Here is a 56,430-nt window from a genome sequence, read left to right as displayed (position 1 = left end):
ATTGGCCAGGTTGTTCGAAGTGGTGCTCTGCTGCTCCATCACCTGCTTCGCGCCGCTCATCGCGACATAAATCAGACGGTCCATTTACGCTCCGTGCCGAATCGGCGATTGCATCGGCATTACATGTTGACCATGGTCTGCATCAACTGGTCCTGCGTCTTGATCGTCTGCGCATTGGCTTGATAGTTGCGTTGCGCCGTGATCATGTGCACCAGTTCCGCGGTCAGGTCGACGTTCGACGCCTCGGTCGCGCCGGCCTGCAGCTTGCCGAGGTTCGTGCCGCCCGGCACGCCGACGATCGGGATGCCCGAGTCGGCCGATTCCTGCCACAGATTGTTGCCGCCCGGGATCAGGCCCTGCACGTTGTTGAAGTTGGCGAGCGCCACTTGGCCAAGCACGATCGTCTGGCTGTTCGAGTACGTGCCCTGGATGGTGCCGTCCGAGCCGAACGTGAAGCCGGTCAAACGCCCCGAGGTGTAACCGTTCTGACTGAGCGTGTTCGGCGAGTAGGTATTGCCGAACTGTGTCGTGCCGCCGAGATTCAGTGACAGCGCCCCGTTGGCCGCGCCGTTGCCGTACACGACCGCAGGCATGGCGATCGGGCCGCCGCCGGCCGTGAGGCCGCCCGACGTGTTGAACGTCATCGTCGTAACCGGGCCGGCACCGATCTGCGTCGTGCCGTCGAGCGATGCGTAGACATCCCACGAACCGGCGCCGCGGTTCACGAAATACAGGTTGACGTCATGCGAGTTGCCGAGCGAGTCGAAGACCTTCAGCGACGTACCATTGGTGTACGTGGTCGGATCGGTCAAGTTGAACGGTGTCGTCGCCTGGACGATCGTGCTCGAGCGTGAATCGAGGTTGAATTGACCGGTGATGCTCGTGGTCGCGAGCGGCGCCAGATCGCCCGTCGGGATCTTCAGGTCCACCGGGCTGACACTGTTGATGATGCCCGCGCCGTTGGCGAGATAGCCGGTCAGGCGGTCGGCGTTGGCCGTCACGATGTAGCCGTTCTTGTCGAGCTGGAACTGGCCGGCACGGGTGTACGACACGGCGCCGTTGTTCGATACACGGAAAAAGCCGTTGCCCGAGATCGCCAGGTCGAGCTGACGGTTCGTGACGGTGATGTCGCCCTGCGTGAACTGTTGCGCGACGGTCGACACTTTCGTGCCGATACCGATGGTGTTGTTGCCTGCACCGTACAGCGAATTCGCGTAGATGTCCGCGAATTGCGCCTGGCCTTGCTTGAAGCCGACCGTGGCCGCGTTGGCCACGTTGTTGCCGACGACGTCCAAGTCCTTGGATGCTGCATTCAAGCCACTGAGTCCGGACGAAAAGCCCATAGTTTCCCTCGATTCGTTGTAACGACGCTGCGGTCGCGAAAAGCCTTAGAGAATTTCCCGGACGTCGCCGAGCTTGACATTGGTGCCGGTGCCCACGTTGAGCAGCGGCGAACCGGTGGTGCTGGCCACAACGCTTTGCACTTGCGCGTACGACAGCGCGGTCGGATTCACGCTGGTACCGTTGGCCGTGGCCGACACCGAAATGGTGTACTTGCCGTCGGCGACCGTGGCGCCGGCGTCGTCCTTCGCGTCCCACGTCAGTGCCTGCACCCCGGCGTCGAGCGCGCCCGCGTTGACCGTGCGCACGACCTTGCCGGTGCTGTCCTTGATCTCGATCGTGACCTTGTCGGCGCCCGCCGGCAGTTCGAAGCCGAACGGTGTTGCGGTGGTGGTCTTCGTGCCGTCGGTTGCCGTCTGCGTGCCGACGCCGATGCCGTTGCCCGGAACCAGCACGCCCTTGCCGACCAACGCAGCGGCTTGCAGGCTCTGCGTTGAATTGAGCTGGCTCGTGACCGACGAGAGTGTCGTGTTCAGCTGCGTGATGCCGGAGACCGTGCTGATCTGGGCCAACTGCGACGTCACCTGCGAGTTGTCCATCGGATTGAGCGGGTCCTGATTGTTCATCTGCGCGACGAGCAGCTTCAGGAAACTGTTCTGCAGGTCGCCGGCGCCGCCGCTGGACGCGGAGGAACTCGAATTGCTCGCCGTGCCGTTGACCGAATCCAGGAAAGTCTGCGTGAAATTTCCCGTGTTCGACGTATTGATCGTGGCCATCTGTGAGGGGCTCCGCGCGGCCTTACTGGCCGACTGTCAAGGTTTTGAGCATGAGCGTCTTGGCCGTGTTGAGCGCCTCGACGTTGGCTTGATAGGACCGCGACGCTGAGATCATGTTGACCATCTCCTCGACCGGATTGACGTTGGGCATGGTGACGTACCCGTTGGCGTTGGCCGCCGGGTTCTTCGGGTCGTAGATCGTCTTCATCGGCGAAGGATCGTTGACCACGCCGGCCACGCGTACGCCGCCGACATCCGCGCCGGCGACCGGGTTGACCTGGAACACAACCTGCTTGGCGCGGTACGGCTGGCCGTCAGGCCCAGTGACCGATTCCGCGTTGGCCAGGTTGCTGGCGGTGACGTTCATGCGTTGCGACTGGGCAGTCATGGCCGAGCCGGCGACATCGAAAATACTGAGAAGTGGCATCTGGCTTACCCTTGGCTCGTGATGGCCGCCAGCATCGTCTTGATCTGGCCGGAAAGCACCGTCAGGCCGGTTTCATAATGCACGGCGTTGTCGGCAAAATTGACGCGTTCGCTGTCGAGTTCAACGGTATTGCCGTCGACGCTCTGCTGGTTCGGCACGCGGTACAGCAATTCGGGCCCGCCCATGGGGGGCGCCGTGGTGACGCCGCGCCCGGAGATGTGGCGCGAAGACGTGCGCGCGAGCGATACGCTTGACTCGCTGGCCTGCGCAAGCTGGGTGCCACGTTCGACCGCTTGCGTGAGCGCGCTGTTGAAGTCCACGTCACGCGACTTGTAGCCGGGCGTATCGGCGTTGGCGATGTTCGACGAGATGATCTCCTGGCGATAGGCGCGCATGGATAGCGCCTGCTGGGAAAACCGCAGTGCCGCGTCGAGTTTGTCCATCGCCCCGCCTCCATCGTCGTGACCGATCCGTCGGATTACGGACCTTTTAGCATGCGTTGCATCGTATGCTGCACGCCGTCAATTCAATTGCGCGAATAGGCAGGGGTTTGCCTTGCATTTCGACCGTTGGCACTGCAATCGATGCCCCTAGAATGCGACACTGACAGAATTGGGTTGCGTCGCCTGTGCCCCCCGGAGACCGGCGATGCTTCATGGAGAAGGGTCATGGCAGGCACGATTTCGAAGACGCCCACGCCGCTTGCCTCAGGCAAGGCCGGTGGGCGTCCCCACGCGCGCGCGATCCGGCGCGGCATGGCGTGCCTTTGCCTGTTTGCCGTCACGCATACGTTCGCTGCCCCACAGGTGGCCATCGTGAACGCGGCGGGCGTTGCTCCCCAGCCGGCCGTGGCCCCGGTTGCCGCGCCAACATCGGCCTATCAGAATGTCGATACCGTCCGTCAGACGGCCGAGCGCTTCCTGCGCGAGCAGACGACCGGCCTGCCCGGCAAGGTGACGATCACCGTCGGCGAGGTCGTTTCCGAAAAAATGCCCGCGTGCGGCGCCCTGGAACCGTTCCTGCCGCCGGGTGCTCGCCTGTGGGGCACCACGACGGTCGGCGTGCGCTGTGTAGGCGAGCGCGCCTGGACGCTTTACCTGCAAGCGCGCGTGAACGTGATGGCGACGTATTTCGTCGCGGCGCGACAGATCAATCCGGGCGACACCATCGGGCCGACCGACCTGAGCCCGCGTCAGGGCGACCTGACGGTGCTGCCGCGTGCGGTGGCGACCGATGCCGGCCAGATCGTGGGGGCGGTGGCCGTCAACCGGATCACGGCGGGCCTGCCGATCCGTCAGGACTTGTTGCGCAGCGCAATCGCCGTGCAGCAAGGGCAGATGGTCCGCGTGATCGCAAAGGGTGCGAGCTTCGAGGTCAGCACGGAAGGGCAGGTCTTGAGCCGTGCGAGCGCGGGCGATTCGGTCCAGGTACGCATGCGTTCGGGTCAGGTGGTCAGCGGCACGGTGAGAAGCGGCAAGCAAGGCGCCGTGGAAGTCGAGGTTGCGCTGTAAGTAAGTCCTTGCTTTTATTGAAATTAAGGCAGTAGGCCCCGGTTGAAACGCCTGGGACGGCACTAAAGTTATGGCGGATAATGCCGTTACACAGGCAGGTTTCTGGGGAATGCACATGAAAATCGAACCACCCGTCAATCCGTTGACCGGGCTCGGCACGGCCAAGGCGGCGACCGAGCGGACCGGTGCTGCCGGTGGCGCTGCCGGGAATGCGCCAGCGAATCAGCCGTCCGCGACGGAACTGAGCGCGAGCCCGTTGGCGTCGCAGATGCGCGATTTGCAGAAGGCGCTGGCGCAGTCCGGCTCAGCCGACATTGACGTGGCGCGCGTGGCCGAAATCAAGCAGGCGATCGCCGAAGGTCGTCTGTCCATCAATCCGGACAAGATCGCGAGCGGCCTGATCGACACGGCCCGCGAACTGTTGTCCACGCAGAAATCGTCATGACGCAAAGCCTGCTGACCGCCCTCGCCGCCGAAACCGCCGCCATTGTGGCGTTCGGCGCGTTGCTGGCCGAGGAGCAGCAGGCATTGGTCAGCGGCGCGCTCGACGCGCTGCCGGAACTGACGGAGCGCAAGACGCAGGCGGTAGCGAAACTGGCCGAACTGGGCCGCGAACGCGACGCGGGCTTGCAGGCGCTGGGTTACGACACGATGCAGCCGGACGTTGCGGCCATGCAGGCGGCCGATGCGCAGTTGGCCAGGGCATGGCAGGCGCTGTTGGCCGCCGCCGCCGACGCGAAGCACGCCAACGAGACGAATGGCGTGCTGATCCGCACGCGGCTGACGTATACGCAGCAAGCATTGAACGTGCTCTACGGCCCGGCAGAGTCGGCGCCCCTTTACGGCCCCGACGGCCGCACCGCGCCGCGCTCGAGCGGCGGAAGCGTGACGGCGTAAGCGCCGTCAGGCGCACCCGATTTCAGCACATCGCCAGTTTTGCGCTGGCCAGCCGATTCAGGCTGACCCCTTGCTCTGCCGCCTGGGTCGCCAATGCGCGATGCAACGCCGGCGGGATCCTTATCCGAAATTCACCGCTGTACCGGCGCTCCGCAAGCGGATCGGGGATCGGCTCGCCGTCGGCGATCATGTCCTGGACGCATTCGGAAACATCCCACTCCTCATTCGCGGACAGTCGCTTATCCTCACAACTGCAACAAAGCGTGAGTCAATTGTGCCCCCCCGACATGACGCAAGCCTGCTTGTGTACACCATTGGAAGGAGGGGACGATGCGCTTAGTCAACGTCGTAAAGCCAACGCATATCTGCAATCTCGCCTGCGAGTATTGCTACAACGATGATGTAAGAAAGCCGATCATGAGCGATGCGACGCTAAGAAATGTCATCGCCAAGACGATCGACTATGCCAATGCAACACCCGTTGTGAAGGATATTGACTTCATCTGGCACGGAGGAGAGCCTACCGTCGCTGGCATCGATTTCTTCGCGCGTGCCATCCAATACCAATCGGAATGCGACCCCCGTGCAACAGTAACGAATCACCTGCAAACCAACGGGACGCTTCTGAACAAGAAATGGATTCGCTTCCTCAAGCGACATGACTTCAAAATAAGTTTGTCTCTAGATGGTCCGCAAGAAATCAACGATACATATCGGGTTACGCGTGCCGGAATCGGAACGTTCGACAAAGTCATGTCGTCGATCGAGTTACTGAAGCTCGGTGGCTTCCCAGTGGGAATATGTCTCGTGTTGAGTAAGGCCAATATTCATCGTGTCGAAGAGATATACGATTTCCTGGTTTCACATGAACTCGGATTCAACGTAATACCGATGACGATGTCAGGGGCGGCTCGAGATAGATATCAAGATCTTGGCATTAATGCAGACGAATATGCGGATGCGTGGATACGAATGTACGACCGATGGTTTGAATCGCGGGCCGCGTATACGTACTGCCAGGATTTTGTGCTTAAGACTCGAGCAATTCTGTATGGCAAGCCCGCCGATTGCATCAGCATGGCGAATTGCGCCAACTTCAATCTATCGGTCGACCCAGTCGGCGATGTTTATTCCTGCGCGTCACTCTCCGGAAACCTGGCTGCTCGACTGGGTAACATCGACGAAAATTCAATCGGTGGAATTTTAGATGGTCAAAGAGGGCGGGAATTCCGCGCCCGCGACGTTGACGCGCAGTGCGCCAAGTGCAAGTGGCAGCATGTGTGCCACGGTGGGTGCTTATCGCGAGCGTATAAGTTCCACGGAAGTGTTCATACTCGGGACTTCTATTGCCCGGGGCTTTTCCGAATATATGAACACATTGAGTGCAGGCTCGCCGAAAGGGGTATCCACGCCGGACATCCCCATCCATGGCATCTATCGGACGGCCTTGATCCGTCCGTCTTGCCGGTAACTCGAAAAATTTCAAGCGCCCTCCGTGTAATTCCCATTCAATCCATCTGACGAAGAGAGGTGAACATGCCGAAGGAAATAGCGACAGGACTACACAGCCGAGGAATTTGGAGTAATGCGCTACTAGATGCATTCAGCGATACAGCACGGAGTGAGTTCCGTGCCGGAGACCAGATTCCGGAGAGTATCGCCCTTGATCGAAGCCGAACCACCAGTAGCAACTTCTATTGGATCGGCAATGCACATACCTACTTGTTCAAGAAGGAGTGAATTTGCCGCACGTTACTGAACGATGCGACAGATGATTGCTTCAATGCGGCCTCCAATGCAAACGCGAAGGCCGCCGAAGCGTAATGACACTTTGCGCTCAAAGGTCGACCGGACGCGGGCGTCAAAACTGATTCCGCTGCTGGTCGTATTGGCGATGCACGCCGCGATTTTTTGCGCATTGCACCGGGGAATCCCGGTGCACTCGAAAGATCCGACAATGGAGGGATCCATTCGGGTCAGCATTTTGGTGAACGAGAATGCTGGCCCCGATCATCTGCGATCCATTGAAACGCTGAAAGAGCGCGAAGTGCCGGGAAATTCGCACGTGAGCACCGCGCCATCTTTTGGGCCTCGCGCGCTTGAGCAACGGTCGTCAAGCGGTCGGAAAGCAAGCCGGTTGAGTCCACTCCCCTCCAATCGCACGTCGTCACCGAGCATTTCGGGAGATGCAAGCTCTGCGAATTCCGAAAATCGCGGGTCGGATGGACCGAACGCCGGAGCGGATTTGTTGGAATGGCGATCTACCGTCACGGCGGGCGTCATCGGCGCACGCGGCAAAGCCAATTCCACCGCTGAAAACGCGGTTGCCGCAGCGTCAGGAAAGGGCGGAGGATACGACTTTCAACAAGGCTCGGGTGCAAACGTATCCGCGTCAATCGCCAAGGCTTTTGAAAGCGCATTGGGCGCCGGCAGTTCTCCGCCAATGCTAGTAGATAGCCAGACGCTGTCCGATGGAACACGTGTAGAACGATTCTCTACCGGCAGCAGGAACTATTGCGTGAAGATCCCGAATCGGCAATTGAGTATTGATCCATTCAACAAGTCCAATACCGCATTGATGCCGTACAAGTGTTAGCCAACTTATTCTGACTGAGTGAAATGACATGCACCGCACAAGACTGTTCCGCAACGGCAATTCTCAAGCCCTCCAAATTCCTGCGGACTTGGCCTATGAAACAACCGATGTGGAACTTGAGATCGAGCGAGTTGGGGACGAATTACGCATTCACCCGTTAAGAAGGCCGTTGCGAGGCGTTCTGAAGAAATTTGCCAGATTTGATCCGGACTTCATGTCTGACGGGCGTAGCGATCAGGAGCAGTCGGAACGCGAGCCACTGTGATGCCGCGTTTCCAAGCATGCGTCCTCAAGCCCCCGTCCAAGCCCGCTCACGCAGCGTGGCGCGCAGGCGGGAGATGGCCTGGCTATGCAGCTGGCACACGCGGGACTCGCTGACTTCGAGCACCGCGCCGATTTCGCGCAGGTTCAACCCCTGCTCGTAATACAGGCTCATCAAAAGCTTCTCGCGATCCGGCAGCCGCTCGATCGCGTCGACCACGCCGTGGCGCAGCCCTTCGTCAAGCAGCGTCGTCAATGGATCCGCGCCCGGGTCCGCACAAATGCGGTCGATGAACGGTTCTTCATCCGCGGATTCGAAGTCTTCGTAGTAGATCAGCTGGCAGCCATGCACTTCCTGCAGCATCTGCTGATACTCCACCAGCCCCACGGACATCTCGCCCGCGATCTCGCTTTCCGACGGTCCACGCCCGAGCCGCTGCTCCAGCTTCTGCACCGCCTTCTCGATCTGGCGCGCTGTCTTGCGAATGCCGCGCGAGGCCCAGTCCAGTTCGCGCAGTTCGTCCAGCATCGCCCCGCGAATCCGCTGGCTCGCGTACGTCTCGAATTGCGCGCCCTGCGTTTCCTGGTATCGATTGGCGGCGTCGAGCAGTCCGAGCATGCCGGCCTGCACGAGATCCTCGAGCTCGACACTGGCCGGCAACTTGGCCATCAGCTGCAGCGCCAGTCGTCGTACGAGCGGCGCGTACTGCGTCAGGGTGTCGTTGGTGTCGGTTTTGCCGCGCGCGGTATACATAAATCCTCCGCCTCTTCCTTCAGGCCGGTTGTGCCTGGGCGCTCGCGCTCGCGCGATCGCCCAGTGCCGCCGCCGGCAAGGCTTCGCGCGCCGGCAATGGCCAATGCATCACCTGCGCTGCCAACTGACGATATGCCACCGCCGCCGGCGTCATCGGAAATGCCTCGACCACCGTGCGGGTCAGTTGCCGTGCCCGGATCGCTTGCTTGTCCGCAGGCACGTGGCCGGCCAACTCGAGCGAGACTGCCAAATAGCGGCTCGCCGTGCTCGCCAGATTGCGGCAGACAGCCCGCGCATCGATATCCTCCGCGCGATTGACCAGGATGCGGAATTGCGCAAGCGCATATTCGTAGTGCGCCCGCTTGATCCATGAATACGCCCCCGTGATCGCGGCCGGCGACGGCCCCAAGACCACGAGCACGTCATGCGCATGCGCCGCGAGCGGGCTCAGCACCGCATCACTGTGATGACAGTCGAGCACCACCACGTCCGGCTCGCCCGCGGTGATGAACGGCATGACGCGCCCCGCGTCGATCCGCTCCGGATGGCGATGCGCCACGGGCATCAACGCAAACCCGTCGCGCGTGGGCACGCGCACCCGCTCGGCCGAGCAACGGCCGGCCAGCACGTCATTCATGTCGCCACGCACCGGTAAACCGAGCGCCGGCGCGCCATGCCCGCTTTCGTCGACCAACAGCACATCCTGCCCCTGATGGGCCAGCGCGCCAGCCAGATTGAGAGCGACACTCGTCTGACCCGCTTCAGGCACGCTCCCGACCACCGCGACAATGCGCGTGGCATGGCGCGCCACCAGACGACGCAGCCCCTCCGCTTGATCCAGTACGAGCTTAACCAAAGCATGCCTCGCCTGACGTCTGTGCGGACGGCTTGAACAGTCCGCTGTACGAATTATCCACACCGCGCAGCAGCGCCGGCAGGTCGTCCTGGTCCGGCACGAACGGCGACCCGCTGATCGGTGCGGACAGCGCCGTGTCGACCAGGAACTGACGGTCCGCGACGTGCAGGTTTTCCGGCACGCGCTGGCCCGTCGAAATGTAGTGAACCGGCAGACGATGGCGGATGACCGTATCGAGCACCGACCCCAGATTCGTGGTCTCGTCGAGCTTCGTCAGGATGCAACCGGCCAAATCCGCGCCACCCTCCTCGCTCGCGCTGCGATACGCATGCACGACTTCGTTGAGCGTGTCGCCATGACTCGTCGCGTTCAGCAGCAACAGGCGTTGCACCGGCATGTCGGCGCCGCACAGCATCGCCACCTGTTCGGGCACCGTGCGGTCGCGCTGGCTCATGCCGACCGTATCGATCAGCACCATGTGCTTGTTGCGCAACTCGGTCAGCGCCAGGCGCAGGTCGGTCGCATCCTTGACTGCGTGAACCGTCACGCCGAGGATCTTGCCGTAGATGCGCAGTTGCTCGTGGCCGCCGATCCGGTAGCTGTCGGTCGTGAGCAGCGCCAGCTTCTCCGCGCCATGACGCATCACGCAGCGCGCCGCAAGTTTGGCTGTCGTCGTGGTCTTGCCCACGCCGGTCGGGCCCATCAGGGCATAAACGCCGCCGCGCTCCATCATCTCGTCTTCGCTCGCCATGACCGGGAGATTGCGCGTGAGCGCCTGACGCACCCACGCCAGTCCCGACTCGCGTTCGCTGCCTTCAGGCAGATGTTCGAGCAAGGCACGCCCCAGCTGCGCAGAAAAACCGGCAGCAAGGAGCATGCGCAAAATCTCGCCTTGTGCGGGCGAGCGGCGCTGCTTGTCGCTCCACAACAGGCCCGCCACCTGGTCTTCGAGCAGATCGCGCATCGACTGCAACTCGCCCATCATCGACTGCGCCATCTCGGGCGAGATCGATGCGCCGGCGGCCGCCGTCCTTCCCGTTGCCACGACTGGCGCGTCGGGCAGCACTGCCGGACGCGGCGCCACGGACCGGTGGGCGGGGGTTTGACCGCTCGCCAGCTGGTCGAGGTCCGCTTCGGCGAGCGCCACGATTTCGACACCGCCCTCGACCGTGCGGTTGGACAACACGACCGCATCGGGTCCGATTTCCTCGCGAATCTGTCGCAGTGCGTCGCGGCATGTACCCGCAAAGAATTTCCGAATCTTCACGCCTGTCCTCCGATCAATGCCGTCACCTTGATGTTGCGGGTATCGGGCACTTCAGCATATGAAAGAACCTTGAGCTGCGGCAGACTGCGGCGCAAAAAGCGCGACAGCAAAGCCCGCAGCGGATGTTGGACCAGCAGCACCGGCGGCAGACCCTGCCGTTCCTGACGTGCCACGGCAGCTTCGGTCTCACGCAACAGGGTATCGGCAAGGCCCGGCTCCAGGCCGGTGCCGCCGCCGGCCTGCAAGGCCTGCGTGAGGATACGTTCGAGATTGGCGTCAAGGCCGACCACGTTGAGCTCGCCCGTGCCCGGGAACAGGCTCTGCGTGATCGCGCGGCCCAGCGACAGGCGGACCAGCGCCGTCAAGTCGTGCGGATCCTGCACGCGCGCACCGTGTTCGGCGAGCGTGTCGATGATCGTGCGCATGTCGCGAATCGGCACATTCTCTTCGAGCAGGTTCTGCAGCACCTTCTGCAAGGTGGTGAGCGGCACCGTCTTCGGCACCAGATCCTCGGTAAGTTTCGGCGCATCCTTCGTGATGCGGTCGAGCAACTGCTGCACTTCCTGGCGGCCGAGCAATTCGTGCGAATGCCCGTTGATCAGGTGATTCAGGTGCGTCGCCACGACCGTGCCGGCATCGACCACGGTGTAACCGTACGCTTGCGCCTGATCGCGCAGGCCGACATCGATCCACGTTGCGGGCAGCCCGAACGCCGGATCGCGCGTCGGCGTGCCCGGCAGCGACGCGGCCACCTGCCCCGGATCGATGGCAAGCAACTGGCCCGGATACGCATCGCCCTGCCCGATTTCCACGCCCTTGAGCGTGATCCGGTATTGGTTCGGACGCAGTTCCAGGTTGTCGCGAATGTGCACGACCGGCGCAAGGAAGCCGATTTCCTGCGCAAACTTCTTGCGAATGCCCTTGATGCGCTTGAGCAGTTCGCCATCCTGATTACGGTCGACAAGCGGGATCAGGCGATACCCGACTTCGAGACCCAGCGGATCGACGAGCGCGACGTCATCCCAACTTGCTTCGGCCAACTCGGCGGCAGGCGCTGCGGCAGGCGCAACCGGCCGCGCCGCTTGTTCCTTGACGCGCTCGGCACGTTGAAACTGCCAACGCGCCAGATAGCCCAGGCCCACGGCGCCCAACAAGAACGCAACGTGCGGCATCCCCGGAATCAGGCCCATCAGCCCGATAATCGCAGCGGTAATGCCCAGCACGCGCGGATTCGAGAACAGTTGGCTGACCACCTGTTGCCCAACATCCTCGTCCGTGGCGACACGGCTCACGACAACGCCGGCGGCGGTCGAGATCACGAGTGCCGGGATTTGTGCGACGAGTCCGTCGCCGATCGTCAGCAGCGTGTAGTTCTTGGCCGCCATGCCGATGTCGAGACCGTGCTGCGCCACGCCGACGATCAAGCCGCCGACGATATTGATCACCATGATCATGAGGCCGGCCACGGCGTCGCCACGCACGAACTTCGACGCACCGTCCATCGAACCGTAGAAATCGGCCTCCTGTGCGATGTTCGTGCGGCGCTTGCGGGCCTCTTCCTCGCCGATGAGGCCGGCGTTCAGGTCGGCGTCGATGGCCATCTGCTTGCCGGGCATTGCATCCAACGTGAAGCGGGCGCCGACTTCTGCGATGCGGCCCGCACCTTTCGTGATCACCATGAAGTTGATGATCACGAGGATGACGAAGACGACGATACCGACCGCGTAGTTGCCGCCGACGAGAAAATGGCCGAACGCCTCGATCACCTTGCCGGCGGCATCGGGGCCGGTGTGGCCCTGGAGCAGCACGATGCGGGTGGAGGCCACGTTCAGCGACAGGCGCAGCAGCGTCGAGAACAGCAACACACTCGGAAACGCGGCGAAATCGAGCGGCTTTTGGGTGTACATGCTGACGAGCAGCACCATTACCGACAGCGCGATGTTGAAGGTAAACAACAGATCCAGGATGAACGGCGGCAGCGGGAGAATCATCATGCCGAGAACCATGATGATCAGGACCGGTGCGGCGAGCGACTTCAGATTGCCGCCCAGCAGCACCTGGGAGGTGCGCAGCCACTGGTTCGCGCGGGTGTTCATGCGGCATCCCCGCGTTGGGTGGCGCGTTTGGCGCGCCGGGGTTCATCGAATTCGGCCGGCACGGGCAAGGCGTCCGGACGATTGGGTTGCGCGCCGCCTTCCGTGCGCCAGCGGCGCAGTTGGAAGACCCAGGCGAGCACTTCGGCGACGGCAGTGTACAGCGCCGCCGGAATTTCCTGGCCGATCTCCACGTGACGATGCAGCGCACGCGCGAGCGGCGGCGCCTCAAGAATCGGCACGCGGTGCTCGACACCGATTTCGCGAATCCGCTGCGCGACCAGATCGGTGCCCTTGGCGAGCACGCGCGGAGCGCCCATGTCGTCACGGTATTCGAGGGCGACGGCGAAGTGCGTCGGGTTGGTGACAATCACGTCAGCCTTGGGCACGTCGGCCATCATGCGGCGGCGGGCGTTCTGGCGCTGCAACTGGCGGATATGTGCCTTCAGGTGCGGATCGCCCTCCATTTCCTTGTGCTCCTGACGCAACTCCTCGCGCGTCATGCGCAGCTTCTTGTAGTGCTGCCAGAGCTGGAACGGCACGTCCAGCGCGGTGATCAGCAGCAGCGACAACACGATCAGCGCGCAACATACGATCGTCATCTCGCCGACATGCGGCAGCGACGTCTTGGGCGACTGGCTCATGAGACCGAACACGGCATCCTTGTCGCGCGCGATGGCCCAGTACGCAACACTGCCCACGAGGACCGTCTTCAGAATCGCCTTGACGAGTTCCGCGAGACCTTGCGTCGAAAAGACCCTTCCGAGCCCCTTGATGGGGTCGAGGCGGCTGAAGTTGGGGGCCAACGCCTTGCTGGAGAACAGCCAGCCGCCGAGCATCATCGGCGCAGCAAGCGCGGCAAGCGCGATCAGGCCGAGCAACGGGAGGATCGTCAGGAGTGCGTCGCCGCCGGCGCGCACGGCGTGCGCGAGCATGCGCTGCGGGTCCATGGCGGTGGCGGGCTCGAACTGCATGCCCTGGCGCATCAGGAGCGAAAACCCTTCCGAGATCCGGCCGGCGAGCATCCACATGCCGCCGACGCCGGCCGCCAGCAGGGCGAACGTGGCGAGCTCGCGCGAGCGCGCAACCTGTCCTTCCTCGCGCGCCTGTTCCAGGCGCCGGGGAGACGCGGGTTCCGTCTTTTCGAGATCGCTTTCCTCTGCCATGCCCTATCCACAAGGGGCGGAGAGACCCACCCCATCTCGACCGATTATCGCCGTTGTCGTCAACTGACAAAGACGGGAACAGAGACGGGAATGGGGGGTAATTTGAAAAGATGGGGCAAACCCGGTTGTGGTCCCCCGCTCAGAACCCCAGGCTGGCCAGGAGGTCGTCGACCTGACCCTGGTCAGCCACGACGTCCGCGCGGCCGTCCTTGTGAATCTGCGGGCCGTTCATCAGCGAGTCCTTCGCTTCCTTGCGCTTCTCCGGCGGCAGGTTCTCAAGCAGCACCTGCAGCAGGTGCTGTTCGATCTCGTACACGACATCCATGACCTTCTTGATGACCTGACCGGTCAGGTCCTGGAAGTCCTGCGCCATCATGATTTCCATCAAATGCGCATTGGTCGCGCGCGTGTCGTCCGGCACCGCACGCAGGAAGCCACGTGTCTCGGTCACCAGCTTGCGCGCTTCGTCGACCGCCAACGGTTCGGCGAACCACGACGCCCAGCGTGTGTCGAGCGCATTAGCCTGCGACTCCAGGCGATCCTGAATGGGTTTGGCCAGCTCGATCGCCGTGAGCGCCCGCACCGCCGCCTGCTCGGTCAGCGTCGCCACGTAGTTGAGACGGTCGCGGGCGTCCGGGATCGCCTCCGCCGCGTGCTCGAGCTGCTTGTCCAGTCCCAACTCGCGCAAGTTGTCGCGCAACATCCGCGTCAACTGGCCTACGCGCATGAGCATGCGCTCGGCGGGGTCCCCTTCGAGCTCGGCGCCCGACAGCGCCGCCTGCCAATCAGTGCTCGCCTGTTGGGTCACGTTCAGGCCCCCGTCTTTTCCATTTTCTCGAAGATCTTGCCGAGCTTTTCATCGAGCGTGGCCGCCGTGAAAGGCTTCACGACGTAACCGCTCGCGCCCGCCTGTGCCGCCGCGATGATATTTTCTTTCTTCGCTTCGGCCGTCACCATCAGCACCGGCAACTTCGACAGCGCGGGATCGGCACGAATCTGCTGCAGCATCGTCAGGCCGTCCATGTTCGGCATGTTCCAGTCCGAGACCACGAACTCGAAGCTGCCGCCACGCAGCTTGGCCAGTGCCGCAACGCCGTCTTCCGCTTCGTCGACGTTCGCAAAACCCAGTTCCTTCAACAGGTTGCGCACGATTCGGCGCATCGTCGGGAAGTCATCCACGACCAGGAACTTCATATTCTTGTCAACCATCATCACTCCAGTTTCGCCGCCACCCACCGGGTGTGCGGACTCCATGCCCGCACTATACGCGCTGGGTGCGTTCGCCAAATTTCGAGACCTGATGCAACACGCGCCGCGCCATCTCGGACAGCGGCACGACTTCGTCCGCGCCGCCCATCGCAATGGCCTCGCGCGGCATGCCGAAAACGATGCAGCTCGCTTCATCCTGCGCAAACGTGTGGGCGCCGGCCTGCCGCATCTCTACGAGGCCGGCCGCGCCGTCCCGTCCCATGCCGGTCAGGATCACGCCGATCGCGTTGCGCCCGGCATGCACGGCCGCGGAGCGAAACAATACATCGACCGACGGCCGATGTCGATTCACCGGCGGCGCCGGGTCGAGCAGCGCCACATAGTTCGCGCCGCTGCGCGACAGCTGCAAATGCGTGTCGCCACCCGGCGCGATATAGGCATGCCCCGGCAGTACCCGTTCGCCATGCTCGGCTTCCTTGACCGTGATGCGGCACAAGCCGTTCAGGCGTTGCGCAAACGATTTCGTGAAGCCGGCCGGCATATGCTGCGTGATCAGGATCGCCGGTGCATCGGGCGGCATCGGCACCAGCACTTCGCGGATGGCTTCAGTGCCGCCCGTCGATGCGCCGATGATGATCAGCTTTTCCGTACTGACCAGCGGATTGCGCAACAGCGGCGCGGCTTCGATCACGGGCGCCGCCGCGCTCTTGGGCGGTGCACTGCGCACGCGCGCGCGCGCGGCGCCGCGTATCTTGTCGGCGATCATCTCGCCGTACTCGAGCATGCCGTCGCGAATGCCCAGCCGCGGCTTGGTGACGAAATCCACGGCGCCCAGTTCGAGCGCGCGCAGCGTCACTTCCGAGCCCCGTTCCGTCAGCGACGACACCATCAGCACCGGCATCGGCCGCAGACGCATCAACTTCTCGAGGAAGTCGAGACCGTCCATGCGGGGCATTTCGACGTCGAGCGTCAGCACGTCCGGATTGGTCTGCTTGATCAGGTCGCGCGCCACGAGCGGATCGGGCGCGGTCGCCACCACGGTCATGTCCGGTTGCGCGTTGATGATCTCCGTCATCAGGCTGCGCACAAGTGCGGAATCGTCCACGCACAGGACTTTGATCTTTTCGCTCAAGCCTCCTCCATCTGTCGGTTATTGCGCACCGGACCTGGCTTGGCGGTCTTGGCCGGCGGCGTAAAAAGTTCCACGGATCCGCGAACCTGGCGGCCGCGCAACTCCTGCGCGTACGCCTGTTCGCGCTGGACGATGCTCGGGTCTCCCCGGTCGCCCAGTTTCTTGACCATCACCCGGCCACCCTTGGGCCAGAAACATACCTTGCGCGGCTGCGTGCCGCACAAATCCTGGGCCGTCACGCGAATCTGCTCGAGCTCCAGATAACGGAGCACGAAATTCGCGTTACGGTCGCCGATATTGAGCGTCGTCATGCCCGCGAGCACGGCGCCGCCGCCGAAGACTTTCGCCTCGAGCCGCTCGCGCCGCGCGCCGGCCTTGATCAACTCGTTGATCAGCATTTCCATCGCATACGCACCATACCGCATCGACGCGGACATCAGCCGGTCGCGATCGATGTCGCCATCATCGGGCAGCATGAAGTGGTTCATGCCACCGATGCCGCTGAACGTATCGCGCACGCAAGCGGCCACGCACGACCCCAGCACGGTCGTGAGCATGATGTCCTCGTTCGTCACGAAATACTCGCTCGGCAGAAGCTTCACCGCCTGCGTGTTGAACCCGGCGTCGAAATAATGATTGTTCGCGAGCGCTTCCGCAAGGGCTTGTTCGGGCATGATCAGCCCTCCTGACGGCCGGCGCCGGCCAGCTCGTAGACGGTCTGCCCGCGCAGGCGGAATGCCCGGCTGACGTACGTGAAATTTTCGGAGTGCCCCGCGAAAAGCAGGCCGCCCGGCTTCAGCAGCGGCACAAAGCGCTCCAGAATGCGCGCTTGCGTGCCCTTGTCGAAGTAGATCATGACGTTGCGGCAGAAGATCACGTCGAACGGTCCGCCGATTTGCCAGGACGGGGCAAGCAGGTTCAACGGTTCGAACGTCACGAGGCTGCGCACCTCGGGTCGTATCTTGATCTTTCCCGCGTTCGCCCCCGTGCCGCGAAAGAAGTGCTTGCGCAGTTGCTCAGGCGTGAGCTTGCCGGTCTGCTCGCCGGTGTAGACACCTGCCGCGCCGCGCGCGAGCACCTGGGTGTCGACATCCGTCGCCAACACGCTCGCATTGGGGCGTTGGCCGATCGCATCGGACAGCGTCATCGCGATCGAGTAGGGCTCTTCGCCCGTCGAGGCGGCGCAGCACCATACCGAAACCGGCTTGCTGCGGGTGCGCACGAATTCCGCGAGCAGCGGGAAATGATGCGATTCGCGGAAGAACGACGTCAGGTTTGTCGTCAGGGCGTTGGTGAACGATTCCCACTCGCCATCGCCCGTGTCGGCTTCGAGACGGTCGAGATATTCGGTGAAGCTCGTGATGCCAAGTGCGCGCAGGCGGCGGGCGATGCGGCTGTAGACCATCTCGCGCTTGTGTTCGGCCAGGGCAATGCCGGCGCGCTGATAGATCAGCGTGCGAATGCGCCCGAAATCCGCGAGCGTAAACGTGAAGTCGCGCTCGCCCGACAGCGCCGCCGCCCGGGCGTGCTCGTCAGCGGAGGCTCCCCGCTCCGTCGTCCTGCCAGTCTGCATCCGCGATTCAGTCATGATGTCCGCCCGGTTGCGAAAGCGCTTGCGCGTTTCGTCGATGGCGCCGCATTCTGCGGCGTCACCTTATCCATCTGCGTCACCGCGCGTCTTGCATGTGTTGAACGCGCGGTATCAAAACGTTTCCCAGTCGCCGGCCGCGTCATCCGTGCCGGTACGGGCCATCGGCGCGCTCTGCGCGGCGGCCGGCGCTGCGGCCGACGCCGGCTTGCGCTTCGGTGCCGCAGCCGGCTTGGCCACCGCCGCCGGGCGGGCCGCACGGACCGGGGCCGCCGCCGGTGCGGCCGTTGGGGCGTTCGTTTGTGCGTTCGACTGATTAAAATCGAGACGGAACACCGACACAACGGACTTCAGACGGCTTGCCTGTTCTTCCAGCGAACCGGCCGCCGCCGCCGCTTCCTCGACCAGCGCCGCGTTTTGCTGCGTCACTTCGTCCATCTGCGTCACGGCGCGGTTGACCTGTTCGATGCCGCTGCTCTGCTCCGCCGACGCCGCCGAAATCTCGCCCATGATGTCCGTCACGCGCTTGACCGCCTGCACGATTTCTTCCATCGTCTGGCCGGCTTGTTCGACCAGTTGCGAGCCGTCATGCACCTTGTGCGCCGAGTCTTCGATCAGCTCCTTGATTTCCTTGGCCGCCGCCGCGCTGCGTTGCGCCAGCGTGCGCACTTCGCCCGCCACCACCGCAAAGCCGCGGCCCTGCTCGCCGGCGCGGGCCGCTTCCACGGCCGCATTCAGCGCCAGGATGTTCGTCTGGAAGGCGATGCCGTCGATCACGCTGATGATGTCGACGATCTTGTTCGAGCTCGTGGAAATGCCCTGCATCGTGCCCACCACCCGCCCCACCACTTCGCCGCCGCGCGCGGCGATGTCCGAAGCGTTTACCGCCAATTGGCTTGCCTGACGCGCGTTGTCCGCGTTCTGCTTGACCGTTGCCGTCAGCTCTTCCATCGACGACGCCGTTTCCTCCAGCGAGGCGGCCTGCTGCTCCGTGCGCGCCGACAGGTCCGTGTTGCCCGCCGCGATCTGCTGCGCCGCCGATGTGATCGACTCCGTGCCCGAACGCACTTGCGCGACGGTGCGCACCAGACTGTCCTGCATGTGCTTGACGCCCTGGAACAGACGCCCGGTTTCCGTGGTGTCCCAGACTTCGATGCGTTGCGTCAGGTCGCCGCCAGCGATTTTTTCGAAATGCTTGATGGCGTCGTCGATCGGACCGACAATGGCCCGCGTGAGCGTGATTTGCGTGACGATGCCGATCAACAGGCCGATCACCATGCCGATGCCGACCATCCAGATCACTGTCGTATAACGCGACTGCGCGGCCTCATAGCGCTGCTTTGCATTGGTCGTCTGAAGATCCGCCAGCCGCACCATCGCAGCGGTGTATTCGCGGAACAGCCGCGGCACGTCCATCACCGTCTTGGCGTGGAAGTCCGGAATGTCGCCCGATTCGATGGCCTTCAATGCAGGCAGGATGCCTTCGCCCACGAGCTTGCCACGGGCGCTGATGACCGCATCCGCCAGCGGCTTTTCACCCTCGTTCATGGGCACCTTGGCGTACTCGTTCCACGCGTCGTCGGCCTTCGCAAGGTTGTTGCGCACGTTTTCGATGGCTTGCTTGATCTCGGCCGGATCGGCGATGAACTCGACGCGCGAGAGCGTAGCGCGTGCGTTCAATGTCGAGATGGTGGTCTGCGACAGGTGGCGCGCCGACGCCATATCGCTGGTGTAGATGTCCTGCAGCGATCCGTTGGCCTGCCGCAACGACAGAATGCCCACAGCAGCGCCCACGACCAGCAATGCCATAAACATGCCGAGCGCCAGGGTCAGGCGCGCCCGGAGGGAGACATTTTTAAACATAACGACCTCTAGCCTTTTTTAATTACGGGCTCGTGCCCGGCTTGCGATGCCAAATCAACGTTAGAACTCTTCCCAGTCACCGGCGTCGCTGGCGGGGGCCAAAGCCTTGCCACGTCGTGCCGCCAACTGCAAAACCTGCGCCTCTTCATGCGCCGCCGCCGTCTCGGCGCTCGGCGGCACTGTCGTTGCGGCTGCGCGCGGGCGCGCCGTGGCCGCGCCCGGCGCACTCGCCGGCTTGCGCGCAGCCGCGGGAGGCGATGCCTTGTGCATTGCAGACGGGCCCGGGCGGCGAGGCTGGGCCACTGCCGCCGCCGAAGGCGTTGCCGCACCGGCGATCGCGTCGCCGACGCGGAAGACGGACACGGCATCGCGCAGCCGATGCGCCTGCTCTTCCAACGAACCGGCCGCTGCCGCCGCTTCCTCGACCAGCGCGGCGTTCTGCTGCGTCACTTCGTCCATCTGCGTCACGGCGCGGTTCACCTGTTCGATGCCGCTGCTCTGCTCCGCCGACGCCGCCGAAATCTCGCCCATGATGTCCGTCACGCGCTGCACGGCCTGAACGATCTCATTCATCGTCTTGCCGGCTTGCGCCACGAGTGTCGAACCGGTCTCGACGCGGCCGACCGAGTCCTCGATCAGCACCTTGATTTCCTTCGCCGCCGCGGCGCTGCGCTGCGCCAGGGTCCGGACTTCGCCCGCCACCACCGCAAATCCGCGCCCCTGCTCGCCGGCCCGCGCCGCTTCGACGGCGGCGTTGAGCGCGAGAATGTTCGTCTGGAAGGCAATGCCTTCGATCACGCTGATGATGTCGACGATCTTGTTCGAGCTGGTCGAAATGCCCTGCATCGTGTCGACCACATTGCCGACGACCTGACCGCCGCGCGCGGCAATCTCTGAAGCGTTCACCGCCAACGTGCTGGCCTGTTTGGCGTTGTCGGCGTTCTGCTTGACGGTCGCCGTGAGCTGTTCCATCGACGACGCGGTCTGCTCGAGCGAGGCCGCCTGCTGCTCGGTGCGCGCCGAGAGATCAGTGTTGCCCGCGGCGATCTCGCCGGACGCGACATTGATGGACTCGATCCCTTCGCGGACGTCCGCCACGATCGACAACAGGCTGTTCTTCATCACGCCCAACCCGAACAGCAGCTGACCGATTTCGTCCTGCGTATTACCGTCGACCTTGGCCGTCAAATCGCCCGCGGCGATTTGCCTGGACAGCGACAACGCCACGCGCAGCGGTTGGTTGATCGCGCGGCGCAGGATGCTGCCAAGCACGAACAACAGCACAATGCCGCCGGCCACGGCGCCGGCGACGATCCAGCGAACCCACTGATGTTCGCGTTGCGCCTGCTGGTACAGGTCAGCCGCTCGCGTCAGATCCAGCCGCGTCAGCACGTTCAACTCATCGCGCATCGGTCCGTAGGCCGGCTTCACAGCGTTCGTGTACATCGTTTGCGCGCCTTCGGCCGAACCGGCGCGCAGCATGTCCACCGTCTGCTGCAGGCCCTCGGCGACGAAACGCTGACGAATCACGTCGAAGCGCTCCGCCTGCGCTCGCGCCTCGGGGTCGACAATCTTCATGTACGCGCCCCACTGACGATTGATGTCGTCGAGGCTGCTGGCGATCTCGTCGCCTGCGCGCTTCATCGCGTCGAGATTCGGATTGGCGATCGCTTCGGATACGAGCAGCACATCGTGATCGAGCTTCTGACCGATCGTGCTGAGCAAGCCGGCAGGCACCATGCCGCCCTGATAGACCGACAATAACTTGTCGTTGCTGCTCGACGTGCTCCACAACCCGATGCCGCCGACGCCGGCCAGCAACAGCGCCCCGAGCACGATGATCCCGGTCAGGCGCGCGCGCAGCGTACGCAGGCGAAACTTGCGCAACACGGCGCCCACGCCCCCCGCCTGCACTTGTCCGCCGCGAATGCGCAGATTGCCGGCGGTGCCGTTACGGAAACGCGCATATAGCGCGTCGGCCTGAGCCGTCCAGCCGGCGGCGGGCTTGACCCGCACCGACGTATAGCCGATGACCTGGCCGTTATCGAGCGTCGGCGTAACTGTCGCGAGCACCCAGTAGAAATCGCCGTTTTTGCGGCGGTTCTTCACGAGCCCCGTCCACGTGTCGCCGCGCTGGCACGTCTGCCACAAATCCGCGAACGCCTCGGACGGCATGTCTGGATGCCGCACGATGTTGTGCGGCGCGCCCAGCAATTCGTCGCGCGAAAACCCGCTGACTTCCACGAAGGCCGGATTCGCGTACGTGATACGGCCCTTGAGATCGGTGCGCGAAATCAGATACTGATGCTCACCGATCACATATTCGTTCGAAGTTACGGGCTGGTTGTCGCGCACGTGGGTCTCCTGGGGCCGCCGGGTGTCGTGATGGGTCGGGGGGCGATGGGCTCGCTATGTATTGCCGCTCAGCTGGCGAGGCGTTCGATCAGCGCCATGTCGTCGCTGGTCATCAGCTTTTCAATGTCCATCAGGATCAGCATGCGGCCTTCGACCGTGCCCAGACCCGTGATGTACTCGGTGGCCAGCGTCGCGCCAAACTCCGGCGCCGGCTTGATCTCGCCGCGCGCGAGCGTAAGCACGTCCGACACGCCGTCGACGACCATGCCGACCACGCGGCCCGCCACGTTCAGAATGATGACGACCGTCTGGGTGTCGTATTCGACGCGGCCCAGGCGGAACTTGATGCGCATGTCGACAATCGGCACGATGATGCCGCGCAGATTGATCACGCCCTTGATGAAATCGGGGGCGTTCGCGATGCGGGTCACCGCGTCATAGCCGCGGATTTCCTGCACCTTCAGGATGTCGATGCCGTACTCTTCCTCGCCGAGCGTGAAGACCAGGAACTCCTGGCCGTCGCCTTCGTTGTGCAGCGCCGCCTGCTGGCGCGCCAGGGCTTGTTCTTGCTGAAAATTGTCCATAAGCGCGTATCCCCAAATCAGTGGAAGAGGGTCGTGGTGGCCTGCCGCTGGCCGCGCTGGAGCGCAGCCACGTCGACGATCAGCGCCACACTGCCGTCACCCATGATGGTGGCGGCCGAAATGCCGTGAATCCGGCGGTAATTGGTCTCGAGGTTCTTCACCACGACCTGCTGTTGGCCGACCAGTTCGTCGACCAGCAACGCAAAGCGCCGCCCCTCGGCCTGCAGGATGACGATGATCCCCTGCGTGGGATCGAGACGGGCTTCGGGCACGTCGAAGGCGCGGTGCAGCTCCACAAGCGGCAGGTATTCGCCGCGCACGAGTACGACCTGGCCCTCGCCGGTGACGGGGCGGATGTCGTCATTGCGCGGCTGCAGCGACTCCATGACGAAGTTCAGCGGCAGGATGAAGATTTCCGTGCCGACCTTGACGGACATGCCGTCCAGAATCGCCAGCGTGAGCGGCAGCACGATGCGGATCGTGGTGCCCTTGCCGCGCGTCGACAGCAGTTCGACGTGGCCGCCCATCTGCTGGATGTTTCGTTTGACGACGTCCATGCCGACGCCGCGGCCCGATACGTCGGTGACCGCATCGGCGGTCGAAAATCCCGGAGCGAAGATCAATTGCCAGACCTCTTCGTCCGTCATCGATTCGGACACGGACATGCCCTGCTGCTGCGCCTTCGCGAGAATTTTCTCGCGGCGCAGGCCGGCGCCGTCGTCGCTGACTTCGATGACGATGTTGCCGCCCTGATGCGCGGCGGACAGCACCAGTTGGCCGACCGGGTCCTTGCCGGACGCCAGGCGCGCTTCGGAGGTTTCGATGCCGTGGTCGAGGCTGTTGCGCACGAGGTGGGTGAGCGGGTCGATAATGCGCTCGATCAGGCTCTTGTCGAGTTCAGTGGCCTGGCCGAACGTCACGAGTTCGATCTGCTTGCCGAGCTTGCTGGCGAGATCGCGCACCAGTCGCGGGAAACGCGAGAAGACGTAGTCCATCGGCATCATGCGGATGGACATCACGGCTTCCTGCAAATCCCGTGCGTTGCGCTCCAGTTGGCCCATGCCGTTGAACAGACGGTCGTGGATGACCGGATCGAGACCGCTGGCGGTCTGCGCGAGCATGGCTTGCGTGATGACGAGTTCGCCGACAAGGTTGATCAGCTGGTCGACTTTCTCGACGCCGACGCGAATCGACGTGTTTTCATGACCGGCGTTCGCCGCCGGGGCGGCGGCCCGTTTCTCGCTGCCGGCTTGTGCGGCGGGCGCGGCGGGCGCGATCAGGATCGGCTCGCTGGCAACCGGCGGGGCCGGTGGCGCAGGTTCGGCGGCACTCGGCATGGCGGCAGCCGCCATCGCGGCGGGGACTTCGATGGACGCGGCGGCAACGGCGGCCACGGCGGCCGGCGGCGCCGATTCAAGTGCCGGTGCAATGGCGGGCGCCGCGGCAATCTCCGGGGCAGCAACGGCGGCAGCCGTGGCATCCTGCACGTCGATCTGCGACGGCTCGATCACGAAGCAGCACACGGCGAGGATATCGTCCGCGCCACAGGTCGTGTCGAGCCACAGTTGCAGCGCGTCGCCTATCGTGCGGCGGCCGGCGACCGTGCCGAGATTGCCCAGTTCTTCCGCAAGCAGTGCCTGATCCTTCTCGCCCACACCGGTGAGCGTGACCTTCAGGCGCGTCTGCCCGGCTGGCGGGGGCGTGGCGGGACTGCCGTCGGCGGCGTGGGCAGCCTCAGGTGCAGCGGGCCCGGCGGCCGCAGGTGCCGGCGTGACAGCGGGCGCAGGCGTTGGCGCCGACACCACCGGCGCGGGTGCCGGAACGGCGCCGTTTTCTTCAGCGGCGAGGCGTTGCAACACCGCGCAGATACGCGTCATCGCCTCGGCATCGGGTTCACTGGAGGCGCGGTAGGCATTCAATTGTTGATGCAGCACGTCTTTTGTTTCCAGAAAGGCGTCGATCATTTCCGTGCGCAGCTGGAGCTCGCCCCGGCGTGCCCGGTCGAGCAGGTTTTCCAGCAAGTGCGTGGTTTCCGTCAGCGCGGTAAAGCCGAACGTCGCCGCGCCGCCCTTGATGGAGTGGGCGGCACGGAAAATGGCGTTCAATTGCTCGTTGTCCGGCGCAGCAATGTCGAGCGCGAGCAAAAGATGCTCCATTTCCGCGAGCAACTCTTCCGCCTCGTCGAAAAAGGTCTGGTAGAACTGCGTTATATCCACCGTTTTCCCCGTCCTAACTATGTTTGCCTGCCGCTGCGGCGCCTATCCCGCCGTTGCGGCACCCATGCAGCCATTCGCTTCGCCGAGCTTGCCAGATCCGCGTGTCAATTCACTCATGCGGACCGGTTCCCGGTCACCTAAGCGGCTTGCGCCCCGACCAGCGAGCCCACCACATCCACCAACGTGCCCGGGTCGACCGGCTTGATGAGCCAACCGCTCGCGCCCGCTTCACGCGCCGCATCCTTGTAGGCGCCGTCGACCTCCGTCGTCAGCACGAGAATCGGCACCTCGGCGAAGGTGTCGAGTTCGCGCAATGCGCGAATCAGCGACAGGCCGTCCATGCCGGGCATGTGCTGGTCCGTCAGCACCAGGTCGAACGCGCCGTTTGCGGCCACTGTCAAGGCATCCTGACCATCTCGTGCGGTCGTTACGGCATAACCGGCTTCGTCGAGCACGGCCGCCAGGATCTGGCGCATGGACGCCGAATCGTCGACCGCGAGAATCCTGCTGCGTATGGCGTTCATAGGTCTCCTTGCCTCACCGCTGTGGCGCGGGCGCTGCCGGCGGCGCGGGTGGCGCGGGCGGAATGGGCCCCGCTATCGCTGCCGCCACGGCTTCGCGTCCCGACCCGGCGGCGGTATTCGTATCGACCGTCGGCTCGTCAGCCTCGTGGGCCACGGACGCTTCGGCACGCCGATTGAGTACGATGATGCTGATTCGGCGGTTGATCGGATTGAAATCATCCTTCTTGTCGAGCGGCAGCGTCGAAGACAGGCCCACGACGCGCAACACCTTCTCGGCATCCATGCCGCCGCCGATCAGTTCGCGGCGCGACGCATTCGCGCGATCCGCCGACAACTCCCAGTTGCTGTAGCTCTTGTCGCCCATGGCGTACTGCGTTGCGTCGGTGTGGCCGGACAGGCTGACACGATTAGGCACGTCGTTGAGCGCGCGGCCGATCTCGCGCAGGATGTCGCGCATATACGGCTGCACCTGCGCACTGCCGTTCGCAAACATCGGTCGATTCTGATCGTCGACGATCTGGATACGCAGCCCTTCGGTCGTCATGTCGATGAGCAACTGCTTGCGAAACTGCCGCAACGTCGGATTGTTCTCAATCACACGCTCGATGCGGGCCTTGAGCTCGCGCAAACGGGCGGTGTCCGTACGCTCCATCATGTCGGCGGCCGTCGTGGGGCGGGCGGGCTTGTTCATTTCGCCGCGCGACTTCTGGCCGTCGGGACGCGAGGTATCGGGGCCGCCGCCGGGAATCACGCCGCTGTTGTCGGCGGCGTTGCGGCCGCCCATCATGGCGACCTTGAGCGGCGTGCGAAAATATTCCGCGATCCCGGCGAGTTCCTTGCTGCTCACGGAGCTGAGCAGCCACATCAGCAGGAAGAACGCCATCATGGCCGTCATGAAGTCGGCGTAGGCAATCTTCCATGCGCCGCCGTGATGCCCGTGCTTCGCCGCCGCGCGGCGTTTCACGATAATGGGGCGCTCGTCTTTCTCACTCATGGTGCCGTACCGCTTGCGCCGTCAACGCGACTTGACCTGGCGCACGTGTTCTTCGAGCTCGGCGAAGGACGGACGCACCGTGGAGAACAGCACCTTGCGGCCGAATTCGACTGACAATGCCGGCGCGTAACCGTTCAGGCTGGCGAGCAGCGTCACCTTGATGCATTCGTAGAGTTTCACCGACTCGTTGATACGGTGTTCGACCAACTGGGCCAACGGCGAGATGAAGCCGTAGGAAAGCAGAATGCCGAGGAATGTGCCGACGAGGGCCTGGGCAATCAGCGCACCCAGCACGGCGGGAGGCTGGTCGGCCGAAGCCATGGTGTGGACAACGCCCATCACGGCAGCAACGATCCCGAAGGCAGGCATGGCGTCACCGACCTTTTGAAGACAGTGAGCAGGCACTTCGCCCTCATGGCGATAGGTTTCGATTTCGTGATCCATCAGGTTCTCGATCTCGAAGGCATTCATGTTGCCGCTGACCATGAGGCGCAGATAGTCGGTCAGGAACTCCATGATGCGGGGTTCGGAGAGAATCTTCGGATATTGCGAGAAAACGGGGCTCGAGGCGGGGTCTTCGACATCGCCTTCGATGGCAAGCATGCCGTCTTTGCGGGCTTTGGCGAGCAGGACATACAGAAGCGCCATGAGCTCCATGTAGAGCGCTTTGGTGTACTTCGAGCCCTTGAGCAGCATCGGCAGGGCTTTCATCGTCGACTTGATGGCCTTGTTGTTGTTGCCGACGATGAACGAGCCGACGCCGGCGCCGAAGATGATCAGCAACTCGGTCGGCTGGAACAGGGCAGCCATGTGTCCGCCGGCCAATGCATAGCCGCCGAAGACTGACGCCAGAACGATGATGTAACCAATGACGACCAGCACTGCCGGGTACCTCTCGCGAATTACGTCTGCCGGAAAAAGTCCTTCCTCTTACAGGGACTTAACGGCAGGCGGGCATGAAAACTGTAGGGCGATGAAGGCCGGGGTAAACCTGACTCAAAGCGACGAATGAATCGTTCAAAGGCGTGGCGCGGGTCTCCGTGGCAATCAGGCCGCGAGGGGTGCCGCGTCGGTTGTGAGCGGATCGGTGATCAGCGTTTCGGCGGCTTCGCGGGCGGTTTTGGCCTTGCGGGTCTTGCCGGCGCGCGAGGGGGGTTGGCACAGGCCGCAGACGTACTGGCCGTGCGGCTCGTGGGCATGCGTGACAAAGTGGCCGCCGCACCGGGTGCACGGCGTCGTCTGCAGCATCTTGCTCTCGAAGAAGCGCACGAGGGTCCAGGCGCGCGTAAAGCCGAGCACGGGTTCCCAGGCGTTAAGTTCGACGTGTTCCATGTACAGGCGATAGCTTTTGACGACGGCCTCGATACCTTGGCAGCCACCGTGTTGCGTGAGGAACCGGTGGATGTTGCAGAACAACGACGAATGGATGTTGGGCAGCCACGTCACGAACCAGTCGGTCGAGAACGGCAGCATACCTTTGGGGGGCGACACGCCCTTGAGCTCCTTGTAGAGCTTGATGAGCCGATCACGGCTGAGGCTGGTTTCCGCCTCCAGCAACTGGAGACGGGCGCCGAGTTCGATCAATTCGATGGCCAGCTGAATTTCGCGGGCTTCGAGAACGACACTTTTGGTACGCATGGTGGACATCCTGGCGATGAGACGAGGCTCGCTTCAGCGTTGCGCCCGGGCGAGTGGCGCAATGGAGGGTTGGCGAGCGAGCCGAAGGCGCCTGAGCGTCAGCCGATGTGCTCGACGGGCTGGCCGGCGAGCAGGATCGAGGCGTGGGACTGTTGCATCGCCACGTCTTTGGCGCCATGGGTGAGGCTCGACAGGATCACGTGATCGTCGAAACGAAAACGGCACAAGAGCTGATTGGAGCCGGCCAGCTTGACGAGCTGGGCGAGCGTGAGGCGGCCGAGAACGTCGGCGAGCTCGTCGGACACGCCGAGCCGGAACATCGCGGCGGCGCGGTCCTCCCGGATCAGGCGCTGGGCCAGGACGAGGTAAGAGAGATTCAGTTCGCGAATCTCGTTCAGCGTTTCGCTATTTCGCATGCGGCCCCCCGGCGCAATGTGTGACTGGCGATAGTGCTCCGTTTTTACCCCTGCATTGTGGAGCGTCGCGAATCAGAAAAAAATCGGAGAGGCACTACGGAAGGACGCAAGAAAATCAGAGATTTCCTGTAGGTGTTTTTCCTACATGAGAGGGACAAGCACCCCCGGCGATGCGTACGGCGACGATCGCGTATTGCGGATGTGTGACTTCATGACAGCGTCATAAAGCATTGCTCTACTGTCTGACCATATTACGGCCCGAAAACGCCGCGCTTTAGTCTTCGGCGAAAAAAATCGGGGAGCTCGCCGGGAGTATCGCTGGAGGCTACTTTGCCAACACCCGGCGGACTGCAACAGCAGCTTTACAAACTGTTACAGACGGCGGGGCGAGTTGCGCAATTGCGGCGCGCACGTCGCCAAAAATGACTCGATTGTCGAGATATCGTCGCCTTTTGGTAACGCCTCAGGCTGCCTGCGGCGTGGCGCGACGGATCAATACCATGTGGAAACACCACGACAACACGCCGCAGATTGCGATCACGGCGGCCATCGGCACCGACGATCTGGCGTGCAACGCACCCACGGCCGATCCGGCGCACGCGGCCGCCAGGAATTGCAGCCCGCCGAGCAAGGCAGCGGCAGCGCCGGCGCGCTCGCGCTGATGGTTGAGCGCCTCGGCCATGGCATTCGGCTGGGAAAAACCCAGACTGGCGACGTACGCGAACAGCAGCACCATCAGGCCGGGCAGCTTGCCGATTTCGAAGGCCGCGACCAGCAACATGAGCAGACCGAGGATCGCGACGAGGTTATTCGTCTTGCGCAAGACATCGGCCGGGCGGCGCGTGCGCAGCAGGTGGGCATTGATCTGCGAACCGAAGATGATGCCGCAGGCATTCAGGCCGAACAGCCAACCGTAGCTCGATGGCGGCACGCCATAGAGTTCGATGAAGACGAACGGAGAACCGGTGATATATGCAAACATCCCGGCCTGCGCGACGCCGCCCGCCAGCGCGTTGCCCATGAATTCGCGGTCGCGCAGCAGAAAGCCGTAGTTGTGCCAAGCCGTGGCGAGCCAATGCTGTTCGCCCGCCGCGCCCTCGCGGGTTTCGGGCAAACCGCGCCAGGAAAGGTAGAAGCACAGCGCGCCGAAAGCCGTCAGCACCCAGAAAATCGCGCGCCAGCTCACGACCAGCAGCATCTGACCGCCGATCAACGGCGCGAGAATCGGGGCGGCGCCCATGATGAGGGTCATGCGCGAGAACACGCGCGCGGCCGTTTGGGTGTCGAACAGATCGCGCGTCATGGCACGGGCGATGACGAAACACGCGCAGCCGCCAAGCGCCTGCAGCAAACGGAAGCCGATCAGCATCTCGATGTTGACGGCCAGCGCACAGCCCGCGGAGGCGAGCGTGTAGACGGCCAACCCCACATAGAGCGGCCGCTTGCGGCCAAAACGATCGGCGAGCGGTCCGTGGACCAGCTGACCAACACCGAGGCCGATGAAAAATGAGGCAAGCGTCAGCTGAACGGCCGAAGCGTTCGTGTTCAGCTCGCGCGCGATGCTGGGCAGCGCGGGCAGGTACATGTCGATCGACAGCGAGCCGATCGCCGACAGGATGCCGAGTATGAAGACAGTGCGGAAATAATGGGCAGGCATTCGAGCGGAGTGACGCGTCAACGAGCGCGGGGGTAATCCCGAATGATATACGGCATCGGGCGCAAGGGTACGGCGTATCCCGTAGGGCGCGCGCGTCACAACCCGCTGGACCGGCGCGCGCACTGGCCGGAACGCGCTCCCCACCGTCTTGCCTTATATACCACCAACTTCTAATATCAAAGGAGATCGGGTGATTGCCTTTTACGCGAGACGAAACCCGACCGCGCTCTCCAAAGGAGACAGCCATGGCAAACGACGTCAAAAAAAATACGCCCTGTCTGGATGCTGCCACCAGGACTTCCGCTTCGGCCGACGCCAGCAGGCGCCGCTTCATTCGGGCCACCGGCGCAGCCGGCCTTGCTGCGGGCCTCAGCCCGTTCATCATGCCGACCGAGGCGCGTGCCGCGAAACGGACATTGAAAATACTTCAATGGAATCACTTCGTGCCGGCGTACGACACGTGGTTCGACGGCACCTACGTCAAGGAATGGGGGCAGAAACACGATACCGACGTGATCGTGGATCATGTCGGCATCCCGGCGTTGAACACGCGTGCGGCGGCTGAAGTGTCGGCCCAGCGGGGCCATGACCTGTTCATGTTCCTGTCGCCGCCCCCGGTGTACGAAGAGCAGGTGATCGACCACCGCGAAATCTACGAGGAATGCCAGCGCAAGCATGGCAAGCCGGTGGAACTCGCGGTCAAGAGCACCTACAACCCGAAGACGAAGAAGTACTTCGGCTTTTCGGACAGTTTTGTGCCCGACCCGATCAACTATCGCAAGGACCTGTGGGACGATATCGGCATGCGCCCGCCCGATACGTGGGATGACGTATTGACCGCCGGGCGCAAGATCAAGCAAAAACACAACATTCCCGTCGGCATCGGCCTTTCCGCCGAACTCGATACGGCCATGGCGATGCGGACCATCCTTTTCGCCTTCGGCGGCTCCGTGCAGGATGCGTACGGCAGCGTGATCCTGAATTCGAAGCAGACGCTAGAGGCGGTGAAGTTCGTCAAAGCCCTGTATCAGGACACCATGACGCCCGAAGTCCTGGCGTGGGATCCTTCGTCCAATAATCGTGCCATGCTGGCGGGCACGATCTCGTTGTGCCTGAATGCCATCTCCATCACCCGGGAAGGAGAAAACAAGAATATTCCCGTGACGCCCAACATCTGGCTCACCCAGGCGCTGCAGGGTCCGGTGCGGCGCATCGGCATGGAGCATGTGATGGATTGCTATGTCATCTGGAAGTTTGCCGAAAACATCGATGGCGCCAAGCAATTCCTGGTGGATTACATCGATAACTTCCGGCAGGGGTTCCTGGGGAGCCAGTTCTACAATTTCCCCTGCTTCCCCAGTACGGTGCCCGACCTGGCACAGCTGATCGCCAATGACGCCAAGGCCCAGCCGCATGACAAATACAAAGTGCTTGGCGCCCTGATGAATCAAGCCACCAACGTCGGCTACCCCGGCTACGCCAACGCCGCCATCGACGAAATCTTCAACACCTGGGTGCTGAACACCATGTTCGCCAAAGCGGCCACGGGCACCGAGACACCTGAAAACGCGATCAAGGCGGCGGACACTGCATGCCGGCGAATTTTCGCGAAATGGCACGAAAAAGGTTTGTTGTAACCGCGGGGGACTGGCATCCGGGACACCATGGCGACCGTAGAAGTTCGCTCACTGATCAAGCGCTTCGACAGCACCAATGCCGTGGACGGTGTTGACCTGCGTGCGCGGGATGCGGAATTCCTGGTGTTACTGGGGCCCTCGGGGTCAGGCAAGACAACCTTGCTGCGGCTCATCGCCGGACTCGAAGCGCCCACGTCCGGCGACGTGCTGGTGGATGCCCGGGTGGTGACGGGATTGCCGCCCGGCGCGCGCAACATGGCGATGGTGTTCCAGAGTTACGCGCTGTATCCCCATCTCACGGTGTTCGAGAACATCGCGTTCCCGTTGCAGGTCCAGCACTTGCCGCGCGACGCGATCCGCAAGAAGGTGGACTGGGCGGCGCAGCTGTTCGGCATCGGTCATCTGCTCGCACGCAAACCGCGTCAGCTCTCCGGTGGCGAACGGCAACGGGTGGCGCTGGCGCGCGCGGTGGTTCGCGAGCCGGCCGTGTTCCTGCTCGACGAGCCGTTGTCGAATCTCGATGCCAAGCTGCGCACCTCGGCGCGCGACGAGTTGCAACATTTCCAGCGGCAGTTGGCGACAACGACCATTTATGTCACCCATGACCAGATCGAGGCGCTGGGTCTGGGGGACCGCATCGCCATTCTCGATCACGGCCGGATCCATCAGCTGGGTACGCCCGAAGACGTGTACCAGCGCCCCGCCGATCTGTTTGTCGCCACGTTTATCGGATCACCCTCGATGAATCTGGTGACGTCCGACCACGTCGTGACGGGCTTCCGACCCGAACACTTTCTGCCGCGCGCGGCGTATGCGGCGGACGAGGCGGTGCACACCTTCACGTTCGACGTGACCCGTATCGAAAACCTGGGGTCGGACCGCATGGTGTACGGGGTGCTGTGCGCGCCCTTACCGCCGGCGAAGGTCATCGCCCGTATCCCCTGTACGGTGGGCATACCGATCGAGACCGGCACCCGGCACGATTTCGTGGTGCGCCGGCGCGACCTGAAGCGTTTCGATCCTGCATCCGGGGCAAGCCTGGGGCCCGCATGATGCACGTCCACCTTCCGGTGCGCCCTTCGGAGCGCCGGTCCGAAAGACCCCGTCTCGGCAGCGACCTGTGGATGGGCCGCGTGATGCTGGCGCCCGCGATCATCTACATTGTGCTGCTGGTCGGGGTGCCCTTCCTGCTGTCGATCTATTACAGCCTGACAGACGCCTCGGTCGGTAGCCGCACCCTGCATTTCGTCGGCATGGAGAATTTTCGGCGCGTCCTGGAAAACGACACCTTCTGGCGCTCGCTGCGCAATTCGCTGGTGTTCACCGGCGTCTCCCAGTTCATGGTGGTGATACTGGCGAAAATACTGGCGTTGGCGCTGATGCAGGATTTCCGTGGCAAGTGGCTTGTACGGCTGCTGATCCTGCTGCCGTGGGTGGCGCCCATTTCGCTCGGCACCATCGGCTGGTTATGGATCTTCGACCCCGTGTACAGCATCATCAACTGGTCGCTGCGCGCCCTGAGGCTGCTGGGGCCGCAGACCTGGCCCATCTGGCTGGGGCAACCGGACCTGGCCATGCTGTCGGTGATCCTGGTGGACGTATGGCGCCTGCTGCCGCTGGCAACCGTGATCATCCTTGCCGGGCTCGCCGGGATACCGCAGGACATCCATGACGCTGCGGCCATGGACGGAGCCGGCTTCTGGCGGCACCTGTTCCGCATCAACCTTCCGCTGGTCATGCCCGTCATGCTGGTGGCCCTGCTGTTTGGTATCGTGTTTACCTTCACCGATATGATCATCGTCTATGTGCTGACTCGCGGCGGCCCGTACGACACGACGCAAATGCTGGCCAGCCTGGCGTTCTTCAGCGGCATCCAGGGCGGTGACCTGGCCGGGGGCGCGGCCATTTCGCTGTTCCTGTTTCCTGTGCTGGTCGCGGTGGTGATCGTACTGTTGATCATTGCGCGCCGCACCGAGGTCACCTGAAGTGGGCGGGCCGAACATGAACGGACCGAAACGCATCCTCGCATTGGCCGGTCACCGCTGGACGCGGCGCGGCGGGCAATACGCGCTTCTCGCCGCCTACGTCACGTTCGCGGCATTTCCCTTCTACTGGATGCTGATCACGACCTTCAAGGATATCCACGACCTGATCAACACGGCCAACAATCCGTTCCTGTTCAACATGCGGCCCACGCTCGACAACCTGCGCGTCCTGTTCTTCGACACGTTGTTCGTGCGCTGGCTGCTCAACACGTTGATCGTCGGCGTTGGCGTAACGGTTGTCACGCTGCTGTTGGCCGTGCCCGCCGGCTATAGCCTGGCGCGTCTGTCCGGACGCTGGGGCCGGCAATTGGCCATCGGCATTTTCCTGACCTACCTGATCCCCCCGACCCTATTGTTCATCCCGTTCTCGCGCATCATCGGCTCGCTCGGCCTGCAGGATTCGCTCTGGTCACTGGTGCTGGTGTACCCGAGTTTTACGGTGCCGTTCTGTACCTGGCTGATGATGGGTTTCTTCAAGGCCGTGCCGCGCGATATCGAGGAAGCGGCGATGATGGACGGCCTGAGCCGCTTCGGCGCGTTCCTGAAGGTCGTCGTGCCGCTTTCTTCGCCCGGCATCCTGACCGTGATCATTTTCACGCTCACGCTGACGATGCAGGAATTCGTCTACGCATTGACCTTCATCACGAGTTCGTCGCAATACACGGTGAGTGTCGGCGTGCCCACCTTCCTGGTGCGTGGCGATGTCTACTTCTGGGGCTCACTGATGGGTGCCTGCCTGATCGTCAGCCTGCCGGTTGCGGTGCTCTACAACCTCTTCCTCGACCGTTTCGTCGCAGGGTTTACCGTCGGGGCCGTCAAATGAGGGCGGCCCGCGACGGCAACATTGCAGCGCCTATGCCTGAACGAGACCGGTGATCGGTACGTCGGGATTGACGTCGGCTTCGTAATCCACCCCGTCGATCTCGAACCCGAAAAGGCGCAGGAATTCCTTTTTGTACCCGGCGAAGTCGGTGAGTGTGTAGATGTTTTCGCTGGTGACCTGATCCCAGAGCTGCAGTACGCGCGCCTGGACTTCCGGGGCCAGCTCCTTATCGTCCGCGCGCAGCCGCCCTTCCTCATCCACATGCGGCGAATTGCCATACAGGCTTTCCTTGTAAAGCCCGTAGACCTGTTCGATGCAGCCCTCGTGCGTGCCTTGTTCCTTCATGACCTTGAACAGCAGCGAAAGGTACAGCGGCATCATCGGGATGGCGGAACTGGCCTGCGTGACAACGGCCTTCAACACGGACACCCGCGCGTCGCCGCCTTTGGCCGCCAGCTTGCCGCGAATGCCGAGCACCTTTTGATCCAGGTCCTTCTTGGCCGCGCCTATCGACCCGTTCCAGTAGATGTCATACGTGATCTTCTCGCCCAGATAGGTGAATGCAGTCGTCTTCGCGCCCTCGGCCAGGACACCCGCGTCGAGTAGCGCGTCCATCCACATCTGCCAGTCTTCACCGCCCATCACGGCCACGGTGCTGTCGATTTCGCTTTGCGTCGCCGGCTCCAGCACGGTCTCTTTGACGACTTCCTTGTCGGTATCGATGCCACGCAGGCTGACCGCCCGGCCGACAGGTTTCAGTGTCGAACTGAAGACCTCGCCGGTCTTCGGGTGGGTACGCCGCGGGGAGGCGAGACTATAGACCACCAGATCGACCTGCCCGAGGTCCCGCTTGATGACATCGATAGTCTGCTGCTTGATCTCGTCAGAGAACGCGTCGCCATTGATGCTCTTGGCGTACAGGCCTTTCGCTGCGGCAAATTTTTCGAAAGCGGCCGTGTTGTACCAGCCCGGGGTGCCCGGTTTGCTCTCGGTGCCGGCACGCTCGAAGAAGACGCCGAGCGTATCCGCGCCGGATCCGAATGCGGCCGTAATCCGGGCCGCCAGTCCGTATCCGGTCGATGCGCCGATCACCAGCACTTTTTTGGGCCCATTGGCGATCGGTCCGCTTGCGGTGACGTATTCGATCTGTTGCTTGACGTTGGCTTCGCAGCCGGCGGGGTGAGTGGTGACGCAGATGAAGCCGCGCACGCGCGGTTTGATGATCATGAAGACCTCACGTGTGAAATGCCAAAACGAATTCGGGAAGGTGAGAAGCCTCGCGCATTGTAAATTACGCGCCCTGCATCCAGCGCTCAGGCAGACTTGCGCTGGGAATCGAACGCTTCTCGCGCAGCGCTCAGCTCATTCATGTTGTCGCGCGTCCAGCCGCAGATGACGCCCGCCGCGTCGAGAAAGCTGCGGCCCAGCCGGGTCAGCGAATATTCGACCTGTGGCGGCGCGGTGGGCAGCACGTTGCGATCGACCATGCCGTGCCGCTCCAGCGCACGTAACGTCTGCGTCAGCATCTTCTGGCTGATCGGCGCGGCGCGCCGGCGCAGGTCGGAGAAACGCACCGGGCCCTCACCCAATGTGTACACGATCAGCAGCGTCCACTTGTCGCCGACCATATCCATGATTTCAAGTGTCAACGGATGGTAGTTCGTCATCGCCACGTCCGGTTTTGATGGTTTCCAAAAGGTACCTATACCACATTCGGGTGCCTTATTGCCATTGGTAACTTCGCCAAATATAGTCTCACCATGACGCAACTGGAGGAGACAACGATGATCGAGTTTCATGGCAAGACGGTATTGGTGACAGGCGGCGGGGCGGGTATTGGACGGGCGACGGCGCAGGCGTTTCGCCAATGGGGCGCTCGCGTGGCGGTGATCGAGATCGACGAAGCGCGCGTCGCTGACTTGAAGGCGGCGTTCGACGACGCGGGCGCCGAAGCGCTGGTCGTGCACGGTGACGTCAACGACGCGACCGCGGTCAGCGCGCTGGCTACGCAGATTGAACAGCGTTTCGGCGCGCTCGACATCCTGGTCAACAACGTGGGCGACTTCCTGCGCATCGCCAAGCCGTTCGAACGCTATACCGACGAGGACATCGAGCGTCTCTACGCCGTCAATCTCCGTCAACTCTTTACCGTCACGCGCGCCATGTTGCCCCTGCTCAAGCGCACCGGCGGCGGCAGTATCGTCAATGTGTCGTCGATCGAAGGTTTTCGCGGTATTCCGAACTGTGCGGTGTATGGCGCGTTCAAGGCGGCCGTCAACGGGTTCACGCAGAGCCTCGCGCTGGAATTGGCCCCCGCCGGCATTCGGGTGAACCTGATTGCGCCGGAAACCACGGAAACGCCGCAGGTTCCGGTCAGCCAGGTGGTCGCGCCGGAACATCAGTCGCAACTGCCGCGCTGGATCCCGCTCGGCCGATTCGGAACACCGCAGGACATGGCGGATGCGATCCTGTTCCTTGCCAGCCCTCGCGCGTCCTGGATCACGGGCACCGCGCTGCACGTCAACGGCGGCGCGCTCGCCGCAGCCGGCTGGTACCGGGATCCGAAAGGCATCTGGACCAACATGCCGGTCATCACCGGCAACGGCATGAACCTCTGATCAGAAGACACTACCCCTACCCTCCATGGAGACAGACATGAAGATTTTGGTCGTCGGCGGCGCCGGCATGATCGGCGGACACGCGGCATTGCATTTGCGCCAGCGGGGCTTTGAGGTCAGCATCGCGGGCCGTACCCCTCCGGCTGCGGGCACGCCGCTCGGTGAATTCGAATTCATTCGCTGCGATTATCTTGCGGACGATTTGCCCGTCGCGGCGCTGGGCCGGTTCGATGCGCTGGTGTTCGCGGCAGGCAACGACATCCGCCACCTGCCGCGCGGCACGGACGCCGCGGCACATTGGCAACGCGCCAATGCCGAGGGCGTGCCGCGCTTCCTCAAGGCGGTGCGCGACGCCGGCGTGCGGCACGTCGTCAATGTCGGCAGTTTTTATCCGCAGGCCATGCCGTCGCTGGTGGAGCACAATGCCTACGTCCGTTCGCGCAAGCTGTCCGATGAAGGCGCGCGTGCGCTGGCGACGCCCCATTTTCGCGTGATGAGCGTCAACGCCCCCTTCGTCGTGGGCGCAGTGCCCGGACTGGTGGTCGGCATGTTCAAAGCGTACACGGACTATGCCGCCGGGAAGCTCGCCGGAATGCCCGTTTTCGCCCCGCCGGGCGGCGTCAACTTCATTTCCACCACGTCTCTGTCCGAAGCCATCGAAGGCGCGCTTTTGCGGGGCGAAAACGGCAAGGCCTATCTTGTCGGCGACGAGAATCTTTCCTTTCAGGACTATTTCGGCGCCTTCTTCCAGGCACTGGGAAATCCCGTTCCGCCGTTGCTCGATCAAGAGCATCCCATGCTGCCGGATGCGGCCATCTACTTCGGCCGCGGCAACTCGCTCCACTACGAGCCGGATTTCCAGGAGACCTCGCTGCTCGGCTATCGCCGCAACGATATCGCCCGCACCATCGGCGAAATCGTTGCGCAGTATCGAGACGCCGCCTGAGGCCAGGTGTTGATCGGCAGCCGGCAGCGCCATGCTGGCGGCGCCATCACACCCCAAGCGCCCGGAAATCCTTCGGCGCCATGCCATAGGCCCGGCGGAACGCGCGGGTAAAATATTTTCCAAAACTGAGACGCACGGTCAAGCACGTTCTATTTCCGAGAACAAAATTACGCTGAAACCCTGCTTTGGCAGTTCCCCCGTCTAACGCAAGGGGATTGCGGAAGTCGCAGGTTCGTCTGACGTAATTTTGCAACGCCACCTCGCGAGATCGAAGTGCATATACGAACGTTATCGATAAGCGGCCACCCGGGAATGATTACCGTCGAGGGGGCAGCGGAAGCCGGGTATGACTGGGACTATGAGTTCGTCGTGGACGGCAAAGTCACCGCGGCGCACAGTCTGGGCCACCGTTTTCCGTCGATAGCGCTTGCCTTCGCCGAGGCCGAGGCGCATTTCCGGCAGCGAATGCCCGGCGGCCAGCGTGACGGCAACCCGGCGGGGGACACTGCGCCGGCCGGTAACCCGCGCCGCAAGGCATCGCTGGCGCCGGTCGCGCCGCCTTCAGCGGCCGCAGCAGTGTTCGGCCTGCGCATGACCTGAGAGCGCAACGGTCTACGTCACCGGGCGGACGCCGGCAGCCGAATGACCGGCCGTGGCCCCCTGACGAAAAGGCCGTCCGCCGGCTTACGCCGTCCTGGCTTCGGTCAACCCCAGTTCATCCACCATCGCGGCCCGCATCACGAACTTCTGCACCTTGCCGGTCACGGTCATCGGCATTTCATCGACAAACCGGATATAGCGTGGAATCTTGTAATGCGCGATCTGGTCTTTGCAGAAATCGCGGATCTCATCGTCCGTCGCCGTCTGCCCCGGTTTCAACACAATCCACGCGCACACCTCTTCGCCGTACTTGCTGTCCGGCACACCGAAAACCTGCACTGCCTGCACCTTCGGATGACGGAACAGGAACTCCTCGATTTCGCGCGGGTAAATGTTCTCCCCGCCGCGAATCAACATGTCCTTCACCCGGCCGACGATATTGCAATACCCTTCCTCGTCGAGCGTCGCCAGATCACCCGTGTGCATCCATCCGTCGCGGATCGCATCGTGCGTGCGCGGCGCGTCATCCCAGTAGCCGAGCATGACGGAATACCCCTTGGTGCAAAGCTCCCCCTTCTCGCCCACCGGCACGATCTCGCCGGCGGCATCCACCAGCTTCACTTCCAGATGCGGCTGCACGCGGCCGACAGTCGTCACGCGCTTCTCCAACGGATCCGTCGTGGTCGTCTGGAACGACACCGGGCTCGTCTCCGTCATGCCGTAAGCGATCGTGATCTCGCTCATGTGCATCTCATTGATCACGCGCTTCATCGTCTCGATCGGACACGGCGAACCCGCCATGATCCCGGTACGCAACGACGCGAAGTCATATTTGTGGAAATCCGCATGATCCAGCTGCGCGATGAACATGGTCGGCACGCCATGCAACGCGGAACAGCGTTCTTCATTGACGGCTTGCATCGTCGCCACCGGGTCGAACGCCTCGCCCGGGAACACCATTGTCGCCCCCGTCGACACGCTCGCCAGCACGGCCAGCACCATGCCGAAGCAGTGGTAGAACGGCACCGGAATGCAAAGACTGTCGTGCTCGGAGAACTTCATCGCCATTGCAATGAACCGCCCGTTGTTCACGATGTTGTGATGGGTGAGCGTCGCGCCCTTCGGATTGCCGGTCGTGCCGCTCGTGAACTGGATGTTGATGGGCTCGTGCGCACCTAGCGTGGTCGTCATGGCATCGAGCGCCAGAATGTCCGCCTCGCGACCCAGCGCCACGACGTCGCCATAGTTGAACATGCCCGGCGTGCTGTCTTCGCCCATGCGAATAACGGTCCGCAACGCCGGCAGTTTCTGTGCATGCAACTCGCCGGGCGCGCAGGTCGCCAGTTCCGGCGCCAACGTCGTGAGCATGTCCAGATATCGCGACGACTTGAACTTCTCGGCGGCGACAATCGCCTTGCAGCCGACCTTGTTCAACGCGTACTCAAGCTCGGCCAACCGATACGCCGGGTTGATATTGACCAGCACGATCCCGACGCGCGCCGTTGCAAACTGCGTCACCAGCCATTCGACCCGATTCGGCGACCAGATCCCGAGGCGGTCGCCCTTCTTCAACCCCAGCGCCAATAACCCGGCGGCGAAGGTGTCCACGTGCGCGATGAATTCGCGCCAGGTCCACCGCACGCTCTGCTCGCGAAACACCACCGCCGACCGCTCCGGATACTTGCCTGCCGTATCCGCCAGCAACTGCGGCACTGTGAAATCCGACAACGGCACATCCGTGGCGCCCTTCACATACGACAAATGGTTCTGCGGTACAACGCCTACAGCCTCACTGCTCATCATGCTTTGTCTCCTGAAGCCAATGCCTGTGATTGAATGCTGAATGCGAGCGCGCGGCGCCGTCCTCCCCGGCCGCGATGATGGCGATCCTTGCCCGATCCCCATCTCGACACGATACTCTGCCGCACACGTTTGACGTTTACGTTAACGTAAGATAAAAAGTTTGGCGACTGGGGATGCCCCGGGGTTCTGAAAAAAACAAAACCCCCACGCCCTTTCGAACGTGGGGGTTCTGCTGCACCGTCAAAGATGCGCGTGTGACCGCGCATCGGCGCCGATGCTTACAGCTTGGCCTTGCGCAGTCGCTGAATTGCCGCGAGTTGCGCCGTGGCGTGAGCCAGCTCGGCTTGTGCCTGTGCGTACTCGATGTTCGAGTCCTTGTTGGCCAGGGCCTCTTCGGCACGACGCTTGGCCTCCGCGGCCTTCGCTTCGTCGAGGTCCTTGCCGCGAATCGCGGTGTCGGCGAGCACAGTCACCGTGTCCGGTTGCACTTCGAGAATACCGCCGGCCACGAAGACGAAATCTTCGTTACCTGCTTCATCTTCGATGCGCACCGCACCCGGCTTGATACGCGTGATCAGCGGCGTGTGGCCAGGCAAAATGCCCAACTCGCCGGCTTCGCCGGGCAGCGCCACAAAGCGCGCCTTACCCGAGAAGATCTGCTCTTCCGCGCTGACGACGTCTACGTGAATGGTTGCCATAATCGCTCCCGTTGAGTGTGGTGTGCGGCAAGGATCGGAACCCGACGCTCACGCGCCCAATCCCCACCCTCACCTTGCGACAGTCACCTGCCCGATAGCATGCACACACTAACCTGCGCGCGCGCCACCGGACACTCAACCGTTTACTGCATCTTCTTGGCTTTTTCGAACGCTTCGTCGATCGTGCCAACCATGTAGAACGCTTGTTCCGGCAGGTGGTCACATTCGCCGTCGACGATCATCTTGAAGCCGCGGATCGTTTCCTTCAGCGGAACGTACTTGCCCGGCGAGCCGGTGAAGACTTCCGCAACGTGGAACGGCTGCGACAGGAAACGCTGGATCTTGCGCGCGCGCGCAACTGCCAGCTTGTCTTCCGGCGACAGTTCGTCCATACCCAGAATCGCGATGATGTCGCGCAATTCCTTGTAACGCTGCAGCGTGGTTTGCACGCGGCGCGTCACAGCGTAATGCTCTTCACCGATCACGTTCGGGTCGATCTGGCGCGAGGTCGAGTCGAGCGGATCCACTGCCGGGTAGATACCCAGCGAAGCGATGTCACGCGACAGAACGACGGTGGCGTCCAAGTGACCGAAGGTCGTCGCGGGCGACGGGTCGGTCAAGTCATCCGCAGGGACGTACACGGCCTGGACCGAGGTAATCGAGCCCGTCTTGGTCGACGTAATGCGCTCTTGCAGACGGCCCATTTCTTCAGCCAGCGTCGGCTGATAGCCCACTGCCGACGGCATACGGCCCAGCAGTGCCGAGACTTCCGTACCGGCCAGCGTGAAACGGTAGATGTTGTCCACGAAGAACAGCACGTCGCGGCCTTCGTCACGGAAATGCTCGGCCATCGTCAGGCCGGTCAGCGCAACGCGCAGACGGTTGCCCGGCGGCTCGTTCATCTGGCCGTACACCAGCGCGACCTTGTCCAGAACGTTCGAGTCCTTCATTTCGTGATAGAAGTCGTTCCCTTCACGGGTACGCTCGCCCACGCCGGCAAACACCGAATAACCGCCGTGTTCCTTGGCGATGTTATTGATGAGTTCCATCATGTTCACGGTCTTGCCCACGCCGGCGCCACCGAACAGACCCACCTTGCCGCCCTTGGCGAACGGGCAGATCAGATCGATAACCTTGATGCCGGTTTCGAGCAGTTCCGTCGACGGCGACAGTTCGTCGAACGCCGGTGCCTTCTGGTGGATCGAGCGGGTGTTCTCGCTGACGATCGGACCGGCTTCATCGATCGGACGGCCCAGCACGTCCATGATACGGCCCAGGGTGGCCTTGCCGACCGGCACCGTGATCGGCAGGTCGGTGTTCTTCACCTTCATGCCGCGGCGCAAGCCTTCGGAGGAACCCAGGCAGATGGTGCGGACCACGCCGTCGCCCAGCTGTTGCTGAACTTCAAGCGTCAATTCCGAACCGTCCATCACGAGCGCGTCGTAGATCTTCGGCATGTTCGTGCGCGGGAATTCCACGTCGATCACGGCGCCGATGCACTGTACGATCGTGCCTTCTACCAAAGCAGCAGTACTCATCGCTTTTCCTTTAGATACTCAAATTCATTTCGCCATACGGCGCATCGGCCAGGCACACCGCTTACACAGCGGCGGCGCCCCCCACGATCTCGGCCAGTTCCTTGGTGATCGCTGCTTGACGGCCCTTGTTGTAGACCATCTGCAGTTCCGTAATCACCGTCTTGGCGTTGTCCGAGGCGGCCTTCATGGCCACCATGCGGGCGGATTGCTCCGACGCCATATTCTCGGCGACAGCTTGATACACGACCGCTTCGACATAACGCACCAGCAGCGCATCGACGACCGTCTTCGCATCGGGTTCGTAGATGTAGTCCCACGAGAGTTGCGGGGGCACACCCGGCGTCACGGCGAATTCCGGCGCCTGATCACGGCCTTCCAGCTTTTCCGGCAGCGGCAGCAGCTGTTCCATCACCGGCTCCTGCTTCATCGTGTTGATGAAACGGGTATAAGCCAGATACACGGCGTCGAGCTTGCCTTCGGCATACGCGTCGAGCTGCACCTTCACGGCGCCGATCAGCTTGTCCAGATGCGGCGTGTCACCCAGTTGCACGACATGCGACACCACCTTCGCGCCGACGCGGTTCAGGAAGCCGAAACCCTTGCCGCCGATGGCAGTTGCCTCGATCTTGAGGCCCTGGGCTTCAACTTCCTTCATCTTGTTCACCAGCGCGCGCAGCACGTTGGTGTTCAAGCCGCCGCACAGACCCTTGTCGGTCGTGACCACGATGACGCCGGCCGCTTTCGCGTCCGGATGCTTCACCATGAACGGATGGTGGTATTCCGGATTCGCCTGGCCCAGGTGCGCAGCAATCTGGCGCACCTTTTCAGCGTAAGGCCGGGCATGACGCATGCGTTCCTGCGCCTTGCGCATCTTCGACGCGGCCACCATTTCCATGGCCTTGGTGATCTTGCGCGTGTTTTGCACGCTCTTGATCTTGCCGCGAATTTCCTTCATTCCAGCCATTGCTTACTCCTTGTCTCGGTGCGGTGCACGTTGTTGCCGGTGTACCGCGCCTTCCCTGGTCCGTTGAATAGTTGCCGATTCAACCGGATTAGTAAGCACCGGTCTTCTTGAAGTCCTTGATCGCAGCGTGCAGGGCGGCTTCATCGTCCTTCGAGAGATCTTTGGTCTCCTCGATGCGGCCGATCAGCGCAGCGTGGCTGGTCTTCAGAACTTCGCGCAGACCCTTCTCGAAGCCCAGGACGTCCTTGACTTCCAGGTCGTCGAGGTAACCGTTGTTGGCGGCGAACAGCGACACGGCCAGTTCCCACACTTGCAGCGGCTGGTACTGCGGCTGCTTGAGCAGTTCCGTCACGCGGCGACCGCGCTCCAGCTGCTTGCGGGTGGCTTCGTCGAGGTCCGACGCGAACTGCGCGAACGCAGCCAGCTCACGGTACTGGGCCAAGTCGGTACGGATACCGCCCGACAGCTTCTTGATGACCTTGGTCTGGGCAGCACCCCCGACGCGCGACACCGAGATACCGGCATTGATAGCGGGGCGCACGCCTGCGTTGAACAGGTCGGTTTCCAGGAAGATCTGGCCGTCGGTAATCGAGATCACGTTCGTCGGAACGAACGCGGTCACGTCACCGGCTTGCGTTTCAATCACCGGCAGGGCGGTCAGTGAACCGCTCTTGCCCTTGACTTCGCCGTTGGTGAACTTCTCGACATACTCTTCCGAGACGCGAGCAGCACGCTCCAGCAGGCGCGAGTGCAGGTAGAACACGTCGCCCGGGTAAGCCTCACGGCCCGGCGGACGGCGCAGCAGCAGCGAGATCTGACGGTAGGCCCAGGCTTGCTTGGTCAAGTCGTCATAAATGATCAGCGCGTCTTCGCCGCGGTCGCGGAAGTATTCGCCCATCGAGCAACCGGCGTACGGTGCGATGAACTGCATGGCGGCCGATTCCGAAGCGGTGGCAGTCACGATGATCGTGTATTCCATCGCGCCATGCTCTTCGAGCTTGCGCACCACGTTCATGATCGACGAAGCCTTCTGGCCGATCGCGACATAAACGCAGGTCAGGCCCTTGCCCTTCTGCGAAATGATCGTGTCGATCGCGACGGCGGTCTTGCCCGTCTGGCGGTCGCCAATGATCAGCTCACGCTGGCCACGGCCGATCGGCACCATCGCGTCGATCGACTTCAGGCCGGTTTGCACCGGTTGCGAAACCGACTTGCGCCAGATCACGCCCGGAGCGATCTTTTCGATCGGATCGGTCAGCTTGGCGTTGATCGGACCCTTGCCGTCGATCGGCTGGCCCAGTGCGTCAACGACACGGCCCTTCAGTTCCGGACCGACCGGCACTTCGAGAATGCGGCCCGTGCACTTGACGGTGTCGCCTTCCGAAATGTGTTCGTATTCACCCAGAATCACGGCGCCGACGGAGTCGCGCTCGAGGTTCAGGGCCAGACCGAAGGTGTTGCCCGGGAATTCGAGCATTTCACCTTGCATCACGTCCGACAGGCCGTGAATGCGGCAGATACCGTCGGTCACGGAAATCACGGTGCCTTGGTTACGGACTTCGGCACCGCTTTCCAGACCTTGAATCCGGCTCTTGATCAGTTCGCTGATTTCAGAGGGATTGAGTTGCATATGTGCTCCTGATATTCAATTCTGTGCCGTCACGGGCGGACCGCCGGGGCTTACGCCGTCAGCGACGTCTGCATGGCCGACAGGCGGGCGCGAACCGAAGTGTCCAGCACTTCGTCGCCGACCACCACGCGCACACCGCCGATCAGCGACGGATCAACCGTCACATTGGCGTTGAGCTTGCGGCCAAACTTGCGCTCGAGCGCTGCGACGAGCTCGGGCAGTTGCGCGTCGGTGATCGGGAAGGCGCTCTCGATCTGGGCGTCCGCCGAACCGGCGTTGGCATTCTTGAGCGCCTCGAACTGTTCAGCGACTTCCGACATGACCGACAGACGGCCGTTTTCCACCAGGGCCGCAATGAAGTTGCGGACCGCGGCATCGTTCGGCGCCTTGACGGCGTTCACGAGCAGGTCGACGACTTGCGCCGGCGACACCTTCGGGTTGTCGGCGAGCGCGGCGACGTCGGAAAGGCGCGCCACTTCAGCCAGGCCCCGCACCAGCTCCGACCAGCGATTCAGATCGCCGGACTGCGCCACGCGGAACAACGCCTCGGCGTACGGACGAGCGATGGTTGCGAGTTCGGCCATGATCAGAGCTCTGCCTTGAGTTGGTTCAGCAGGTCGGCGTGGGCGTTCGCGTCGATCTCGCGCTTCAGGATCTGCTCGGCGCCCTTGACGGCCAGACCGGCGACTTCCGCGCGCAGCGATTCGCGCGCCTTGACGGCTTGCTGGTCGGCTTCGGCCTTGGCGTTCGCGATGATGCGAGCGGCTTCGGCTTGAGCGTTTTGCTTGATTTCCTCGGCGACGGCTTGCGCGCGCTTTTCAGCGTCTGCAATGCGCTTCGCACCTTCGTCACGGGCTTCCGACAGTGCCTGGCTGGAGCGCTTGTTGGCGGCTTCCAGTTCGGCCTTGCCGCGGTCAGCGGCGGCGAGTCCGTCGGCAATCTTCTTGGCGCGTTCGTCGATAGCCTTGATCAGCGGCGGCCACACGAATTTCATCGTGAACCATGCCAGGATCAGAAACACGACGGTTTGCGCAAACAGGGTTGCGTTGATGTTCACGGTGTTTCCTTTCGGTATTGCGAGTCGATTGGCAAAACAGCGCGCCCCATTTCAGCCGTTTGGCCGGAGCGCGCCGTTCATGTCCAGTAGCCACGCACTACAGCGCGGCTTGCCGAAAGAAACTTAAGCGAGCTTCGACAGCAGCGGGTTCGCGAACGCGAACAGCATTGCAACACCCACGCCGATCAGGAATGCGGCGTCGATCAGGCCAGCCAACAGGAACATCTTGGTTTGCAGCGGGTTCATCAGTTCCGGCTGGCGTGCGCACGCTTCGATGTACTTGCCGCCCATCAGCGCGATACCCAGACAGGCACCGATAGCACCCAGACCAATGATGATGCCGATACCGATGGCGGTCAGACCCTGGATGTTGGCGATGAAAGCTTGCATGATTACTCCTTTTGGTTAGAGACTTGAAACTTTAAATTTGAAAAACCGAAAACCGAAACACAGTCACTACCGCAACACCCATCAGTGATGGTCGTGCGCCTGACCGATGTACACCAGCGTCAGCATCATCATGATGAACGCTTGCAGCAACACGATCAGGATGTGGAAAATCGCCCATGCGGTGCCGGCAATCACGTGACCGACAAAACCCAGCACCGACGTATCCGCCCCAAAGCTCCAGATGCCGCCCAGAAGCGCGATCAGCAGGAACACCAGTTCGCCCGCGTACATGTTGCCGAAAAGCCGCATGCCCAGGGAAACGGTCTTGGCGAGGAATTCGATGATGTTAAGCAGCAGGTTCGGGAGCCACAGCAGGAAGTGGTTGCCGAACGGAGCCGTGAACAATTCGTGCATGAAACCGCCCGCGCCCTTGATCTTGAAGCTGTAGAACAGCATCAGGATGAGCACGCCGACGGAGATGCCGAGGGTGCCGTTCAGATCGGCGGTCGGCACGATACGGTGATGGCTGATGATCGACTCGAGGCCGACCCAGCGGATGATTGACGACGGCAGGTCGACCGGCAGCAAGTCCAGCGAGTTCATCAGGGTGACCCAGACGAACACGGTCAGCGCCAACGGTGCAATGAACGCACGGTTGCCGTGAACGATGCTTTTCGATTGGTCTTCGACCATCTCGACCAGCATTTCGACGGCAGCCTGGAAACGGCCCGGCACGCCCGAAGTGGCACGGCGCGCGGCCAGCCACAACAGGAAGCAGCCCAGCACGCCCATCGCGATCGACCAGAACATGGTGTCCCAGTTGATGATGGAGAAGTCAACGATCTTGGTTTGCGTCGCGCTCGCGAGGTTAGCCAAGTGGTGCGAGATGTACTCCGACGGATTCGGAGCGTGGCTTTCTACTGACATAGCGATCAAACACCCAATTATGAAAATCCGCACACGGCAACGACAGTGACACATTGCGCGAGCGGACTTCCGCTACCGGAATGCCATCGCGAGCCAATAGGCCTTCAGCGTCAGCACGAAGGTGACCAGCAGTGCGACCCAGTGAACTCCGGGATACGCAACCGCAATGGCGACCAACAGCGCAATTGTCGTCATTACCTTGATCGCCTCCCCCATCACCAACGAACCGACGGAAAGACGATCACCTGACATTCTTAGCCGCAACGCAAACAGCGCGCCCGGCACCCAACCCAACATTCCGCCCAGCCAAGCAGACACCGCCGCCTCAAGCGGCCGTGCCGAGAATGCCCACCAGGCGATGGTCGCGGCAAGCGACAGCAGAACCTGGGCACCCACCACCCTGAATGGAGTTACACGGGACACGCGCCCCACATCGGGACCGAACAGGCGCTCGGCCTGTGCACGCGTGAGCGGAACGATTTTTTCTTGCTCCTGCTCGTCGTCCCAAGCCTCTGAGTTTGCATGCGCCGGCGCTTGCGGTTTCGGCCCCACGTTCGACCGGATTTTATCGGTCATCTCGTTCGCCTCCCCGCCCGACTCGTGCAAAACGAATGGGCTCTTCAAGCAGATAAATCCGCGAGATTTTACGGGATGTTACGAATGTCAGTCAACCTAAACGCGCCACAATTTCGCCGAAATTGTGCAGTGCGTGCCCCGATTTGGCGCCAACTCACGGGGCGCCCATTTTTGCATGGTGCGGCGCGGCATTCCGGCCCAAACCGTTTGGAATGCGGCATGAGGTGAGGCGGCGGGTCGGATCAGCGCGCACCCTGCAGCGCATGGCCAAGGCCCAGGGCAAGCACAAAGAACGGGATGGAGGCCCAATGGAAGCGCCACCATATGCGCGCGGATTTCGCCATGCGCAATGCGATCAGGTTGGCGAGGGACCCTACGGCCAGGCCGAAGCCGCCCACGGAGACGCCATACGCCAATGCCGGCCATTTCCGGCTGTAGTCGGCAAGCAGGATGGCCGACGGCACGTTGCTGACGATCTGCGACAATCCCGCCGCCGCCCAGTATGCCGTCTGCCCGGCATCGAGGTCGATGTGCGCCAAAACGGTGCGTAGGGCCGGCAAGCCGGCGACGCCTCGCAGGACAATGAACATCATCACAAAGATAAGCAGCAGCAGCCAGTCGATGCGCAAGACTGCGTCGCGGCGAACGGCCAGCAGCGGGACGACGGCCAACGCGCAAGCCCATGGGCCGAGACCGTGATCCGCCAGCGCGACGAACCCCGCGAACAGGACAAGCGAGAGGGCAAACAGCGGCCAACGCACATCGTGGCTCGGACCCTGTTGATGAAAATGCAGCGCACGGGGTGCGAACGCGCACCACGTTATCGCGAGCAGCACGGCCATCAAGGCCAGTGAGAGCGGCGCCATCAGCACGACGAACGCGCCGAAGCCCATGCCGCTCTGTTGCCACAGGAAGAGGTTCTGGGGATTGCCCAGGGGCGTCAGGCTCGATCCGGCGTTGACGGCCAATGCGAGGAAGATGATCAGCCGCTCGATACGGATCGGCGCGATGCGGGAGAGAGAAAGTGCTAACGGCACGACGGCGAAGAGCGCGACGTCGTTCGTCAACACGGTCGATAACCCGGCGGCGAAAACAACCATCAAAAGCGCGAGACGGCGTTCGTTGCGGAATGCGCGCAGCAACCGTTGTGCCAGCCAGTCGAGGAAACTGGAAAGCTCGATGGCTTTCGTCAGCACCAGCAAGCCGGTCAGTGTCAGGACCGTACGCCAGTCGACGCGCGTGAACAGTTCAGCGGCGGTCGCCGGATGGAGAAATTGCACCGCCGCAAAACCGGCCAGCAGAATCAACAGAACCGGGTCGCGGCGAACCGCATCGACCGTGATCCCCAACGCATGGATGACGCGCATCGCGCCGGCGCGCTCGTCCGTCATGAGCATATCATTCGGATACCGGCATTATTCCTGGCGAAGACGCGCAAGAATGCCATCGAGCGCATCGAGGCTTCCGAACTCGATCGTCAAGTTGCCCGCCCCCTTGCGGCCGACCTTGATCTTGACGTTCGAGGCCAGCAGGTCCGACAATTCCTCTTCGAGTCGCGTAACGTCACGTCCGCCCTCTTCCGCCGAACGCCGGCGAATGCCGTCGCCTGCCGGCTTGAGCGATGCGTTGACGATCCGCTCGGTGTCGCGCACCGACAGACGTTTATTCACGACCTGATTGGCAAGCGTGATCTGCGTGGCGCCGTCGACGGCCAGCAACGCGCGCGCATGGCCCATGTCGAGGTCGCCGGCGAGCAACATCGTCTGCACCGGCTGCGCGAGATTGAGCAAACGCAACAGATTCGACACGGCGCTGCGCGAACGGCCAACCGACTCGGCCGCTTGCTCATGCGTGAACTTGAAATCGTCGAGCAGGCGTTGAATGCCGTGCGCTTCTTCGAGGGGATTCAGATCTTCGCGCTGGATGTTCTCGATCAACGCCATCGCCGCGGCAGCTTCGTCGGGGACGTCCTTCACCAGGACCGGGACTTCGCTCAGGCCTGCAATACGCGCGGCACGAAAGCGCCGTTCGCCGGCAATAATTTCGTAATGCTCACCATTTACCGGCCGTACGAGAATCGGCTGCATCAGGCCTTGCGCGCGAATGCTCGCGGCGAGTTCCTGCAGCGCGCCTTCGTCCATGCGCGTACGCGGCTGGTACTTGCCGGGTTGCAGGCGCGAGAGCGCGAGCACCGCAGGCGCGGTCTCGGCAGCTACGGCTGCGGTGATTTCGGGACTGCCACCCAGCAAGGCCTCGAGGCCGCGGCCGAGGCCCTTCTTCTTGAGTGCGTTGGTCTTCGTCGCCATTGAGTTCGTTTCCCGCGCAATGCGCCTTACATGGTTTGAATGCGCGCGATCATTTCCGCGCCGAACTGCAGATACGCCTTCGCACCGCGCGATGCCGGATCGAAGACGACGCCGGGCATGCCGTAACTCGGCGCCTCGGCCAACCGCACGTTACGCGGGATGATCGCGTTGAATACCTTGTCGCCGAAATGCTGCTTGAGTTGTTCGGACACCTGCTGTTGCAGCGTGATACGTGGATCGAACATGACGCGCAAAAGACCGATGACCTTGAGGTCCCGGTTCAGGTTCGCGTGTACCTGCTTGATGGTGTTGACGAGATCCGACAGTCCTTCGAGCGCGAAGTATTCGCACTGCATCGGAATGATCACGCCGTGGGCCGCGCAGAGCCCATTGAGCGTGAGCAACGACAGTGTCGGCGGGCAATCGATCAACACAAAGTCGTAGTCGGCGTCGACTTTCTCCAGCGCCTGCTTCAAGCGAGTATCCCGGTTGTCGAGCGAAACGAGCTCGACGTCGGCGCCGGCCAGTTCGCGGTTCGCCGGCAGCACGTCGTAGCTGCCCGACTCCGAGCGCTGGCTGCTCGATTTGAGGTCGGCGCCGTCGACCAGGACTTCGTACACACTGGATTCAAGCGAGGCCTTGTCGACCCCGCTGCCCATGGTGGCGTTGCCCTGCGGATCCAGGTCGACCAGCAGCACCCGTTGCCCGTGCGTGGCCAACCCGGCAGCCAGATTCACCGTGGTGGTCGTCTTGCCGACGCCGCCCTTTTGGTTGGCTACGCAGAAAATTTTCGCCATCGTGATATGTCCTCGGAATGCTGCGGTTCTGTTGCCGTGAAAATACGCTTATCTGAGCAATGCTCAGGTTTCGCCTTCGCCCCGCTTTTGTAACTCACTGCGCTGCGGCCTGTGCGGCTTTTTGCGGCGTCAGTACCAGCTTGTCGGTGTCGTAACCCTGCTTTCGCAACTTCGCATGGATCTGATACAAGGTGTTGTCATCGAGTTTCGGCGTACGCGACAAAACCCACAAATACTCGCGGCTCGGCTCACCGATGGCCGCGTAATGGTAGTCATCGTCGAGCACAACAATCCAGTAATTCGCATACAGCCAGGGCACCCACTCGAGCCACTTGGGCACGAACGTGACCTTGAAGCGTGCGGTGCTACCGCCCTTCACGTCTGGCCTGCCAATGCCGACAGCGATGTCTTCCGTTCCATCTTCCTTTCGGCAGCGATTGAGCACACGCAGCGTGCCGTCGGCCTGCGGCTCGTAAGTGGCTGTGACATCGCCGACGCATTTGCGCTCGAAGAAGTTCGGATAGCGCGCGATTTCGTACCACGTGCCTTGATATCGCGAGACATCGAGCGCCTGAACGGGTCGTACACGCGACGCAACGGGCTCCTGACCGGCGCCCGCCCAGGCGGCCGCCCCCACGACGGACAAGGCCATGATGGGGCCTCCAATCCAGCGCATGGCCTTGCTCATACGCCCACCTTCACACGCAGCAAATGACGTTCCGCATCGAGAAACGGCACTTGCAGGCGAATGCGCGCAAGCAATTGGCAGTCGGCCGGGAGTCGTGCAATCTCCTCGTCCGGCGCCACGCCTTTCATCGCCCAGATACTACCGGTCGAGGTGAGCAAATGGCGGGCCAGCCCGACAAAATCCGACAGATCGGCAAAGGCACGGGAAACAATCGCATCGAACGGCGCAGAGACTTCCGCGCCGATCTGCAACTGCTCCACACGACCGGTGATCACCGTCACGTTGTCGAGTTTCAGCGCCCCTTTGGCTTGCGTGAGGAAAGCCGTCTTCTTATGCACGATGTCGTTGACGGTGATCTGCCAATCCGGGCGTGTGACCGCGAGAATCATGCCCGGCAGTCCGCCGCCGGAGCCGACATCGAGGATTCGGGTGATGGGCTCGTCGACGAGATGCGGAACGATGGCAAGCGAATCCAGGACATGCTGAATCAACATCTGACGCGGGTCACGGATGGCGGTCAGGTTATAGACGCCATTCCACTTCGCCAGCAACGCCAAGTAGTCGAGCAACCGCGTATGTTGATCCTCGTCCAGTGCCACACCAAGTTGCGCGACACCCTCCGCCAACATGGCGGCGAGATCCTTGTCTTTCGAGCTTTCGGAGCGCGAAGTCACTGTCATGCGTTCTCCGCGTCAGGCTGCGTGCTGGTCATCATCGTTGCTATCCCCCGCTTCGACTTGGGTACGGCGACGTCCCAAGCCCTTTTTCAGGTGGATAAGCAGCAACGAGATCGCCGCCGGCGTGACGCCGGAAATACGCGATGCTTGGCCCAATGTCTCGGGGCGCTGAGCGGTGAGCTTCTGACGAACCTCGATGGATAGACCACGGACCTCGCTGTAATCGATGTTCGGTGGCAAAACGGTATTCTCGTTCGCTTCCTTGCGCCCGATTTCGTCTGCCTGACGATCGATATAACCCTGATACTTCGTGGCAATCTCGATTTGCTCGCGGATCTGGGCTGCCTGCACTACGTCATCCGAAAGCGTGACTTCGGGCGCATAACGGCCATCCTGGAGGGCCATCAGGTCCCTGTAATTCACTTCAGGCCGGCGCAGCAATTCCGCAAGCGAGTATTCGTGATCGATCGCCTTACCCAACAGTGGGACAGCGTCCTCCGCGGGAAGCGTCTTGGGATTCACCCACGTCAACTTCAGACGCTCTGTTTCACGTGAAACAGCATCACGCTTGCGCTGGAACGCTTCCCAGCGAACATCATCCACGACCCCAAGTTCACGCCCGATTTCGGTCAGGCGCATATCGGCGTTGTCTTCCCGCAGCGACAGGCGATACTCGGCGCGGCTAGTAAACATGCGGTACGGTTCGGATACGCCCCGGGTGATCAAGTCGTCGACGAGCACGCCAAGGTACGCTTGATCGCGCCGTGGGCACCAGGCGTCACGGCCCTGGACTTGCAGCGCCGCATTGATACCGGCGAGCAACCCTTGTGCTGCGGCCTCTTCGTAGCCGGTTGTGCCATTGATCTGGCCCGCAAAGAACAGGCCCGAGATCACCCGCGTTTCAAGGGAGCTGCGCAGGCCACGTGGATCGAAGTAGTCATACTCGATGGCGTAGCCGGGACGCAAAATATAGGCGTTCTCCATGCCACGCATGGAGCGAACCAGTTCGAGCTGAACATCGAACGGCAGACTTGTGGAAATACCGTTCGGGTAAAACTCATTCGTGGTCAGGCCTTCCGGTTCCAGATAGATCTGGTGGGAGGTCTTATCCGCGAAACGGTGGATCTTGTCTTCGATCGATGGGCAGTAGCGCGGCCCCACCCCTTCGATGACACCGGTGTACATGGGCGAACGGTCCAGGCCACCGCGAATGATGTCGTGGGTATGTTCGTTCGTGTGCGTGACCCAGCACGGAACTTGGCGCGGGTGCTGCTCGGGACGGCCGAGGAAGGAAAAGACCGGCACGGGATCGAGATCGCCGGGCTGAGCTTCGAGCACTGAGAAATCGATGCTACGGCCGTCGATGCGCGGCGGCGTCCCGGTCTTCAGTCGGCCTTGAGGGAGTTTCAACTCCTTGAGGCGCGAAGACAGCGTTACGGCAGCGGGATCACCTGCGCGACCGCCCACGTAATTGTTCAGGCCGACGTGAATCTTGCCATCGAGGAAGGTACCGGCGGTCAGCACCACGGCACGGCTGCGGAAGCGTAGTCCGACCTGCGTGACGGCGCCCACAACGCGGTCGCCCTCGACCATCAGGTCTTCAACGGCCTGCTGAAAGAGCCACAAATTGGGCTGATTTTCCAGTCGGTGGCGGATGGCCTGCTTATAAAGAAGGCGATCGGCTTGAGCGCGCGTCGCGCGGACCGCCGGGCCCTTCGACGAGTTGAGAATTCGAAACTGAATCCCGCCCTCATCCGTGGCCGCCGCCATCGCGCCACTCAGTGCATCGACCTCCTTCACGAGGTGGCCTTTGCCAATACCGCCGATGGACGGATTGCAGCTCATCTGGCCCAAAGTCTCAATGTTATGGGTCAGGAGCAAGGTTTTACAGCCCATGCGGGCAGAGGCGAGCGCAGCCTCGGTACCTGCATGGCCGCCACCCACCACGATCACGTCGAACTCGGTCGGATAGAGCATCGCAATATTGCCGCGCGCGGCAAACTCTCAAATAAGCACAATGGCGAAATTATAGCGGTATTGCACTGCCGCATTTGTAACGACGGGACGTTTCACGTGGAACATGCGGGAAATACCACGGTTCGGGGCATCGATGTTTCACGTGAAACATCGTGTTCGGGGACGGCGGAGATGTTTCACGTGAAACATGACTTGGGTTTTCGGCGTAAGGGGCGTATTTATGTTTGTGCTGGGCGCAACTGCCCTTCTTGCCTATTGATGCTCGCGCCGGCCGCCACTGCTCCTCTTGCCTACTGTTGCTCGCGCCGGCTGCAACCGCTCGTCTTGCCTATTGATGCTCGCGCCAGCCGCAGCATTGGCCCGCTTTCCGCTCCCGACAGAACACACGTACGCGGAAAGCGGGCCAACGCTCCGGCGAACCGCCATCGTTCCGTCGACACACTGCCTCAAGCCACCCAATGCTTGCCCCAGTCTGACGCGACAGCCGTCTTCACAAGCCGCTCCACGCGGCATGCCGATTCCCGGACTCGCTCTCGAGGGACCGGCGTCGACTCCGATAATCGTCATGCCGTGACACCCCGGCGGTCCACACAGCCCCCGCGGCCTCGGGGCCGTAAACCGGACACGGGTTTCGACGTTCCGGCACCGTGCGACGCGCCCCGGTTCGTTGAAACCCTCGGTGTACTCCGGCCTTATCGCGAAGGTCTCGGCTATAACGCGTCGATAACCTCCGGGATGCCATGCCATCCCGGCAAAGCTGCCGCTGCGGGCGGGCGTTACGCGGCAAGCGGCTGAGCACGCTCGATATAACACTTCCAACACAACAAAGTGGGATTGTGCCCGCTCAGCGCTGTCGTGGGGGTGAGAACGAGCGATCCGATACGCGAGAAGCGCGACCGACGTGGCCGCCGATGAACCACGTCGCACGATACGCAGTGGCGCGCCGAAATCTTCGTTCGGTTTACGGCCCCGAGGCCGCGGGGGCCGTGTGGACCGCCGGGGTATCACGGCATGACGATTATCGGAGTCGACGCCGGTCCCTCGAGAGCGAGTCCGGGAATCGGCATGCCGCGTGGAGCGGCTTGTGAAGACGGCTGTCGCGTCAGACTGGGGCAAGCATTGGGTGGCTTGAGGCAGTGTGTCGACGGAACGATGGCGGTTCGCCGGAGCGTTGGCCCGCTTTCCGCGTACGTGTGTTCTGTCGGGAGCGGAAAGCGGGCCAATGCTGCGGCTGGCGCGAGCATCAATAGGCAAGACGAGCAGTTGCAGCCGGCGCGAGCATCAATAGGCAAGAGGAGCCTTTGCGCCCGGCACGAGCACAGATAAGCACGTCGAGAAGCGACAAACAAAAAAGCCCACCAAACCAGGTGGGCCCAACCAAACTCTCTCAAACACCCAACAACCGACCTCAAGCCGCCGCCTTCGCCAGCCCCAAGTAAGTCTCGATAACCTTCGGGTTAGTGGCCAACTCCTGCGCCGCGCCTTCGAGCGCCAGTTCTCCCGTCTCGATCACGTACCCGTAATCGGCGACCTGCAATGCAGCGCGAGCATTCTGCTCGATCAGCAGCGTCGCCACCCCGGTTTTACGCAAGTCGCTGATGATATGGAAGAT

General features: G+C 62.5%; 58 protein-coding genes and 1 pseudogene (2 of these 59 only partly in view). 14 read left to right on the top strand and 45 right to left on the bottom strand.

The window, feature by feature from the left end; genetic code table 11:
* The 5 genes in view from PTE30175_RS14795 to flgB are tightly spaced (at most 45 nt apart) and all read right to left on the bottom strand, a layout consistent with a single transcriptional unit that may run on beyond the window.
* Positions 1-84, bottom strand: the 5' portion of a protein-coding gene (locus tag PTE30175_RS14795; RefSeq protein WP_150697818.1) for a flagellar basal body rod protein FlgF. It extends 657 nt beyond the left edge of the window; only the first 84 of its 741 coding nucleotides appear in the window; its start codon is at positions 82-84; the stop codon falls past the left edge of the window.
* A gap of 35 nt (positions 85-119) precedes the next feature.
* Positions 120-1,343, bottom strand: a complete 1,224-nt coding sequence (gene flgE, locus PTE30175_RS14790) for a flagellar hook protein FlgE (protein ID WP_150697817.1) — start codon at positions 1,341-1,343, stop codon at positions 120-122.
* Positions 1,344-1,388: 45 nt separating this feature from the next.
* Positions 1,389-2,117: a flagellar hook assembly protein FlgD gene (gene flgD, locus PTE30175_RS14785; RefSeq protein WP_150697816.1), complete on the bottom strand. Its 729-nt coding sequence runs from the start codon at positions 2,115-2,117 to the stop codon at positions 1,389-1,391.
* A gap of 22 nt (positions 2,118-2,139) precedes the next feature.
* Positions 2,140-2,544, bottom strand: a complete 405-nt coding sequence (gene flgC / locus PTE30175_RS14780) for a flagellar basal body rod protein FlgC (RefSeq protein WP_150697815.1) — start codon at positions 2,542-2,544, stop codon at positions 2,140-2,142.
* Between the two features lie 5 nt (positions 2,545-2,549).
* Complete coding sequence (flgB, locus tag PTE30175_RS14775; protein WP_150697814.1) at positions 2,550-2,987, bottom strand: flagellar basal body rod protein FlgB; 438 nt, start codon at positions 2,985-2,987, stop codon at positions 2,550-2,552.
* A 225-nt stretch (positions 2,988-3,212) separates the two neighbouring features.
* On the opposite strand from flgB, the gene flgA reads away from it, so the two are divergent.
* From flgA to PTE30175_RS14760, 3 genes are all read left to right on the top strand, one after another.
* Complete coding sequence (gene flgA / locus PTE30175_RS14770) at positions 3,213-4,055, top strand: flagellar basal body P-ring formation chaperone FlgA (RefSeq protein WP_191629072.1); 843 nt, start codon at positions 3,213-3,215, stop codon at positions 4,053-4,055.
* A gap of 115 nt (positions 4,056-4,170) precedes the next feature.
* Complete coding sequence (flgM, locus tag PTE30175_RS14765) at positions 4,171-4,500, top strand: flagellar biosynthesis anti-sigma factor FlgM (protein WP_150697813.1); 330 nt, start codon at positions 4,171-4,173, stop codon at positions 4,498-4,500.
* A complete protein-coding gene (locus PTE30175_RS14760; protein ID WP_150697812.1) occupies positions 4,497-4,952 on the top strand; it encodes a flagella synthesis protein FlgN in 456 nt (151 codons plus the stop codon). Before flgM ends, PTE30175_RS14760 begins: the two co-directional genes overlap by 4 nt.
* 22 nt (positions 4,953-4,974) lie before the next feature.
* Here the strand turns inward: PTE30175_RS14760 and PTE30175_RS14755 are convergent.
* Positions 4,975-5,163 (bottom strand): annotated as a pseudogene (locus tag PTE30175_RS14755) (toxin-antitoxin system HicB family antitoxin); the annotation flags it as partial.
* A 119-nt stretch (positions 5,164-5,282) separates the two neighbouring features.
* Between PTE30175_RS14755 and dynA the strand changes: the two are divergent.
* The 4 genes from dynA to PTE30175_RS14740 are packed head-to-tail and all read left to right on the top strand — an operon-like array spanning position 5,283 to position 7,813.
* The gene (dynA, locus tag PTE30175_RS14750) at positions 5,283-6,473 is read left to right on the top strand and encodes a dynobactin maturation radical SAM/SPASM protein DynA (protein WP_150697810.1); all 1,191 of its coding nucleotides are present in this window, start codon (positions 5,283-5,285) and stop codon (positions 6,471-6,473) included.
* Positions 6,474-6,488: 15 nt separating this feature from the next.
* A complete protein-coding gene (gene dynB / locus PTE30175_RS29240) occupies positions 6,489-6,692 on the top strand; it encodes a dynobactin A family peptide antibiotic (RefSeq protein WP_420819638.1) in 204 nt (67 codons plus the stop codon).
* A gap of 31 nt (positions 6,693-6,723) precedes the next feature.
* Positions 6,724-7,548, top strand: a complete 825-nt coding sequence (locus PTE30175_RS14745; RefSeq protein WP_150697809.1) for a hypothetical protein — start codon at positions 6,724-6,726, stop codon at positions 7,546-7,548.
* A 28-nt stretch (positions 7,549-7,576) separates the two neighbouring features.
* A complete protein-coding gene (locus PTE30175_RS14740) occupies positions 7,577-7,813 on the top strand; it encodes an antitoxin (RefSeq protein WP_150697808.1) in 237 nt (78 codons plus the stop codon).
* 24 nt (positions 7,814-7,837) lie between these two features.
* Here the strand turns inward: PTE30175_RS14740 and PTE30175_RS14735 are convergent, their stop codons facing one another.
* The 20 genes from PTE30175_RS14735 to PTE30175_RS14640 all read right to left on the bottom strand — a co-directional run bounded on the left by PTE30175_RS14735 (position 7,838) and on the right by PTE30175_RS14640 (position 30,121).
* A complete protein-coding gene (locus PTE30175_RS14735; RefSeq protein ID WP_150697807.1) occupies positions 7,838-8,563 on the bottom strand; it encodes an RNA polymerase sigma factor FliA in 726 nt (241 codons plus the stop codon).
* Between the two features lie 19 nt (positions 8,564-8,582).
* Positions 8,583-9,419, bottom strand: coding sequence for a MinD/ParA family ATP-binding protein (locus PTE30175_RS14730; protein WP_150697806.1), 837 nt, complete (start codon positions 9,417-9,419; stop codon positions 8,583-8,585).
* Complete coding sequence (gene flhF / locus PTE30175_RS14725) at positions 9,412-10,686, bottom strand: flagellar biosynthesis GTPase FlhF (protein ID WP_150697805.1); 1,275 nt, start codon at positions 10,684-10,686, stop codon at positions 9,412-9,414. The genes PTE30175_RS14730 and flhF overlap by 8 nt, the downstream gene beginning before the upstream one ends.
* Positions 10,683-12,782 carry a flagellar biosynthesis protein FlhA gene (flhA, locus tag PTE30175_RS14720; protein WP_150697804.1) on the bottom strand — a complete coding sequence of 700 codons (2,100 nt, stop codon included), beginning with the start codon at positions 12,780-12,782 and terminating at the stop codon, positions 10,683-10,685. Before flhA ends, flhF begins: the two co-directional genes overlap by 4 nt.
* On the bottom strand, positions 12,779-13,945 hold the full coding sequence (gene flhB, locus PTE30175_RS14715; RefSeq protein ID WP_150697803.1) for a flagellar biosynthesis protein FlhB: 1,167 nt from the start codon (positions 13,943-13,945) through the stop codon (positions 12,779-12,781). The genes flhA and flhB overlap by 4 nt, the downstream gene beginning before the upstream one ends.
* Positions 13,946-14,084: 139 nt before the next feature.
* Positions 14,085-14,753, bottom strand: a complete 669-nt coding sequence (cheZ, locus tag PTE30175_RS14710) for a protein phosphatase CheZ (RefSeq protein ID WP_420819637.1) — start codon at positions 14,751-14,753, stop codon at positions 14,085-14,087.
* Between the two features lie 2 nt (positions 14,754-14,755).
* Positions 14,756-15,154, bottom strand: coding sequence for a chemotaxis response regulator CheY (gene cheY, locus PTE30175_RS14705; RefSeq protein WP_150697801.1), 399 nt, complete (start codon positions 15,152-15,154; stop codon positions 14,756-14,758).
* A gap of 52 nt (positions 15,155-15,206) precedes the next feature.
* On the bottom strand, positions 15,207-16,286 hold the full coding sequence (locus tag PTE30175_RS14700) for a protein-glutamate methylesterase/protein-glutamine glutaminase (RefSeq protein ID WP_150697800.1): 1,080 nt from the start codon (positions 16,284-16,286) through the stop codon (positions 15,207-15,209).
* Positions 16,283-16,960, bottom strand: coding sequence for a chemoreceptor glutamine deamidase CheD (gene cheD / locus PTE30175_RS14695; protein ID WP_150697799.1), 678 nt, complete (start codon positions 16,958-16,960; stop codon positions 16,283-16,285). Before cheD ends, PTE30175_RS14700 begins: the two co-directional genes overlap by 4 nt.
* Before the next feature lie 2 nt (positions 16,961-16,962).
* On the bottom strand, positions 16,963-17,859 hold the full coding sequence (locus tag PTE30175_RS14690) for a CheR family methyltransferase (protein WP_420819642.1): 897 nt from the start codon (positions 17,857-17,859) through the stop codon (positions 16,963-16,965).
* 129 nt (positions 17,860-17,988) lie between these two features.
* Entirely contained in the window at positions 17,989-19,737 is a 1,749-nt protein-coding gene (locus PTE30175_RS14685; protein ID WP_150697797.1) for a methyl-accepting chemotaxis protein, read from the bottom strand.
* 60 nt (positions 19,738-19,797) lie between these two features.
* On the bottom strand, positions 19,798-22,092 hold the full coding sequence (locus tag PTE30175_RS29050; protein WP_150697796.1) for a methyl-accepting chemotaxis protein: 2,295 nt from the start codon (positions 22,090-22,092) through the stop codon (positions 19,798-19,800).
* 68 nt (positions 22,093-22,160) lie between these two features.
* Positions 22,161-22,676, bottom strand: coding sequence for a chemotaxis protein CheW (locus PTE30175_RS14675; protein ID WP_150697795.1), 516 nt, complete (start codon positions 22,674-22,676; stop codon positions 22,161-22,163).
* Positions 22,677-22,693: 17 nt separating this feature from the next.
* Positions 22,694-24,892, bottom strand: coding sequence for a chemotaxis protein CheA (gene cheA / locus PTE30175_RS14670; RefSeq protein ID WP_224788782.1), 2,199 nt, complete (start codon positions 24,890-24,892; stop codon positions 22,694-22,696).
* 137 nt (positions 24,893-25,029) lie between these two features.
* Positions 25,030-25,416: a response regulator gene (locus PTE30175_RS14665; RefSeq protein ID WP_150697793.1), complete on the bottom strand. Its 387-nt coding sequence runs from the start codon at positions 25,414-25,416 to the stop codon at positions 25,030-25,032.
* A gap of 13 nt (positions 25,417-25,429) precedes the next feature.
* On the bottom strand, positions 25,430-26,410 hold the full coding sequence (motB, locus tag PTE30175_RS14660; RefSeq protein WP_150697792.1) for a flagellar motor protein MotB: 981 nt from the start codon (positions 26,408-26,410) through the stop codon (positions 25,430-25,432).
* A 21-nt stretch (positions 26,411-26,431) separates the two neighbouring features.
* A complete protein-coding gene (gene motA / locus PTE30175_RS14655; RefSeq protein WP_150697791.1) occupies positions 26,432-27,292 on the bottom strand; it encodes a flagellar motor stator protein MotA in 861 nt (286 codons plus the stop codon).
* A gap of 165 nt (positions 27,293-27,457) precedes the next feature.
* On the bottom strand, positions 27,458-28,048 hold the full coding sequence (flhC, locus tag PTE30175_RS14650; protein ID WP_150697790.1) for a flagellar transcriptional regulator FlhC: 591 nt from the start codon (positions 28,046-28,048) through the stop codon (positions 27,458-27,460).
* Positions 28,049-28,146: 98 nt separating this feature from the next.
* Positions 28,147-28,464, bottom strand: a complete 318-nt coding sequence (flhD, locus tag PTE30175_RS14645) for a flagellar transcriptional regulator FlhD (RefSeq protein WP_150697789.1) — start codon at positions 28,462-28,464, stop codon at positions 28,147-28,149.
* A 463-nt stretch (positions 28,465-28,927) separates the two neighbouring features.
* A complete protein-coding gene (locus PTE30175_RS14640) occupies positions 28,928-30,121 on the bottom strand; it encodes a Bcr/CflA family multidrug efflux MFS transporter (RefSeq protein ID WP_150697788.1) in 1,194 nt (397 codons plus the stop codon).
* Between the two features lie 245 nt (positions 30,122-30,366).
* Between PTE30175_RS14640 and PTE30175_RS14635 the strand changes: the two genes are divergently transcribed.
* From PTE30175_RS14635 to PTE30175_RS14620, 4 genes are all read left to right on the top strand, one after another.
* Entirely contained in the window at positions 30,367-31,758 is a 1,392-nt protein-coding gene (locus tag PTE30175_RS14635; protein ID WP_150697787.1) for an ABC transporter substrate-binding protein, read from the top strand.
* A gap of 27 nt (positions 31,759-31,785) precedes the next feature.
* Positions 31,786-32,811, top strand: coding sequence for an ABC transporter ATP-binding protein (locus PTE30175_RS14630; RefSeq protein ID WP_150697786.1), 1,026 nt, complete (start codon positions 31,786-31,788; stop codon positions 32,809-32,811).
* Between the two features lie 71 nt (positions 32,812-32,882).
* Positions 32,883-33,743, top strand: coding sequence for a carbohydrate ABC transporter permease (locus tag PTE30175_RS14625; RefSeq protein WP_338044453.1), 861 nt, complete (start codon positions 32,883-32,885; stop codon positions 33,741-33,743).
* A gap of 16 nt (positions 33,744-33,759) precedes the next feature.
* Positions 33,760-34,626 carry a carbohydrate ABC transporter permease gene (locus PTE30175_RS14620; protein WP_191629068.1) on the top strand — a complete coding sequence of 289 codons (867 nt, stop codon included), beginning with the start codon at positions 33,760-33,762 and terminating at the stop codon, positions 34,624-34,626.
* Between the two features lie 30 nt (positions 34,627-34,656).
* Here PTE30175_RS14620 and fabV read toward each other — a convergent pair whose 3' ends face one another.
* Both fabV and PTE30175_RS14610 read right to left on the bottom strand, forming a co-directional pair.
* Entirely contained in the window at positions 34,657-35,853 is a 1,197-nt protein-coding gene (gene fabV / locus PTE30175_RS14615; protein WP_150697784.1) for an enoyl-ACP reductase FabV, read from the bottom strand.
* 86 nt (positions 35,854-35,939) lie between these two features.
* On the bottom strand, positions 35,940-36,293 hold the full coding sequence (locus PTE30175_RS14610) for a winged helix-turn-helix transcriptional regulator (protein WP_150697841.1): 354 nt from the start codon (positions 36,291-36,293) through the stop codon (positions 35,940-35,942).
* A 117-nt stretch (positions 36,294-36,410) separates the two neighbouring features.
* Here PTE30175_RS14610 and PTE30175_RS14605 point away from each other — a divergent pair, with 117 nt between their 5' ends.
* The 3 genes from PTE30175_RS14605 (at position 36,411) to PTE30175_RS14590 (ending at position 38,790) form a co-directional block, all read left to right on the top strand.
* Positions 36,411-37,244, top strand: a complete 834-nt coding sequence (locus tag PTE30175_RS14605) for an SDR family NAD(P)-dependent oxidoreductase (RefSeq protein WP_420819636.1) — start codon at positions 36,411-36,413, stop codon at positions 37,242-37,244.
* A 37-nt stretch (positions 37,245-37,281) separates the two neighbouring features.
* On the top strand, positions 37,282-38,190 hold the full coding sequence (locus tag PTE30175_RS14600; RefSeq protein WP_150697782.1) for an NAD-dependent epimerase/dehydratase family protein: 909 nt from the start codon (positions 37,282-37,284) through the stop codon (positions 38,188-38,190).
* 312 nt (positions 38,191-38,502) lie between these two features.
* Positions 38,503-38,790: a hypothetical protein gene (locus PTE30175_RS14590; RefSeq protein WP_150697781.1), complete on the top strand. Its 288-nt coding sequence runs from the start codon at positions 38,503-38,505 to the stop codon at positions 38,788-38,790.
* Between the two features lie 84 nt (positions 38,791-38,874).
* Here the strand turns inward: PTE30175_RS14590 and PTE30175_RS14585 are convergent, their stop codons facing one another.
* The 17 genes from PTE30175_RS14585 to PTE30175_RS14505 form a co-directional block, all read right to left on the bottom strand.
* Positions 38,875-40,593 (bottom strand): AMP-binding protein, encoded by a 1,719-nt coding sequence (locus tag PTE30175_RS14585; protein ID WP_150697780.1) that lies wholly within the window; start codon positions 40,591-40,593, stop codon positions 38,875-38,877.
* 278 nt (positions 40,594-40,871) lie between these two features.
* On the bottom strand, positions 40,872-41,291 hold the full coding sequence (locus tag PTE30175_RS14580) for a F0F1 ATP synthase subunit epsilon (RefSeq protein ID WP_150697779.1): 420 nt from the start codon (positions 41,289-41,291) through the stop codon (positions 40,872-40,874).
* Between the two features lie 143 nt (positions 41,292-41,434).
* Positions 41,435-42,829 carry a F0F1 ATP synthase subunit beta gene (atpD, locus tag PTE30175_RS14575; RefSeq protein ID WP_150697778.1) on the bottom strand — a complete coding sequence of 465 codons (1,395 nt, stop codon included), beginning with the start codon at positions 42,827-42,829 and terminating at the stop codon, positions 41,435-41,437.
* 61 nt (positions 42,830-42,890) lie between these two features.
* A complete protein-coding gene (gene atpG, locus PTE30175_RS14570; protein WP_150697777.1) occupies positions 42,891-43,793 on the bottom strand; it encodes a F0F1 ATP synthase subunit gamma in 903 nt (300 codons plus the stop codon).
* Between the two features lie 88 nt (positions 43,794-43,881).
* Positions 43,882-45,423, bottom strand: a complete 1,542-nt coding sequence (gene atpA / locus PTE30175_RS14565; protein WP_150697776.1) for a F0F1 ATP synthase subunit alpha — start codon at positions 45,421-45,423, stop codon at positions 43,882-43,884.
* A gap of 50 nt (positions 45,424-45,473) precedes the next feature.
* The gene (locus PTE30175_RS14560; RefSeq protein ID WP_150697775.1) at positions 45,474-46,007 is read right to left on the bottom strand and encodes a F0F1 ATP synthase subunit delta; all 534 of its coding nucleotides are present in this window, start codon (positions 46,005-46,007) and stop codon (positions 45,474-45,476) included.
* A 2-nt stretch (positions 46,008-46,009) separates the two neighbouring features.
* On the bottom strand, positions 46,010-46,480 hold the full coding sequence (locus PTE30175_RS14555; protein ID WP_150697774.1) for a F0F1 ATP synthase subunit B: 471 nt from the start codon (positions 46,478-46,480) through the stop codon (positions 46,010-46,012).
* Between the two features lie 123 nt (positions 46,481-46,603).
* The gene (gene atpE / locus PTE30175_RS14550) at positions 46,604-46,870 is read right to left on the bottom strand and encodes a F0F1 ATP synthase subunit C (protein WP_010807762.1); all 267 of its coding nucleotides are present in this window, start codon (positions 46,868-46,870) and stop codon (positions 46,604-46,606) included.
* 81 nt (positions 46,871-46,951) lie between these two features.
* Positions 46,952-47,797, bottom strand: a complete 846-nt coding sequence (gene atpB, locus PTE30175_RS14545; protein WP_420819635.1) for a F0F1 ATP synthase subunit A — start codon at positions 47,795-47,797, stop codon at positions 46,952-46,954.
* Between the two features lie 72 nt (positions 47,798-47,869).
* Positions 47,870-48,373 carry an ATP synthase subunit I gene (locus PTE30175_RS14540; RefSeq protein ID WP_150697773.1) on the bottom strand — a complete coding sequence of 168 codons (504 nt, stop codon included), beginning with the start codon at positions 48,371-48,373 and terminating at the stop codon, positions 47,870-47,872.
* Between the two features lie 242 nt (positions 48,374-48,615).
* Complete coding sequence (locus PTE30175_RS14535; protein ID WP_338044450.1) at positions 48,616-49,740, bottom strand: SLC13 family permease; 1,125 nt, start codon at positions 49,738-49,740, stop codon at positions 48,616-48,618.
* Positions 49,741-49,788: 48 nt separating this feature from the next.
* Entirely contained in the window at positions 49,789-50,679 is an 891-nt protein-coding gene (locus tag PTE30175_RS14530) for a ParB/RepB/Spo0J family partition protein (protein ID WP_150697771.1), read from the bottom strand.
* Positions 50,680-50,705: 26 nt separating this feature from the next.
* Positions 50,706-51,476, bottom strand: a complete 771-nt coding sequence (locus PTE30175_RS14525; protein ID WP_150697770.1) for a ParA family protein — start codon at positions 51,474-51,476, stop codon at positions 50,706-50,708.
* Between the two features lie 94 nt (positions 51,477-51,570).
* On the bottom strand, positions 51,571-52,128 hold the full coding sequence (locus PTE30175_RS14520) for a lipocalin family protein (RefSeq protein WP_224788781.1): 558 nt from the start codon (positions 52,126-52,128) through the stop codon (positions 51,571-51,573).
* 32 nt (positions 52,129-52,160) lie between these two features.
* Positions 52,161-52,838: a 16S rRNA (guanine(527)-N(7))-methyltransferase RsmG gene (rsmG, locus tag PTE30175_RS14515; protein ID WP_150697839.1), complete on the bottom strand. Its 678-nt coding sequence runs from the start codon at positions 52,836-52,838 to the stop codon at positions 52,161-52,163.
* Between the two features lie 18 nt (positions 52,839-52,856).
* A complete protein-coding gene (mnmG, locus tag PTE30175_RS14510; protein ID WP_150697768.1) occupies positions 52,857-54,818 on the bottom strand; it encodes a tRNA uridine-5-carboxymethylaminomethyl(34) synthesis enzyme MnmG in 1,962 nt (653 codons plus the stop codon).
* 1,408 nt (positions 54,819-56,226) lie between these two features.
* A protein-coding gene (locus tag PTE30175_RS14505) for an ABC transporter ATP-binding protein (RefSeq protein WP_150697767.1) crosses the window boundary here: on the bottom strand, positions 56,227-56,430 show its 3' end. Its footprint extends 555 nt past the window's final position; only the last 204 of its 759 coding nucleotides appear in the window; its start codon lies beyond the right edge, outside the window — the gene reads right to left on this strand; it ends in the stop codon at positions 56,227-56,229.

It is taken from the genome of Pandoraea terrae, assembly GCF_902459695.1.
Lineage (GTDB): Bacteria > Pseudomonadota > Gammaproteobacteria > Burkholderiales > Burkholderiaceae > Pandoraea > Pandoraea terrae.
This window is presented reverse-complemented; position numbering and strand designations above follow the sequence as displayed.

Bases quoted from the DNA above. Each gene is read 5' to 3' on its own strand.
- PTE30175_RS14530 (WP_150697771.1), bottom strand. From the start codon at position 50,679: ATGGCGACGAAGACCAACGCACTCAAGAAGAAGGGCCTCGGCCGCGGC.
- PTE30175_RS14675 (WP_150697795.1), bottom strand. From the start codon at position 22,676: ATGGACAATTTTCAGCAAGAACAAGCCCTGGCGCGCCAGCAGGCGGCG.
- flhB (WP_150697803.1), bottom strand. From the start codon at position 13,945: ATGGCAGAGGAAAGCGATCTCGAAAAGACGGAACCCGCGTCTCCCCGG.
- PTE30175_RS14560 (WP_150697775.1), bottom strand. From the start codon at position 46,007: ATGGCCGAACTCGCAACCATCGCTCGTCCGTACGCCGAGGCGTTGTTC.
- cheY (WP_150697801.1), bottom strand. From the start codon at position 15,154: ATGGTTGACAAGAATATGAAGTTCCTGGTCGTGGATGACTTCCCGACG.
- PTE30175_RS14620 (WP_191629068.1), top strand. From the start codon at position 33,760: ATGAACGGACCGAAACGCATCCTCGCATTGGCCGGTCACCGCTGGACG.
- atpB (WP_420819635.1), bottom strand. From the start codon at position 47,797: ATGTCAGTAGAAAGCCACGCTCCGAATCCGTCGGAGTACATCTCGCAC.
- flgC (WP_150697815.1), bottom strand. From the start codon at position 2,544: ATGCCACTTCTCAGTATTTTCGATGTCGCCGGCTCGGCCATGACTGCC.
- flgM (WP_150697813.1), top strand. From the start codon at position 4,171: ATGAAAATCGAACCACCCGTCAATCCGTTGACCGGGCTCGGCACGGCC.
- PTE30175_RS14580 (WP_150697779.1), bottom strand. From the start codon at position 41,291: ATGGCAACCATTCACGTAGACGTCGTCAGCGCGGAAGAGCAGATCTTC.
- PTE30175_RS14690 (WP_420819642.1), bottom strand. From the start codon at position 17,859: ATGCAGACTGGCAGGACGACGGAGCGGGGAGCCTCCGCTGACGAGCAC.
- PTE30175_RS14520 (WP_224788781.1), bottom strand. From the start codon at position 52,128: ATGGCCTTGTCCGTCGTGGGGGCGGCCGCCTGGGCGGGCGCCGGTCAG.
- flgB (WP_150697814.1), bottom strand. From the start codon at position 2,987: ATGGACAAACTCGACGCGGCACTGCGGTTTTCCCAGCAGGCGCTATCC.
- PTE30175_RS14745 (WP_150697809.1), top strand. From the start codon at position 6,724: ATGATTGCTTCAATGCGGCCTCCAATGCAAACGCGAAGGCCGCCGAAG.
- flgA (WP_191629072.1), top strand. From the start codon at position 3,213: ATGGCAGGCACGATTTCGAAGACGCCCACGCCGCTTGCCTCAGGCAAG.
- PTE30175_RS14735 (WP_150697807.1), bottom strand. From the start codon at position 8,563: ATGTATACCGCGCGCGGCAAAACCGACACCAACGACACCCTGACGCAG.
- PTE30175_RS14535 (WP_338044450.1), bottom strand. From the start codon at position 49,740: ATGCGCGTCATCCATGCGTTGGGGATCACGGTCGATGCGGTTCGCCGC.
- flgE (WP_150697817.1), bottom strand. From the start codon at position 1,343: ATGGGCTTTTCGTCCGGACTCAGTGGCTTGAATGCAGCATCCAAGGAC.
- PTE30175_RS14635 (WP_150697787.1), top strand. From the start codon at position 30,367: ATGGCAAACGACGTCAAAAAAAATACGCCCTGTCTGGATGCTGCCACC.
- PTE30175_RS14685 (WP_150697797.1), bottom strand. From the start codon at position 19,737: ATGTTTAAAAATGTCTCCCTCCGGGCGCGCCTGACCCTGGCGCTCGGC.
- fabV (WP_150697784.1), bottom strand. From the start codon at position 35,853: ATGATCATCAAACCGCGCGTGCGCGGCTTCATCTGCGTCACCACTCAC.
- PTE30175_RS14600 (WP_150697782.1), top strand. From the start codon at position 37,282: ATGAAGATTTTGGTCGTCGGCGGCGCCGGCATGATCGGCGGACACGCG.
- PTE30175_RS14590 (WP_150697781.1), top strand. From the start codon at position 38,503: ATGATTACCGTCGAGGGGGCAGCGGAAGCCGGGTATGACTGGGACTAT.
- dynA (WP_150697810.1), top strand. From the start codon at position 5,283: ATGCGCTTAGTCAACGTCGTAAAGCCAACGCATATCTGCAATCTCGCC.
- cheD (WP_150697799.1), bottom strand. From the start codon at position 16,960: ATGCCCGAACAAGCCCTTGCGGAAGCGCTCGCGAACAATCATTATTTC.
- flhC (WP_150697790.1), bottom strand. From the start codon at position 28,048: ATGCGTACCAAAAGTGTCGTTCTCGAAGCCCGCGAAATTCAGCTGGCC.
- PTE30175_RS14585 (WP_150697780.1), bottom strand. From the start codon at position 40,593: ATGATGAGCAGTGAGGCTGTAGGCGTTGTACCGCAGAACCATTTGTCG.
- PTE30175_RS14760 (WP_150697812.1), top strand. From the start codon at position 4,497: ATGACGCAAAGCCTGCTGACCGCCCTCGCCGCCGAAACCGCCGCCATT.
- atpD (WP_150697778.1), bottom strand. From the start codon at position 42,829: ATGAGTACTGCTGCTTTGGTAGAAGGCACGATCGTACAGTGCATCGGC.
- atpG (WP_150697777.1), bottom strand. From the start codon at position 43,793: ATGGCTGGAATGAAGGAAATTCGCGGCAAGATCAAGAGCGTGCAAAAC.
- flhD (WP_150697789.1), bottom strand. From the start codon at position 28,464: ATGCGAAATAGCGAAACGCTGAACGAGATTCGCGAACTGAATCTCTCT.
- PTE30175_RS14630 (WP_150697786.1), top strand. From the start codon at position 31,786: ATGGCGACCGTAGAAGTTCGCTCACTGATCAAGCGCTTCGACAGCACC.
- PTE30175_RS14610 (WP_150697841.1), bottom strand. From the start codon at position 36,293: ATGACGAACTACCATCCGTTGACACTTGAAATCATGGATATGGTCGGC.
- PTE30175_RS14605 (WP_420819636.1), top strand. From the start codon at position 36,411: ATGATCGAGTTTCATGGCAAGACGGTATTGGTGACAGGCGGCGGGGCG.
- PTE30175_RS14525 (WP_150697770.1), bottom strand. From the start codon at position 51,476: ATGGCGAAAATTTTCTGCGTAGCCAACCAAAAGGGCGGCGTCGGCAAG.
- PTE30175_RS14625 (WP_338044453.1), top strand. From the start codon at position 32,883: ATGGGCCGCGTGATGCTGGCGCCCGCGATCATCTACATTGTGCTGCTG.
- PTE30175_RS14540 (WP_150697773.1), bottom strand. From the start codon at position 48,373: ATGACCGATAAAATCCGGTCGAACGTGGGGCCGAAACCGCAAGCGCCG.
- motB (WP_150697792.1), bottom strand. From the start codon at position 26,410: ATGAGTGAGAAAGACGAGCGCCCCATTATCGTGAAACGCCGCGCGGCG.
- PTE30175_RS14665 (WP_150697793.1), bottom strand. From the start codon at position 25,416: ATGAACGCCATACGCAGCAGGATTCTCGCGGTCGACGATTCGGCGTCC.
- PTE30175_RS14640 (WP_150697788.1), bottom strand. From the start codon at position 30,121: ATGCCTGCCCATTATTTCCGCACTGTCTTCATACTCGGCATCCTGTCG.
- flhA (WP_150697804.1), bottom strand. From the start codon at position 12,782: ATGAACACCCGCGCGAACCAGTGGCTGCGCACCTCCCAGGTGCTGCTG.
- PTE30175_RS14740 (WP_150697808.1), top strand. From the start codon at position 7,577: ATGCACCGCACAAGACTGTTCCGCAACGGCAATTCTCAAGCCCTCCAA.
- flgD (WP_150697816.1), bottom strand. From the start codon at position 2,117: ATGGCCACGATCAATACGTCGAACACGGGAAATTTCACGCAGACTTTC.
- mnmG (WP_150697768.1), bottom strand. From the start codon at position 54,818: ATGCTCTATCCGACCGAGTTCGACGTGATCGTGGTGGGTGGCGGCCAT.
- dynB (WP_420819638.1), top strand. From the start codon at position 6,489: ATGCCGAAGGAAATAGCGACAGGACTACACAGCCGAGGAATTTGGAGT.
- atpE (WP_010807762.1), bottom strand. From the start codon at position 46,870: ATGCAAGCTTTCATCGCCAACATCCAGGGTCTGACCGCCATCGGTATC.
- atpA (WP_150697776.1), bottom strand. From the start codon at position 45,423: ATGCAACTCAATCCCTCTGAAATCAGCGAACTGATCAAGAGCCGGATT.